General features: G+C 46.0%; 46 protein-coding genes and 1 tRNA gene. 12 read left to right on the plus strand and 35 right to left on the minus strand.

Translation table 11 applies throughout. The features are described from left to right. Positions 1-231 precede the first annotated feature (231 nt). The 8 genes from fusA to fkpA all read right to left on the minus strand — a co-directional run bounded on the left by fusA (position 232) and on the right by fkpA (position 6,207). Positions 232-2,331 (minus strand): elongation factor G, encoded by a 2,100-nt coding sequence (fusA, locus tag MSG33_RS22345; RefSeq protein ID WP_005397643.1) that lies wholly within the window; start codon positions 2,329-2,331, stop codon positions 232-234. Positions 2,332-2,406: 75 nt separating this feature from the next. Beyond that, positions 2,407-2,877: a 30S ribosomal protein S7 gene (gene rpsG / locus MSG33_RS22350; RefSeq protein WP_005382796.1), complete on the minus strand. Its 471-nt coding sequence runs from the start codon at positions 2,875-2,877 to the stop codon at positions 2,407-2,409. A gap of 101 nt (positions 2,878-2,978) precedes the next feature. Beyond that, entirely contained in the window at positions 2,979-3,353 is a 375-nt protein-coding gene (gene rpsL, locus MSG33_RS22355) for a 30S ribosomal protein S12 (protein WP_004399892.1), read from the minus strand. A 177-nt stretch (positions 3,354-3,530) separates the two neighbouring features. Beyond that, complete coding sequence (tusB, locus tag MSG33_RS22360) at positions 3,531-3,806, minus strand: sulfurtransferase complex subunit TusB (protein ID WP_041852883.1); 276 nt, start codon at positions 3,804-3,806, stop codon at positions 3,531-3,533. 7 nt (positions 3,807-3,813) lie between these two features. Further along, positions 3,814-4,170 (minus strand): sulfurtransferase complex subunit TusC, encoded by a 357-nt coding sequence (gene tusC / locus MSG33_RS22365; protein WP_005397648.1) that lies wholly within the window; start codon positions 4,168-4,170, stop codon positions 3,814-3,816. Continuing rightward, the gene (gene tusD, locus MSG33_RS22370) at positions 4,167-4,562 is read right to left on the minus strand and encodes a sulfurtransferase complex subunit TusD (protein ID WP_012841341.1); all 396 of its coding nucleotides are present in this window, start codon (positions 4,560-4,562) and stop codon (positions 4,167-4,169) included. The genes tusC and tusD overlap by 4 nt, the downstream gene beginning before the upstream one ends. Next, entirely contained in the window at positions 4,559-5,281 is a 723-nt protein-coding gene (locus MSG33_RS22375; protein ID WP_031780643.1) for a transcriptional regulator, read from the minus strand. Before MSG33_RS22375 ends, tusD begins: the two co-directional genes overlap by 4 nt. A 143-nt stretch (positions 5,282-5,424) precedes the next feature. Beyond that, a complete protein-coding gene (gene fkpA, locus MSG33_RS22380) occupies positions 5,425-6,207 on the minus strand; it encodes an FKBP-type peptidyl-prolyl cis-trans isomerase (RefSeq protein WP_005397659.1) in 783 nt (260 codons plus the stop codon). 128 nt (positions 6,208-6,335) lie between these two features. On the opposite strand from fkpA, the gene MSG33_RS22385 reads away from it, so the two are divergent. Both MSG33_RS22385 and MSG33_RS22390 read left to right on the plus strand, forming a co-directional pair. Beyond that, a complete protein-coding gene (locus MSG33_RS22385) occupies positions 6,336-7,322 on the plus strand; it encodes a PQQ-binding-like beta-propeller repeat protein (RefSeq protein WP_046874532.1) in 987 nt (328 codons plus the stop codon). Next, positions 7,319-7,546, plus strand: a complete 228-nt coding sequence (locus MSG33_RS22390; protein WP_005381455.1) for a SlyX family protein — start codon at positions 7,319-7,321, stop codon at positions 7,544-7,546. The genes MSG33_RS22385 and MSG33_RS22390 overlap by 4 nt, the downstream gene beginning before the upstream one ends. A gap of 84 nt (positions 7,547-7,630) precedes the next feature. Here the strand turns inward: MSG33_RS22390 and MSG33_RS22395 are convergent, their stop codons facing one another. The 5 genes from MSG33_RS22395 to kefG form a co-directional block, all read right to left on the minus strand. Then, the gene (locus tag MSG33_RS22395; protein WP_248382162.1) at positions 7,631-8,572 is read right to left on the minus strand and encodes an isoaspartyl peptidase/L-asparaginase; all 942 of its coding nucleotides are present in this window, start codon (positions 8,570-8,572) and stop codon (positions 7,631-7,633) included. A 130-nt stretch (positions 8,573-8,702) separates the two neighbouring features. Continuing rightward, positions 8,703-9,239 (minus strand): peptidylprolyl isomerase, encoded by a 537-nt coding sequence (slyD, locus tag MSG33_RS22400; protein WP_005397664.1) that lies wholly within the window; start codon positions 9,237-9,239, stop codon positions 8,703-8,705. 92 nt (positions 9,240-9,331) lie between these two features. Continuing rightward, positions 9,332-9,532 (minus strand): YheV family putative zinc ribbon protein, encoded by a 201-nt coding sequence (locus MSG33_RS22405; RefSeq protein WP_005381449.1) that lies wholly within the window; start codon positions 9,530-9,532, stop codon positions 9,332-9,334. Positions 9,533-9,565: 33 nt separating this feature from the next. Continuing rightward, positions 9,566-11,362: a glutathione-regulated potassium-efflux system protein KefB gene (kefB, locus tag MSG33_RS22410; protein WP_046874533.1), complete on the minus strand. Its 1,797-nt coding sequence runs from the start codon at positions 11,360-11,362 to the stop codon at positions 9,566-9,568. Next, entirely contained in the window at positions 11,346-11,939 is a 594-nt protein-coding gene (kefG, locus tag MSG33_RS22415) for a glutathione-regulated potassium-efflux system ancillary protein KefG (RefSeq protein ID WP_145474426.1), read from the minus strand. The genes kefB and kefG overlap by 17 nt, the downstream gene beginning before the upstream one ends. Positions 11,940-12,148: 209 nt before the next feature. Here kefG and MSG33_RS22420 point away from each other — a divergent pair, with 209 nt between their 5' ends. The 6 genes from MSG33_RS22420 to crp all read left to right on the plus strand — a co-directional run bounded on the left by MSG33_RS22420 (position 12,149) and on the right by crp (position 17,761). After that, the gene (locus MSG33_RS22420) at positions 12,149-14,068 is read left to right on the plus strand and encodes an ABC transporter ATP-binding protein (RefSeq protein ID WP_164667104.1); all 1,920 of its coding nucleotides are present in this window, start codon (positions 12,149-12,151) and stop codon (positions 14,066-14,068) included. Further along, positions 14,065-14,553 carry a TIGR02444 family protein gene (locus tag MSG33_RS22425; RefSeq protein WP_005397673.1) on the plus strand — a complete coding sequence of 163 codons (489 nt, stop codon included), beginning with the start codon at positions 14,065-14,067 and terminating at the stop codon, positions 14,551-14,553. The genes MSG33_RS22420 and MSG33_RS22425 overlap by 4 nt, the downstream gene beginning before the upstream one ends. Positions 14,554-14,640: 87 nt before the next feature. After that, positions 14,641-15,648 (plus strand): hydrolase, encoded by a 1,008-nt coding sequence (locus MSG33_RS22430; protein WP_046874535.1) that lies wholly within the window; start codon positions 14,641-14,643, stop codon positions 15,646-15,648. A 33-nt stretch (positions 15,649-15,681) separates the two neighbouring features. Next, the gene (locus MSG33_RS22435) at positions 15,682-15,894 is read left to right on the plus strand and encodes a YheU family protein (protein ID WP_005397677.1); all 213 of its coding nucleotides are present in this window, start codon (positions 15,682-15,684) and stop codon (positions 15,892-15,894) included. 124 nt (positions 15,895-16,018) lie between these two features. Further along, a complete protein-coding gene (locus MSG33_RS22440) occupies positions 16,019-16,888 on the plus strand; it encodes a phosphoribulokinase (protein WP_005397679.1) in 870 nt (289 codons plus the stop codon). A gap of 240 nt (positions 16,889-17,128) precedes the next feature. Continuing rightward, positions 17,129-17,761: a cAMP-activated global transcriptional regulator CRP gene (crp, locus tag MSG33_RS22445; protein ID WP_005381432.1), complete on the plus strand. Its 633-nt coding sequence runs from the start codon at positions 17,129-17,131 to the stop codon at positions 17,759-17,761. A gap of 145 nt (positions 17,762-17,906) precedes the next feature. On the opposite strand, the gene MSG33_RS22450 is transcribed toward crp, so the two are convergent. The 6 genes from MSG33_RS22450 to MSG33_RS22475 form a co-directional block, all read right to left on the minus strand. Next, the gene (locus tag MSG33_RS22450) at positions 17,907-18,698 is read right to left on the minus strand and encodes a DUF1338 domain-containing protein (protein ID WP_005397681.1); all 792 of its coding nucleotides are present in this window, start codon (positions 18,696-18,698) and stop codon (positions 17,907-17,909) included. A gap of 249 nt (positions 18,699-18,947) precedes the next feature. Beyond that, positions 18,948-20,405 (minus strand): succinylglutamate-semialdehyde dehydrogenase, encoded by a 1,458-nt coding sequence (gene astD, locus MSG33_RS22455; protein ID WP_164667101.1) that lies wholly within the window; start codon positions 20,403-20,405, stop codon positions 18,948-18,950. 28 nt (positions 20,406-20,433) lie between these two features. Further along, complete coding sequence (astA, locus tag MSG33_RS22460; RefSeq protein ID WP_124009053.1) at positions 20,434-21,453, minus strand: arginine N-succinyltransferase; 1,020 nt, start codon at positions 21,451-21,453, stop codon at positions 20,434-20,436. Between the two features lie 109 nt (positions 21,454-21,562). Continuing rightward, positions 21,563-22,774 (minus strand): aspartate aminotransferase family protein, encoded by a 1,212-nt coding sequence (locus MSG33_RS22465; protein ID WP_167426183.1) that lies wholly within the window; start codon positions 22,772-22,774, stop codon positions 21,563-21,565. A 361-nt stretch (positions 22,775-23,135) separates the two neighbouring features. After that, complete coding sequence (locus tag MSG33_RS22470) at positions 23,136-23,723, minus strand: aminodeoxychorismate/anthranilate synthase component II (protein WP_048626693.1); 588 nt, start codon at positions 23,721-23,723, stop codon at positions 23,136-23,138. A 175-nt stretch (positions 23,724-23,898) separates the two neighbouring features. Further along, on the minus strand, positions 23,899-26,853 hold the full coding sequence (locus tag MSG33_RS22475) for an ExeM/NucH family extracellular endonuclease (protein ID WP_248382164.1): 2,955 nt from the start codon (positions 26,851-26,853) through the stop codon (positions 23,899-23,901). A 546-nt stretch (positions 26,854-27,399) separates the two neighbouring features. Here MSG33_RS22475 and MSG33_RS22480 point away from each other — a divergent pair. Continuing rightward, positions 27,400-27,774, plus strand: a complete 375-nt coding sequence (locus MSG33_RS22480) for a hypothetical protein (protein ID WP_012841336.1) — start codon at positions 27,400-27,402, stop codon at positions 27,772-27,774. Positions 27,775-27,829: 55 nt separating this feature from the next. Here the strand turns inward: MSG33_RS22480 and trpS are convergent, their stop codons facing one another. The 5 genes from trpS to nsrR all read right to left on the minus strand — a co-directional run bounded on the left by trpS (position 27,830) and on the right by nsrR (position 33,610). Next, positions 27,830-28,846, minus strand: a complete 1,017-nt coding sequence (gene trpS / locus MSG33_RS22485) for a tryptophan--tRNA ligase (protein ID WP_005395367.1) — start codon at positions 28,844-28,846, stop codon at positions 27,830-27,832. 115 nt (positions 28,847-28,961) lie between these two features. Further along, entirely contained in the window at positions 28,962-29,648 is a 687-nt protein-coding gene (locus MSG33_RS22490) for a phosphoglycolate phosphatase (RefSeq protein WP_005395368.1), read from the minus strand. 99 nt (positions 29,649-29,747) lie between these two features. Next, complete coding sequence (rlmB, locus tag MSG33_RS22495; RefSeq protein WP_005395369.1) at positions 29,748-30,494, minus strand: 23S rRNA (guanosine(2251)-2'-O)-methyltransferase RlmB; 747 nt, start codon at positions 30,492-30,494, stop codon at positions 29,748-29,750. 70 nt (positions 30,495-30,564) lie between these two features. Further along, positions 30,565-33,069, minus strand: a complete 2,505-nt coding sequence (gene rnr / locus MSG33_RS22500) for a ribonuclease R (protein ID WP_248382166.1) — start codon at positions 33,067-33,069, stop codon at positions 30,565-30,567. Positions 33,070-33,184: 115 nt separating this feature from the next. Next, positions 33,185-33,610 (minus strand): nitric oxide-sensing transcriptional repressor NsrR, encoded by a 426-nt coding sequence (gene nsrR / locus MSG33_RS22505; protein WP_005387939.1) that lies wholly within the window; start codon positions 33,608-33,610, stop codon positions 33,185-33,187. 157 nt (positions 33,611-33,767) lie between these two features. On the opposite strand from nsrR, the gene hmpA reads away from it, so the two are divergent. Further along, positions 33,768-34,952 (plus strand): NO-inducible flavohemoprotein, encoded by a 1,185-nt coding sequence (gene hmpA, locus MSG33_RS22510; protein WP_248382192.1) that lies wholly within the window; start codon positions 33,768-33,770, stop codon positions 34,950-34,952. Between the two features lie 84 nt (positions 34,953-35,036). On the opposite strand, the gene MSG33_RS22515 is transcribed toward hmpA, so the two are convergent. After that, entirely contained in the window at positions 35,037-35,672 is a 636-nt protein-coding gene (locus tag MSG33_RS22515; RefSeq protein ID WP_005387944.1) for a tetratricopeptide repeat protein, read from the minus strand. 219 nt (positions 35,673-35,891) lie between these two features. Further along, positions 35,892-37,208 (minus strand): adenylosuccinate synthase, encoded by a 1,317-nt coding sequence (locus tag MSG33_RS22520; RefSeq protein WP_005395372.1) that lies wholly within the window; start codon positions 37,206-37,208, stop codon positions 35,892-35,894. A gap of 172 nt (positions 37,209-37,380) precedes the next feature. On the opposite strand from MSG33_RS22520, the gene MSG33_RS22525 reads away from it, so the two are divergent. Next, positions 37,381-37,566, plus strand: a complete 186-nt coding sequence (locus MSG33_RS22525) for a DUF2065 domain-containing protein (protein WP_005381383.1) — start codon at positions 37,381-37,383, stop codon at positions 37,564-37,566. Between the two features lie 62 nt (positions 37,567-37,628). Here the strand turns inward: MSG33_RS22525 and hflC are convergent, their stop codons facing one another. The 8 genes from hflC to tsaE all read right to left on the minus strand — a co-directional run bounded on the left by hflC (position 37,629) and on the right by tsaE (position 46,781). After that, positions 37,629-38,609: a protease modulator HflC gene (hflC, locus tag MSG33_RS22530; protein ID WP_005381382.1), complete on the minus strand. Its 981-nt coding sequence runs from the start codon at positions 38,607-38,609 to the stop codon at positions 37,629-37,631. A 2-nt stretch (positions 38,610-38,611) separates the two neighbouring features. Further along, entirely contained in the window at positions 38,612-39,817 is a 1,206-nt protein-coding gene (gene hflK, locus MSG33_RS22535) for an FtsH protease activity modulator HflK (protein WP_005395374.1), read from the minus strand. Positions 39,818-39,862: 45 nt separating this feature from the next. After that, positions 39,863-41,152: a ribosome rescue GTPase HflX gene (gene hflX, locus MSG33_RS22540; protein ID WP_005381380.1), complete on the minus strand. Its 1,290-nt coding sequence runs from the start codon at positions 41,150-41,152 to the stop codon at positions 39,863-39,865. A gap of 38 nt (positions 41,153-41,190) precedes the next feature. Next, positions 41,191-41,454: an RNA chaperone Hfq gene (gene hfq, locus MSG33_RS22545; RefSeq protein WP_005381379.1), complete on the minus strand. Its 264-nt coding sequence runs from the start codon at positions 41,452-41,454 to the stop codon at positions 41,191-41,193. Between the two features lie 193 nt (positions 41,455-41,647). Next, positions 41,648-42,580 (minus strand): tRNA (adenosine(37)-N6)-dimethylallyltransferase MiaA, encoded by a 933-nt coding sequence (miaA, locus tag MSG33_RS22550; protein WP_005395375.1) that lies wholly within the window; start codon positions 42,578-42,580, stop codon positions 41,648-41,650. Next, entirely contained in the window at positions 42,577-44,589 is a 2,013-nt protein-coding gene (mutL, locus tag MSG33_RS22555) for a DNA mismatch repair endonuclease MutL (RefSeq protein WP_248382194.1), read from the minus strand. The genes miaA and mutL overlap by 4 nt, the downstream gene beginning before the upstream one ends. An 18-nt stretch (positions 44,590-44,607) precedes the next feature. Further along, entirely contained in the window at positions 44,608-46,323 is a 1,716-nt protein-coding gene (locus tag MSG33_RS22560; RefSeq protein WP_005395379.1) for a LysM peptidoglycan-binding domain-containing protein, read from the minus strand. Then, positions 46,317-46,781: a tRNA (adenosine(37)-N6)-threonylcarbamoyltransferase complex ATPase subunit type 1 TsaE gene (tsaE, locus tag MSG33_RS22565; protein ID WP_005395381.1), complete on the minus strand. Its 465-nt coding sequence runs from the start codon at positions 46,779-46,781 to the stop codon at positions 46,317-46,319. Before tsaE ends, MSG33_RS22560 begins: the two co-directional genes overlap by 7 nt. Positions 46,782-47,058: 277 nt before the next feature. On the opposite strand from tsaE, the gene queG reads away from it, so the two are divergent. Continuing rightward, entirely contained in the window at positions 47,059-48,186 is a 1,128-nt protein-coding gene (gene queG / locus MSG33_RS22570) for a tRNA epoxyqueuosine(34) reductase QueG (protein ID WP_114324015.1), read from the plus strand. 619 nt (positions 48,187-48,805) lie between these two features. On the opposite strand, the gene MSG33_RS22575 is transcribed toward queG, so the two are convergent. Next, positions 48,806-48,882 (minus strand) — tRNA-Met (locus MSG33_RS22575).

Here is a 48,882-nt window from a genome sequence, read left to right on the forward strand (position 1 = left end):
TGTTTTACCGTGGTCAACGTGGCCGATAGTACCAACGTTAACGTGCGGTTTCGTACGTTCAAATTTTTCTTTAGACACGATCGTGTTCCTTCCTAGTTATGATTCGTCGTGATCATTATTGATCGACGACGCGCCAGAAATTGTTATTTTATGCGCCAACGCCCGTTAGCGCAATATTTGGACGCCCTGATCTCGCAAAAAGTCGTAAACTTTTTGTAGTTCAATCGTCAATTAGTAACCACGCTCTGCAATAATTTTATCTGCGAAGTTTTTCGGCACTTCAGCGTACTCGTGAAACTCCATAGAGTAAGACGCACGGCCTTGAGTTGCAGAACGTAGATCAGTTGCGTAACCGAACATTTCAGATAGTGGTACTTGAGCACGGATGATCTTAAGACCAGCCACACCTTCGTCCATGCCTTCAATGATACCGCGACGACGGTTTAGGTCACCAACAACGTCACCCATCCAGTCTTCCGGAGTGGTTACTTCGACATTCATCATTGGTTCTAGAATCACAGGTTGTGCTTCTAGTGCACCTTTCTTGAATGCCATCGAGCCAGCGATCTTAAACGCCATCTCGCTTGAGTCTACATCGTGGTAAGAACCATCAAATAGTGTAGCTTTAATATCTAGTACAGGGTAACCCGCTAGAACACCACTATTCATTTGTTCCTCGATACCTTTCGATACCGAACTGATGTATTCCTTAGGAATCACACCACCCACGATTTCGTCTACGAATACGAAACCTTCGCCAGGTTCAGAAGGCTCAAGTTTGACCCACACATGACCGTATTGACCACGACCACCTGATTGACGAACAAACTTACCTTCAACTTCCGCTTTACCACGAATGGTTTCACGGTAAGCAACCTGAGGTTTACCAACGTTACAATCAACGCTGAATTCACGCTTCATACGATCAACGATAATGTCTAGGTGAAGTTCACCCATACCTGAGATCAGAGTCTGACCTGATTCGTCGTCCGTTTCCACGCGGAATGATGGATCTTCCGCAGCCAGTTTACCTAGCGCGATAGCCATTTTCTCTTGGTCTGCCTTAGAACGAGGTTCTACAGCAATCTGAATAACTGGTTCAGGGAACTCCATGCGCTCTAGAATCACTTTGTGGTTCTGATCACACAGTGTGTCACCTGTTGTTACGTCTTTCAGACCGATAGCAGCAGCGATATCACCAGCGCGAACTTCTTTCACTTCTTCACGCTTATTCGCATGCATCTGAACGATACGACCGAAACGCTCTTTCTTCTCTTTTACAGAGTTGTAAACAGCGTCGCCGGAGTTTACTACACCAGAGTAAACACGCATGAACGTTAGCGTACCCACGAATGGGTCAGTCGCGATCTTAAATGCTAGCGCAGAGAATGGTTCGTTGTCGTCAGCGTGACGCTCAACTTCATTTTCTCTTTCGTCAACACCTTTAATTGCAGGTACGTCAACTGGCGATGGCAAGAACTCGATCACAGCATCTAGTACCGCTTGAACACCTTTGTTCTTAAACGCACTACCACAAGTGGCCAGTACGATTTCGTTGTTTAGTGTACGAGTACGTAGAGCTTGTTTGAGCTCAGCTTCAGTCAATTCACCTTCTTCAAGGTACTTGTCCATCAGCTCTTCGCTAGCTTCAGCAGCGGATTCAACCATGTGGTTGCGCCACTCTTCAGCAAGTTCGATCATGTCAGCTGGGATGTCTTCGTAAGTAAACGAAGTGCCTTGATCGGCTTCATTCCAGTTGATCATCTTCATCTTGATAAGGTCGATGACACCTCTGAACTCATCTTCTGCACCAACGTTCAGTTGGATTGGAACAGGGTTCGCACCAAGACGATTTTTAATTTGGTCCACAACGCGTAGGAAGTCTGCGCCCGCACGGTCCATCTTGTTTACAAATACCAAACGTGGAACGTGGTATTTGTCTGCTTGACGCCATACAGTTTCAGACTGAGGTTCAACACCAGATGAGCCACAGAACACAACCACAGCACCATCAAGTACACGAAGAGAACGCTCTACTTCGATAGTAAAGTCAACGTGTCCAGGGGTATCAATGATGTTTACGCGATGCTCAGGGAACTGTGCTTCCATACCACGCCAGAATGTAGTAGTCGCAGCGGATGTGATAGTGATACCACGTTCCTGCTCCTGCTCCATCCAGTCCATGGTTGCTGCACCATCGTGAACTTCGCCGATTTTGTGAGAAAGGCCAGTGTAGAACAGAATACGCTCAGTTGTGGTTGTTTTTCCTGCATCTACGTGAGCACAGATACCGATATTACGGTAGCGCTCAATAGGAGTTTTACGAGCCACGATTGTATCCTCTTACTAAGGTGTACCTTAGAGTATAGAAAAGTGCTGCGAGAGAACCTCGCAGCACAGAAGGTATTACCAGCGGTAATGAGCGAACGCTTTGTTTGCGTCAGCCATGCGGTGAACGTCTTCACGTTTCTTAACCGCAGTACCTTTGTTCTCAGACGCGTCTAGCATTTCAGCTGCTAGGCGTTGAGCCATAGATTTTTCACCACGCTTGCGCGCAGCTTCAACCAACCAACGCATAGCAAGTGCGTTACGGCGAACCGGACGTACTTCTACAGGTACTTGGTAAGTTGAACCACCAACACGGCGAGATTTAACCTCTACCGCAGGGCGTACGTTTTCAAGAGCTTCTTCAAAAATAGCTAAGTGGTCTTTACCAGACTTTTCAGCCATAGCATCTAGTGCAGTGTAAACGATTTTCTCTGCAGTAGATTTTTTACCGTCAACCATTAGGATGTTAACGAATTTTGCCAGCAATTCAGATTTGAATTTTGGATCTGGAAGGATCTTACGCTGACCAATGACGCGACGACGTGGCATGGATTTATCTCCGTTGTCTTCTTCAGGTTTTATCCAAAACTTTTCAGTTTTTTCAAAAAATTAAAAATAATTTAGTGTTTGGCCTTACTTAACGGAATCCATTAAGACTTAGGACGCTTCACACCGTACTTAGAACGACCTTGTTTACGGTCGTTAACGCCAGCACAGTCAAGTGCACCGCGAACAGTGTGGTAACGTACACCCGGAAGGTCTTTTACACGACCGCCACGGATTAGTACAACACTGTGCTCTTGAAGGTTGTGACCTTCACCGCCGATGTACGATGTAACTTCGAAGCCGTTTGTCAGACGTACACGACAAACTTTACGAAGTGCTGAGTTAGGTTTTTTAGGTGTAGTAGTGTAAACACGAGTACATACACCACGTTTTTGTGGGCACGCTTCTAGTGCAGGCACGTTGCTTTTAACAACTTGCTTTGCACGAGGCTTACGTACCAACTGGTTAATAGTTGCCATTAACTAGCTCCTGATTTACTTGAAAGTAAGCTTTGTGAAAAATCTATCCCCAACTACCATTGCAGTTAGGGACGCAAAATTCTATGCAGCAGTGAGAGGTGTGTCAAGAAATATACGGATCTTTTTTGTTCAATTAGAACAATTCATCCGTAAAGCTTTAGCGACAGTAAATCACGTTCAATCCCAAGTAAGCGATTTATCCTGTTTAACTGTGAGCTCAACGAAGCCTGAGTAATTCACGATCGTCAGTGATGGACTGATACGATTCGCAATACCGCGAGCGTGAATATCGCTCTCTAGCACAAATACACTGCGGTTTTTTAGGTGGGAGAACGCTTTATGCTGCGAGTTAGCAGCGTACACGGCATCTTCTATAAGTAAGATGTCATCCTGTGCACTGCATAAGGGCATGGCGTCTTCTAGAGCGGAGACCGTTTTTATAATATGTAGCATAACTTCCTCAGAACGACAGTAGCTTGCCAGCGTGTTGCAACTTATCTTTGAGCTGCTCTGAGCTTAACGCTTGAGCTTCAATGACTAAGTCCGCTTGAGCCAAACCTCGCTGAGCTAATGACTCTGAGCACACAAAGACTTGTTCAATATCGTATAAATCGAAGAGCTTCAGCATCGGCGCATAATCTTTGCTCAAGATCTTACTCGGTTCTTGTCCTAGTAGAAGCTGGTAAACCCCATCTCCCATGAAAATGACGCTGATATCTTCACAGTAAGCCGACGCGGCTAATAGTGCATCCACACCTTCACGACCAGCCGCACTGCCATGCGGCGCACTACGAAATAGATAAGTTAGCTGACTCAAAACTGTACCACTCTGTCTTGAGTTAACATCGCTTCGGCTAAGCTGCCTAAGCCGGCTTGCTCAAAACTTTCCGCTAGATTGCTCTGGACCAAACCATGTTGATTCGCTTCTTCTTCACTTACGATCCCGCGACGCAAAGCCGCAGCAACACAAGTTTCTAGACGAACACCATGCTCTTTTGCCAAAGATTGCCATGCCTTATTGAGATCAAATTCGTCGTTGGCAGGCACACTCAAAGCAGTACCATTGGTCACGCCCTCTTGATAAAAGAAAACGCTCACTAACTGATGGCCTTGCTCAATCACCGCCTTGGCGAACTGATAAGCACTGCGCGCTGACTGGCTACCGTAAACAGGACCGTTCACCACCAACGTGTAAGTCAGTTTACTCACTTTTCATCGTCCTCGGTTTTACGTTGACGAATGTATAAGTAGACGGTGTGTTTTGAAATGTTAAGACGATCTGCAACGCGGTTGATGGCATCTTTAATATCGAAGATGCCTTTGTCGTACAATTCCATCACGATTTGGCGATTCTTGGTGTTGTTCGATACCGATTTATCCGCATTGATCTCTTCGATGGTGCGTTCAACAGTTTGGTCCACCAGCTCTTCTACGTCACTAGCAAAGTTAACCGAGGAAGCCGCTTCTTTTGCTTCTTGCGTTGGCATGAAAGATTGAAGGACTTGCGAGAAGGGCGCGTCCAAGTTGACGTTGATACACAACAAACCAATCACGCGATTTTCACCATTACGAATGGCAACAGTGATCGACTTCATCAACACGCCACCTTTTGCACGGGTAAAGTACGAACGTGAGAAGTTGCGCTCCGAGCCTTCGATGTCTTTTAGCATTTTAAGCGCTAAATCAGTGATCGGTGAGCCGACTTGGCGACCCGTGTTTTCACCGTTAGCGATTTTAATTGCAGAGGTATTTAAGTCTTCTAGCGAGTGAAGAACGATTTCACAAAAGGGACCTATCAGGCTGGCGATACCATCAACGACCGCCTCATAAGATCTTAAAATGATTTTGTCGTGCTCGGTAAACGGCATCACGTTAACGGATTCCATTTCGAGCAACATCTCCGCGTTTATTGTTTCTGTAGTTGTCATAAGCCTTCGAGCGAAAAATCAACAAATTGGTGTAAGTTTATCAGAAAATTTGAAAATCAACCTAGCAAACTCACCAACTAGTGACCTAGAACAAAAAAGGCCCGTTAAACGGACCTTTTTCAATAACTTATCGCTGCTTATTGTTATTGCTCTGCGTTGTCGTTCTCGACTTTTAGCAGCTCAACTTCAAATACTAGCGTTGAGTTAGCAGGAATGCTTGGTGTGTCTTGATCACCGTATGCTAGCTCTGGCGGGATAACGAATTTGAATTTAGAACCCACAGGCATTAGCTGAACACCTTCTGTCCAACCTGGGATTACACGGTTAAGTGGGAAGGTTGCAGGTTCACCACGATCGTAAGAGCTATCAAATTGCGTACCATCGATTAGCGTACCTTTGTAGTGTACTTGAACCGTATCAGTGTCTTTTGGCTTCTCACCTTCAGCAGGAGTAATAACTTGGTATAGAAGACCTGTATCTGTCTTCACTACGCCTTCTTGCTTCTCGAACTCAGCACGGAAATCATCGCCAGCTTTTTTTGCTTCAGCTGCTTTCTCAGCCGCTTGTGCTTGCATCTTTTCAGCAACACGCTTATCTAGAGATTCTAGTGCTGCACGTGTTTCTTCTTCATTCAATTCAGCATTGCCTTTGAAGACGTCTTCGATACCTTTTAGTACCAAGTCTTTGTTAAGATTAATGCCGATTTCGCTTGGCTTGTCGATGCTTGTGCTTAGGTAGTTAGCAAATGAAACACCGATTGCGTATGCCGCTTTATCGTCGTCGGTTTTAAAGTGAACCGCTTTACCGGTTTCTGCTTGAACTTGTTCTGCTTGAGGTGCGGCTTCTGTTTTAGTTTCTTCTTTCTGACAACCTACCGCTAGCATAACTGTTGCAGCAAGTAGCGACACTTTTAAAACTGATTTCATTAAATTCTCCCAATAATGGCTTTGCCATTGGTTGTTGTGCACAAATCTTCTATGAGACTAGTGAAGACAATCGTTATACCAATATACTAGCTATATGTCTTAAGACACAAACCGGATTATTAGATGTGATGCAAAGAATTTCTCATTTATTCCTATATTTAATTGTCATCACCACGTTAAATGGTTGCTTTTTCGCCGAGCGTGAAGTGCACCGTTGGCCGATAGAGCCTCAGGGTGCGACGAGCTTCGCACTTAGCAGAGATGGACGATTTGCTCTGCTCTATTCTCAGCAACACCATTTGATGTTGTGGGACCTAGAGCAAAATGAACAACTAGCCAACCTGGGTGAGCTCGATGCCGATGCCAACGTGGTATCCCATATTCGTATCTCAGACAATGGTCGCTATGCAGTCACAGCGAGCCAAATGAACTTCGCAGTTTGGGACTTAGGCTGGACGCAATCCGAAGGCCTTTGGTCTATTTCTGATGCGCTCATTCGCGACGTTGATATCACCAGTAACGGTGAACAAGTTCTGCTCGGGTTATCCAACGGTAAAGCAATTTACGTCAACTTAGTCACCGGACGTCGCTTGGAGTTCCTTGCGCATCGTGAAAAAGTCAATTCCGTCGCCATTTCTCCTAATGGCCGCTTCGCACTGACTGGTGGTAATGACTACAAAGCGTATTTGTGGGACACCGAAACCGGACAAGTGCTGCGGACCTTCGAACATGAACAACGGGTTGTTCGTGTTGCCCTGCAACGAGATGGCAAGTTAGCAATGACATCCGATGGCGGAAACCAAGCGGTAATTTGGGATTTAAAAACTGGACAAGAGGTCACACAGTTGAGCAGTTGGTCGCGCCAATTGATCTTCTCTACTGCGCGATTTTCTGATGACGGAACTCAGTTAGTGACAGGAACGCCTTCTGGCCGCGTTTCAATATGGGATACTCAAACCGGAAAACGGATTGGCGGATTTGAAGTGGAGCCCAAAAAAGACACTCGCCCTCCCCGTGCGGTCGTGTATGATGCAGCCTTTGATTCAAAACAACGCGTAATTACTGCTACTTCAGCAGGTATTGCCCAAGCTTGGCAGTTAGAGAACGGATCATGACAGAAAAAATCATTCAGCAATTGGAAGCACGCATTAATGACTTAGAATGTCAGCTTGCGTTCCAAGAACAGACTATTGAAGATCTGAACGGCGCCTTATCGCAGCAGCAACTGCAAATTACCAAGATGCTCGATCAGATGAAATATGTGGTAGGTAAAGTAAAAAATATGGACTCGTCGAATTTAGCCGATCCGTCAGAAGAAACCCCACCACCGCATTATTAAAATGCAGGCTCAAATAGCACAAAGCCCAGAACGTGTTCTGGGCTTTGTTGTATTGATTACTTAAGAAGGTTGCTCAAGAGGAAGCTATTCGTCAGCGTAGATTTTGACGCTCAACTCGCCTTGAGTGTTGATGCCAGCTCGGTACATACCAGAACTGTTCATCGCAAAGTGCAACTCACCTTGTGCATCGATGGCGATTAGACCGCCTTCGCCGCCCATCTCTTTCAGTTCCCCCTGAATAATATGCTCACAAGCAGTATGAATATCTTCTTGTAAATAACGCATCCGCGCGGCGACGTCTTCTGCGACACGTTTACGGATAAAAAACTCACCGACACCCGTAGTCGAGACCGCGACGACGCCATTTTCGGCCACCGTGCCGCAGCCTATCAAAGCCGAATCTCCGACTCGATTGTATTGCTTATTCGTCACGCCACCCGTACTGGTGGCAGCGGCTAAGTTGCCTTGTTGGTCCAATGCCACCGCACCAACTGTACCGTGCTTACGATCATCTGGATAACGAGATTCCGACAAAGCAAACTGTCCTTTCTCACGCATCGAAAGCAGTTGCTCATAACGGCGATCAGTAAAGAAGTAATCTTGCTCGGTATACTCATGGCCTTGCTCAAAAGCAAACTTCTCTGCGCCCTCACCCACCAACAACACGTGATTGCTGTTTCGCATCACGTCACGAGCGAGCTCAATTGGATTCTTGATATGACGAACACCAGCGACCGCGCCTGCGGCTTGGTTTCGACCATCCATGACAGAGGCGTCCATTTCTACCATTTCGTTGTTGGTCAGCACCGAGCCTTTACCAGCATTAAAGTTAGGCGAGTCTTCCAACACTTTTACTGCAGAAACAACTGCATCCAAAGCGTCGCCGCCTTCCTCAAGAATTTGATGGCCGGCTTTTACCGACGCTTCCAAATCAGCCAAGATGGATTGCTGAAGTTCATTGCTCATCTGTTCACGTAAAATGGTGCCTGCGCCACCATGAATCGCAATCGAGAAAGGTTTTGTCATCGCTTTTTCCATGAGTTGTTCTTTTCTTCTATGCACTACACCTTAGATAAACAAAAAGCGCAAGTTGAAACCTCAACTTGCGCTTTTCAAAGCTTTACTAGATAAGATTATCTAGTGAAGGAGCTTGTGATTAGTGAGAACCACAGCTGCCGCCGCCACAGCAGCCTTCATCATCGTGATCATGGTCATGACCACAACCACCAGCTTGATGGATATGACCGTGTTCGATCTCTTCTGCTGTTGCTTCACGTGTAGACATAACTTCTACTTCGAAAGTTAGTGTTTGACCAGCTAGCATATGGTTACCGTCAACAACCACTTCGTTGCCATCAACTTCTGTTACTTCTACAGGGATTGGACCTTGGTCAGTGTCAGCCAGGAAGCGCATGCCCACTTCGATTTGGTCAACGCCTTGGAATACGTCCGCAGGAACGCGTTGTACTAGCGCATCGTTGTGCTCGCCGTAAGCTTCTTCAGGAGCTACCGTTACTGAGAACTTGTCGCCAGCCACTTTACCTTCAAGCTCTTTTTCAAGACCAGTGATTAGGTTGTTGTGACCGTGAAGGTAATCTAGAGGCGCTTCTGCTGTTGATTGATCAACAACGACACCGTCTTCCATCATTACTTTGTATGCAAGGCTTGCAACAACGTTCTTTTCAATTTTCATACTAACTCCAGGGAGATTAATTGACTTAACCTGAATGGGGTTAAGTACTGAGATATCTGGGTGTATTATGGGGATCAATTATCGAAGTTCAATTATTCCGGCTTAAAAATTCCGATCATTTCCTGATCTGAGTGTTTATTTTTCTCTACAGATTGCGGTTTACGCTGCTCAGTAAACTCACACTCGACACACTCAACTAACTCGATATTATTTTCAATCCACCAGCGCAGGGTATCTTGCTGGCTGCAATTTGGGCAGCTAGCGCCGGCAATAAAACGTTTCTTGATTTTCACGCTATTTCCTTAGCTTGAGTCTTGGCTCAAGTACTACTTCCAATGATTAGGTGACTGATGGTCGCTCTCCATCTCACGACCAAAAATTTCTTCTAGCTCTTTGCGTGCCTCTTTCGCTCTCTGAGCCAATTTCTTATCTTCATTGTGCTGAGGCAATAAGTCCTTAAGCATAGCATTATCTAACTTACGAAAATGTGCTTCTGCCCGCTTTGCTTGATATGGGTGCATACCAAGTTCTACGAGCGCTTGGCGACCGAGATCCAATGCCCCTAAAAATGTTTCACGAGAGTAATTCTCGACACCGTGGCTCATTAACTGATACGCCTCGACACGGCTTCTTGCTCGGGCTAGCAACTTAAGTTTCGGGAAGTGCACGCGGCAGATATCAACGATGGCCATCACCTCATCAGGTGAATCGGTACAAATGACCAATGCTTCTGCTTTATCTGCGCCAGCAGCCCGCAAAAGATCAATTTGGGTAGCATCGCCATAAAACACTTTGTAACCATACTTGCGCAGTAGATGGATTTGACTGGCATCACTTTCTAATACCGTCACTTTGATTTTATTGGCATACATTAAACGTCCGACGATCTGACCGAAACGTCCAAAGCCTGCAATGATCACACGTGGCCGACGATCCACTACTTTCGTGGTCATGCCCTCTTCTTCTTGATTCAGAGTATGAGCAAACCATTTTTTTTGTCCCATCAGCAAAAGTGGTGTCGTCACCATGGATAAACTAACCACCACCAACAAAAACGCTACTTGCTCTTTGGATAAAATGCCCTCTTGGCTCGCTGCGGTAAATATGACAAAGGCAAACTCACCACCTTGGCTTAAAATCGCGGCCATACGGCTTCTCGCTTTGGCTCCGACACGGGCAGCTCTCGCCAATGCATACAAAACCAAGCCCTTAACCACGACCAAAGCCACCACCGCGCCCAGAATCTCTAAAGGGTGTAATGCCAATAACCCCAAATTTACCGCCATGCCAACCGCGATGAAGAACAACCCCAACAACAAACCTTTAAACGGCTCGATAGCGATTTCCAATTCATGTCGATACTCACTCTCAGCCAGCAGAACGCCGGCTAAGAAAGTCCCTAGAGCCATAGAAAGCCCGAGCTTTTGCATCACGACAGAAATCCCAAGCACGACCAATAGTGCGGCGACGGTAAAGAGCTCACGAACGCCGCTCATCACAACAAAGCGAAATAGTGGACGCAATAAGAAATGGCCACCAATCAACAGGGCCACTACACTGCCTAATACCGTGAAGACATCCAACCAACTACCGCCACTCTGCCCGCCAGCAAGCAAGGGCAACATTGCCAACATTGGGATCACGGCAATATCTTGAAAGAGCAATACTGCAAAACCAGACTGACCCGTTTCGGTGCCATTGAGCCCTTGCTCTTCAATCACTTTAAGAGCAATTGCCGTCGAGGACAGCGCCAATCCCATCCCAATCACCAAACTCACTTGCATGCTTACGCCGAACATACTGACGACACTGCCCAGCACGGCGGTCGTAACCACCACCTGCGCGCCGCCTAAACCTAGAATCGGTCCTCGCATTTGCCACAGTTTTTTAGGATTTAGTTCAAGGCCGATCAAGAACAGTAACAACACGACCCCAAGTTCAGCAAAGTGCAAAATAGCATCAACATCACTGATTAAGCCAAGGCCCCAAGGGCCAATCAACACACCGGCAAGTAAATAACCTAAAACCGAGCCAAGTCCGAGACGCTGAGCAATCGGCACCGCGATAACCGCAGCCGAGAGAAAGACCACGCTACTTTGAAGAAACTCACTGGTTATCGCCATACTGACCTCCTTGGTCTGTTGCTTCCCAGTTTTCAAGTGGGTTGTTCAACCACCGACGATACAGTTCGGCGTGCTCATACCGCTCAATATCCGAGACATTACGCGACCAATACAACACCAAAGGTTCAATCCAGTGCATTTGACACAAGGCGGCCGTCAGTTCAAACGGTTGTAAGATTTGCTCTAATGGATATTTGTTGTACCCCTTCGCGCTAAAGGCCTCTTCTTTCCCCCCCGTTGTAATCACACTGCGCCAGTATTTTCCCTCTAGTGCCGAACCTCCGCCAAAAGCAAAACCTTTGCCCAGCACTCGGTCCAACCACTCTTTTAACAGGGCTGGGCATGAATACATATAAAGCGGGTGATGAAACACGATCACATCATGCATGAGCAACAACTCATGTTCGTAATTCACATCAATAAAGAAGTCAGGGTAAACACCGTAAAGATCGTGCACAGTGACGTGATCAAGCGACTGAGCTTTTTTAATCATCACTTGATTAGCAATCGAGTTATGTGGCTCTGGATGAGCATAAATGACCAGAACTCTTGGGAGAATAGACGGTGCAACAGCCAAATGGTCGTCCTTGTGGTTATTTTTATCCGTTATCAAATTGTTATACTTTTTTGTACAGCATAATGCAATTAAAGCGAATCAATCGACTTTTCCGGCCAATACCCCTACTATTCACCGCTAGATATATACCCAAGTGGCTTTAAAAACGATTGAAACCACTTCGCTATGTAACCAAGCAACGCGCACTGCGCAAAGTGAATGAAAACTTTATGATTACCTTCTCTGATATTCAGTTACTGCGTGGCGGTAAACCTCTTTTAGATCAAGCTTCAGCGACTATCCATCCTGGCGATAAAGTCGGCCTTGTGGGCAAAAACGGCTGCGGTAAATCAACGCTATTTGCATTGCTGAAAGATGAACTGTCGATTGATGCAGGCTCATTTAGCCAACCTCAACATTGGGAGTTGGCCTGGGTCGCACAGGAAACGCCTGCGCTAGAGCGCACTGCACTGGAATACGTCATTGATGGTGATCGCGAGTACCGAGCGCTCGAAAAGCAGTTGGCTGAAGCGGAAGCACAAGACAACGGCACCTTGGTTGCCGAGATCCACGGTAAAATTGAAACCATCGGCGGTTATAGCATTCGCGCTCGCGCGGCAGAATTGCTCGACGGTTTAGGTTTCAGCCAAGAGCAAATGAGTTGGAGTTTGACTCAATTCTCAGGTGGTTGGCGTATGCGCCTTAACTTAGCCCAGGCGCTATTGTGCCGTTCTGACTTATTGCTACTCGATGAGCCAACCAACCACTTGGACTTAGACGCAGTGATGTGGCTTGAACGTTGGCTACAAAACTACCCAGGTACACTGATCCTGATCTCGCACGACCGTGATTTCCTTGACCCAATTGTTGGCCGTATTATTCACATCGAAAACCAACAATTGAACGAATACACGGGTAACTATTCGTCGTTCGAAAACCAACGAGCGCAAAAAATGATGCTGCAGCAAGCGATGTTCGAGAAGCAACAGAAACAGATGTCGCACATGCAAAGCTACATCGACCGTTTCCGTTATAAAGCCTCGAAAGCACGCCAGGCTCAAAGCCGTATTAAAGCTTTGGAGCGCATGGAAAAAGTGTTACCCGCTCAATTCGATAACCCATTTAGCTTCCAATTCCGTGAGCCCGCGGCGCTGCCAAACCCAATCATGATGATGGATGAAGTATCGGCAGGCTACGGTGACAACCTGATCTTAGAGAAGATCCGCTTGAACTTGGTTCCTGGCAGTCGCATTGGTCTACTCGGCCGTAATGGCGCGGGTAAATCGACCTTGATCAAATTGCTCTCTGGTGAGCTTAACGCGCAAGGTGGCGATCTGACTTACTCACAAGGTGTAAAAATAGGTTACTTTGCCCAGCATCAATTAGAAACGCTGCACCCAGAAGAAACGCCTCTGCAACACATGATGCAGATCGCGCCGGATCAAACCGAACAACAGCTACGTGATTACCTAGGCAGCTTTGGCTTCCAAGGCGACAAAGCACTGGAGAAAGTCGCACCGTTTTCGGGTGGTGAAAAAGCCCGTTTAGTGCTGGCCTTAATTGTGTGGCAAAAGCCAAACCTGTTGCTACTTGATGAACCAACCAACCACTTGGATTTGGACATGCGTCAGGCATTGACGATGGCACTGCAAACGTTCGAAGGTGCAATGGTGATTGTTTCGCACGACCGTTACCTATTGCGTGCTACAACCGATGACTTGTACTTGGTGCACGATCGTCAAGTTGCGCCGTTCGATGGTGACTTAAACGACTACTACAAGTGGTTAACCGAGCAACAAAGAGCGGAACGCAAAGAAGCACAAGCTGCACAGCCAGCCAAAGATAGCGCCAACAGCGCGGCAGCGAAAAAAGAGCAGAAACGTCGCGATGCAGAATTTCGTAAGCAGACGGCGCCAATTCGCAAAACGCTGACACAATTAGAAAATAAAATGGATAAGTTAGGTGCAGCACTGGCCGAAGCTGAAGAACAATTGGCAGATAACTCACTGTATGAAGCCGAAAATAAAGCTAAACTTAACCAAGTGCTGGCTCTTCAAGCTTCTAGTAAGGCAGAGCTCGAAGAAATTGAAATGGAATGGATGTCTGCTCAGGAAGAACTGGAGCAGATGGAGCTAGAGTTTAATCAATGAGTAATCAACACGCTGAATACACACTCACCCTAGAACACCTTTGGCAGTTCAGTCTGCAATTTTATGGTGTGCGAGAAGTGAAAGAAGCGTGTTTATCATTACAGAACAATTATCACGGCAACGTGAACCTACTCCTGCTGCTCAGATGGCTCGATGAGCAGCAACTCATTTTCCAAGAAAAAGACTGGCCTCTGGTGCAGAGCTGTCTGGGCCGAAGCGAAACCTTACTGCACTCTTTTCGCGACTTACGTCGCCATCTAAAGTCTCAAGTCAATGACGCTTTATATCGTGAAACCTTGCAGTTTGAGCTGCAACTAGAAAAGCAGCAACAAGCGGATTTGGTGAACTGCATTAACTCGCTCACGCTGGTCAAAAATGATGGCGCCCCACTCACGCTGAGATACTGTCGTCAACTTGGTGGTGAGCATTTGCAACAGGCCTTTGCTATTCCGGTGCCAAACATTCACCCACCAAAACGCCCATAAATCTGTAGAATACCTATAATCTTTATAAAGGATTATATTAATAAGTTCTTCAACTGACACCGAAGAACCGCATAAGAGCAGTTAGGTATGACACAATTTTTCGCAGCCGCCGGGATCAAAAACCCGCACCTTCAAACGCTTTTACCGCGTTTTATTCGCAAAAAAGCGTTGTTTACGCCGATTTGGCAAACCCTCGATACATCCGATGGCGATTTTCTCGATCTCGCATGGAGCGAGGACCCAACCCAAGAACCTGCGCAAAAAAAGCCGATTTTTGTTTTATTTCATGGACTAGAAGGCTGCTTCTATAGCCCTTACGCCAATGGCCTAATGAATGCATTTGCTCAATCCGGATGGCTGTCGGTGATGATGCATTTCCGCGGTTGTAGCGGTAAGCCAAACAAGAAAGCTCGCGCCTATCATTCTGGTGAAGTGACTGACGCCCGCCACTTCTTAGAGCACCTTGAGCAACGCTTTCCTGATAACCCCAAAGTTGCGGTTGGCATTTCTCTTGGCGGTAACATGTTGGCGAATTATTTAGCCCAATACAAAGACCACCCCATTTTGAATGCGGCGACCATTATCTCAGCACCTTTAGACTTAGCAGCGTGTGCGAACCGTATTGAACAAGGCTTTTCGAAAGTGTATCGCCGTTACCTACTCTCTTCGCTCAAACGCAACGCATTGCAAAAACATCACTTGTTGCATGGCGAGCTCGCTTTGTCCTACAACTCAATAAAACGTGTCACACGATTGTATGAATTCGATGATTTGATCACGGCACCACTGCACGGTTTTAAAGACGCACAAGATTATTACGATCAATGTTCTGGCTTAAGTAAATTACAACAGATCACGCTACCGACACTGATCATTCACGCCAAAGACGATCCATTCATGACCGACGATGTGATCCCGAAATTTGTTCTGCCAGATAATATTGATTACCGTCTCTTTGAGCACGGTGGGCATGTTGGTTTCCTTACAGGTTCAGCGCTCAAGCCGAAATTTTGGTTGGAAGAAGCGCTGCCAGCGTATTACGAAAGTATTGCCGCAGATTACCTTTCTGCTGTATCCAAGCAGCGAAAGCAGTAAACTAGCCGCTCATCATAAAAGTTCGAGGTATTTATGATCATTCCATGGCAAGACATTGCGCCAGAAACATTGGAAAACTTAATTCGTGAATTCGTCTTACGTGAAGGCACGGATTACGGAACCGTCGAGGTTTCTTTGCAAGACAAAGTGGATCAAGTAAAAACTCAATTAGAAAAAGGCGAAGCGGTTATCGTGTTCTCTGAACTGCACGAAACCGTCGATATTCAGGTAAAAACAAAATTTTAGACCCTTCACATTTTACCGTACCCCACTCAATGACAAGGCATTGTTACGTGCTATAGTGGGTTATCGACCGTGCAGTAGCAGCCTACTGCACATTACAGGTAAGTAATTTTCGACAAGGTTTGTCATGTCAGCTAAACACCCAATTATTGCGGTTACTGGTTCATCCGGTGCCGGCACGACCACTACATCTGAAGCCTTCCGTAAGATGTTCAATATGATGAACGTTAAACCCGCATGGGTTGAAGGCGACAGCTTCCATCGCTTTACTCGCCCTGAAATGGATATAGAAATCCGTAAAGCGCGCGAGCAAGGTCGACACATTAGCTACTTTGGCCCTCAAGCTAATGACTTTCCAGGATTGGAAGAGTTTTTCCGTAAATATGGTCACGATGGCGCAGGCAGCGTACGTCGCTACCTACACACCTTTGACGAGGCCGTACCTTATAATCAAATGCCTGGAACCTTCACACCGTGGCAGGACTTACCGGAGAACAGTGACGTTCTCTTCTATGAAGGCTTGCACGGCGGTGTTGTGGATGGCGATGTTAATGTTGCGCAGCATGTGGATTTCTTGATTGGTATGGTACCAATCGTAAACTTAGAGTGGATCCAAAAGTTTGTGCGTGATACTCGTGACCGCGGTCATTCACGAGAAGCAGTAATGGATTCTATCGTGCGCTCGATGGACGATTATCTTAACTACATCACTCCGCAATTTTCTCGCACTCATATTAACTTTCAGCGCGTCCCAACGGTCGATACCTCCAACCCACTTAACGCGAAAGGTATCCCAAGCCTGGATGAGAGCTTTGTCGTGATTCGCTTGCGTGGGATAAAGAAAGTCGACTTCCCATATCTCCTGGCTATGATTGATGGCTCATTCATGTCACGCCACAACACGATTGTCGTGCCAGGCGGTAAGATGAGCTTTGCAATGGAGCTCATAGTTCGGCCTATCCTACAACAGCTCATCGAAACAGGGAAAATTGGCTAAAAACCTGCCTGCGAAGATGTTTACTTTTCATACCGTGATCATGTGCACAGTTTTGCTTACAAAATCTCAATCATGGCACGATTAAAATCAAGAAATCGTTTTCGAAAAAGGATACTATTTCTTACCGAAACACAAGAGAGCTTGCAGCATATAAAAAGTGCTCTTATTCTAGTAGGCCTAATTCAGGCTTAGCTAAAATATGGATAGCGCAAGCGTACCCTGCAGAGGAAGTGAGATATTATGGTTCTAGGTAAACCTCAAACCGACCCAACATTAGAGTGGTTTCTTTCACACTGTCATATTCATAAGTACCCTTCAAAGAGCACGCTAATTCACGCGGGCGAAAAGGCAGAAACTTTGTACTACATCGTTAAAGGTTCTGTTGCGGTTCTTATCAAAGACGAAGAAGGTAAGGAGATGATCCTTTCTTACCTAAACCAAGGAGACTTTATTGGTGAACTTGGTCTATTCGAGGAAGACCAAGAGCGCACAGCTTGGGTTCGTGCTAAATCTCCTTGTGAAGTTGCTGAAATTTCTTTCAAGAAATTCCGTCAGCTTATCCAAGTAAACCCAGACATCCTAATGCGCCTTTCTGCGCAGATGGCTCGTCGTCTTCAAGTAACTAGCCAAAAAGTGGGTGACCTGGCGTTCCTAGACGTAACTGGTCGTATCGCTCAGACGCTTCTGAACCTTGCAAAACAACCAGACGCAATGACTCACCCAGACGGCATGCAAATCAAGATCACTCGTCAAGAAATCGGTCAAATCGTTGGCTGTTCTCGTGAGACAGTAGGTCGTATCTTGAAAATGTTAGAAGAGCAGAACTTAATCTCTGCGCACGGTAAAACTATCGTGGTTTACGGTACTCGTTAATCTCAAACCAGAGTGACGCGAACAAAATTATAAAAGCCACCAATGGCGACATTGGTGGCTTTTTATTTGTCTTGTAACCACATTAAGCTCAGAGCAACAAAAGACTAATGAGCAAGTTGGTTAGCCGAAAGGTTAACCCTAAAAGTTAGCCATTCGTACTTTCAAAGATTTTGTCCGCTGAAGCCGCCACAAAACCTGGGTACAGCTCACCGTTTTCCATCGGGTAGCGCTTAGCAAACTCGTAAAAGCCACCAGGGATAATTTCAGTGCCTTCGCTAAAGCGAACCGCCACTTTATCCGCCATGGTCGATGATTGTTCTAGCAGCACCTCAGGAGTGCCCTTCACTTCCCCGCCGTTTTCATTAATGGTAAATCCGGCCGTACGTAAGTGATCGTTTACTTGCTTCACTTCTTCGTATTCATTGAGCTGGTTAACGCTCACCGTGAAGTGGTTTGCGCCGTAACCATGCGCAGCCAACCAAGATGCATACTCACTTTCTTTAGCCAACGTTTGGTAGTCAGCAAAGCTTAAATCCCACAAGCGTCCACCATGTAAGAATGCGCTATCGTTCAGCTTGCCTGCATCGACTTGTGCCACCAGCTTTTTCACAATCTCTTGCAGCTCAGGTGAACACTCCTCAACTTTTAGCTCACTAATAAAGACTTTAGGTTGCTTCGGATCAGGGTGCTCATAGTGTTTAGCAACCAGCTTTTTACTTTCGAAAACGTAGTCACCACATGCCTGATAGCCAATGGCTACAAATGGTTTAGCTAAGGTTTCGATACCAAGAGGCGCAATATTGAAGGTACGTAAAGCTATATGATCATTAATCAGAGGCTCATCTTCTTGAAGCAGCTGATGTACTTTCGCAGCAGAAGGGCAAAGACGTTGAATGTAATCTTGCCATAGCGATTCAAATAACACATCGGGCGTCATAACGACTCCTTGTTACGAGATGTAGAGTTAAAAGGTAAGCGGAAGTTGACTGCTCGTTCACAACGAAAAGTTGTCCAGAATAATGAACGAGCAGCCATCAACCTGTGACGGTAAATGCCAGTCAGTCAACACGCTTTTCCGAGTCTTTGCTCACTTTCCGTGTTCTGCCAACGATCACTACAACCCATACCTAAATGATTCGCCGGCAAGGTGAGCCGCAATACATGGTTGCGACTCTGTTATTAAAACTTATAGCGCCACACCTGGGCTTAATGTTGCAGGCAAGATAGTCTCTTGACCTTCCATTGATGCCATCGGGTACGCACAGTAGTCTGCTGCGTAATAAGCGCTTGGACGTAGGTTACCTGACGCACCAGGACCACCAAATGGCGCATCACCACTTGCACCAGTGAGCTGGCGGTTACGGTTCACGATCCCTGCACGAATATGGTCAACGAAGTATTCCCATTCTTGGTCGTCAGTTGAAACTAAACCAGCAGAGAGACCAAAGCGCGTGTCGTTCGCCAGTTCTACGGCTTTTTCTAGCCCTTCGTAACGCACCACTTGCAGAAGTGGACCGAAGTACTCTTCATCTGGTAGCTCAGCAATGTTCGTTACATCAATAATGCCCGGAGAAACAAACGCCGCCTCTCCTGCTTTAGCTTCAACCAAGCTTTCACCACCAAGTGATTGAAGGTTCGCTTGTGCATCGAGAATGAACTTGGCTGCGGCAACGGAGATTTGCGGCCCCATAAATGGCGCAGGCTCTGCAAATGGTTGGTCTACGCGAATATTCTTCGTCGCTTCAACCAGTTTCGTGATGAGCGCATCACCTTTCTCACCCAATGGCACGTACAAACGACGAGCACACGTACAACGTTGACCAGCACTGATAAACGCTGACTGGATGATGGTGTACACCGTGGCATCCAAATCACCATATTTATCAGAGATCACCATCGGGTTATTACCACCCATTTCTAGTGCTAACATCTTGCCTGGTTGACCCGCAAATTGACGGTGCAATACATGCCCCGTGTTCGCGCTGCCCGTGAACAGTACACCATCAATGCCTTTCGCATCAGCAAGCGCAATGCCGGTTTCTTTCGCACCTTGGACAAGGTTGATCACGCCTTTCGGCAGACCGGCTTCTTCCCAAAGTTTCATAGCTAGCTCGCCAGTCCAAGGTGTTTGCTCGGATGGCTTGAACACAACGGTGTTACCCGCTAGTAACGCAGGCACAATGTGACCATTTGGTAAGTGACCAGGGAAGTTATATGGCCCAAATACCGCCATCACGCCCAGTGGGCGATGACGTAACACAATTTGGTTGCCCGCCGCTTCACGGCTCGCTTCACCGGTGCGGTCATGGTAAGCACGAATAGAGATGGCAATTTTACCTGCCATTGCCGCTGCTTCAGTGCGCGTTTCCCAAATTGGCTTACCAGTTTCTTTGGCAATGACTTCGGCGATTTTTTCGCTGTTCTCTTTTACTTTCTCAGCAAAAGCCAACACGATCGCTTCACGCTCTGCAAATGGGCGTTTTTTCCAGTCAATAAACGCTTCACGCGCTGCAGATACCGCTTGATTCACCTGCTCTGCCGTTGCACCGTTGCCTTGCCAGATCACTTCTTGGTTGTAAGGCGACAGAGACGTAAATGCTTCACCCTGACCTTGTACCCATTCACCTGCAATCCAATGTGTCATTGTTTCTATCCTTAAATTCTGTCGTCTGTTACTGCGGAAGAAGACGAACAAAGTCCCCTTCCTCAACCAAAAGTGCATCCGCAACGTCTGGTGCGATCATGACGCTTTGTGTTTCAGGGTCATACGCCGCTTTGGTGACTGCTGCGCGGAAGTTTTCGAACGATGAGTTGCACATCAAGAAGTCTTGCGTACTGCTATGTTGTGCAATTTTCACTTGCGCACGGAACGAGTGACGTACCGATTCAATATTGCGTAAGTCACATTCAACGGTTGGACCCGCATCGAAAATATCCACGTAGCCACGGTTAGTGAAGCCTTCACGCTCAAGCAGCTTTAATGCTGGGCGAGTGTTGTCATGCACTTGGCCAATGACCGCTTGCGCTTCTGGACTCAACAGGTTGATGTAGATAGGCAGCTTCGGCATTAAGTCAGCAATAAAGCCTTTCTTGCCGATACCTGTCAGGTAATCTGCAAGCGTGAAATCGATGGAGAAGAAATGCTCTTGTAACCATTGCCAGAACGGCGAGTTGCCTGCGTCGTCTGAAACACCACGCATCTCCGCAAAGATCGTTTCAGAGAAACGCTCTGGGTGCTCAGCCATCATGAGGAAACGACACTTCGACATGAGACGACCATTCAGACCTTGGCGGAATTTCTCACGCAAGAACAAGGTACAAATTTCGCTGTTACCCGTGTAGTTGTTACCAAAAGTAAGCAGTTTGACGACATTATTGACGCCAAGCTTTGGTGACGAGTGCACCACTTTACTAATGTGATACGAGTAAAATGGGACATCCCAGCCGATAGATGCTTCGATTCCGGTGGTACCCGCAACCTCACCCGTTTCAGAGTCAAAGCCGACCATCAGGTAGCCTTCATCACCTGGTTCTGCCACATCTGGCTTACCAAAGCTGTACTCTGAGTGTTTGATTCGATTGGTTAACAGTTCTTCGTTAACCGGTAGAGATGTAAATCCGTGACCAGACTCCACCGCACAAGTGTGCAGCGCGTCATAATCCGACATCGCGATAGGGCGAACTACTAGCATCAATACTCCCTCCAGATGCAAGAAGATCCTAACTATATTGTAGGAACAATTCCCCCATCAGAGATCCTTGACGGGGGTGTCTGCGTTGACGTTGAAACTGATATCGCGCTTAAACTAAAGTCGCGATCGCTTTATCCAGTTTCGCCAAGCCTTCTTCAATTTCTTGTTGTGTAATAACGAGTGATGGTGTGAAACGTACGACATTGGCACCCGCAACCAATACCATGAGACCTTGTTTGCCTGCAGCGACGAGAACATCACGTGCGCGGCCTTGCCATTCTTCATTTAGTGCAGCGCCAAGCAATAGGCCTTGACCACGAACTTCTGAGAAGATGTTGTACTTAGCATTGATCTTCTCTAGACCTTCGCGGAACATCGCTTCGCGTTCTAGCACACCAGCCAACACTTCAGGCTTAGTAACTTCTTTCACAACTGCTTCTGCTACAGCACACGCGAGTGGGTTACCGCCGTATGTTGAACCGTGCGTACCGACTTTCATGTGCTCTGCTAATTTTGCAGTAGTAAGCATTGCACCGATTGGGAAGCCGCCACCGAGTGATTTCGCGGTGCTTAGAATATCAGGTGTAATACCTAAACCTTGGTAAGCGTAGAAGTTACCTGTACGACCATTACCGGTTTGCACTTCATCGAAGATCAGTAGCGCGTTGTGTTTGTCACACAGCTCACGTACTGCTTGAGCAAACTCAGGCGTTGGTGGCACGATACCGCCTTCACCTTGTAGCGGCTCCATCATCACCGCACATGTGCGATCAGACATGTGTGCCTGTAGTGCTTCAATATCATTGTAAGGTAAGTGGGTAACGTCACCAGGCTTAGGACCAAAACCGTCAGAGTAAGCCGCTTGACCACCAACCGTTACGGTGAAGAACGTACGACCGTGGAAACCTTGTTTGAATGCAATGATTTCTGATTTCTCAGCGCCATGTACGTCAGCAGCGTAACGACGTGCCAGCTTAAGTGCCGCTTCGTTCGCTTCTGCGCCAGAGTTAGCAAAGAATACGCGCTCAGCAAAGCTCACTTCTGTTAGCTTTTTCGCCAGACGAAGTGCTGGTTCGTTCGTCATCACGTTACTTAAGTGCCACAGCTTGTTAGCTTGCTCTGTTAATGCGTTTACCATTACTGGATGACAATGGCCAAGACAGCTCACTGCAATACCACCAGCAAAGTCGATGTATTCATTACCTTCCTGATCCCAAACACGTGAACCTTCACCTTTAACAGGGATCATTTCCATCGGGTTATAGCAAGGTACCATTACCTCATCGAATAAACCGCGCTCTACTTTAATTTCCGTTGTCATTGCACATTCCTTCTTGATACCGCATGCGTAGCAGATAAGCGAATTTAACCGGCTCTCTTTGCCAGCAAATAATGTTTTGCATTTAAGCTATTGCGGCATTGTATTTACATTTAATTAACCATTTCAATAGTGATTTATTCTTTTCGTTCTCGAAAGCAACTTCCATTAATCACTGCTTATGACTATTTATGCATCAAGAAAGTAAAATAGAGAAGCGATTTTTTATAAATGTTATGTAATACAGGGGATAGAAGGTTTAAAAAGACATGAATAGACAAAGAGGCCAGAATGAACCGCATAGTTTTGCAATCCACTCACCTCGGCAAAAAGATGAATGATTTGTTAAGAAAAGTGATCGCGATCAGATCGCTTTACGTGCTAAAAAGTTCGCGAGCAACTCGTGACCTTGCTCTGTTTTGATCGATTCTGGGTGAAACTGCACTGCGTCAATTGGCAGGGTTTTATGTTGGTAACCCATGATTTCGTCCATACTTCCATCCGGCAGCTCAGTCCATGCGGTCAGTTCAAACACATCGGGTAACGTACCGTTTTTCACCACGAGAGAGTGATAACGGGTTACCGTGAGTGGGTTATTCAGGTTTTTAAACACACTGCGACCATTGTGACGAATAGGTGACGTTTTCCCATGCATCACTTGTCGAGCGCGCACGACTTCCCCACCAAACGCTTGCGCTATCGCTTGATGACCAAGGCAAACACCCAATATTGGAAGCTTACCAGCGAAGTATTCGATAGCTTGTAGAGAGATACCTGCCTCGTTTGGCGTACACGGTCCAGGTGAGATCACCAAGTGAGTTGGGTTCAACGCTTCAATCCCTTGAATGTCGATTTCATCGTTACGCACGACTTTTACACTAGCGCCAAGCTCGCAAAAGTATTGGTAGAGGTTGTAAGTGAAAGAATCGTAGTTATCGATGATCAACAACATAGAGTGTCAGCTGCTCCAATCCGTTTAGGCAAGACTTAAGAGATGATTGTCTGGTTTGCGACAATTAAGGGCGGTATTTTGCAACACCAAACTAGAAAGGCAAGTCTTTGTGCAATAAAAAGGCCAGCATCGGCTGGCCTTTGGTCTTTACAGCTGTATTTTAGGAGATAAAGGCTTAGTTGCGGCGACGTACTAAGCCAAGTCCAAGCATCGCGAGTAGCGCGCCAAAACCAAACGAACCACCATCTGAGTCCTTCGAACCTTCTGCACCCGTTTCAGTTTGCGTCATTGAGACATCACGAACAGAGCTAAACTTAACGACGTTGCCTGTCGAGTCTGTCACTTTCTCTTCTAACTGGTAATTACCTTGTTCTGGCGCTTGTTCAAACTCAATATTCACGCTGCGTGCGTCAATGTCAGTTTGAGTCAAGGTTTGGCTAGCCGAGTAAACTTTTGCATCACTGCTTGTCGCGGCCGCTTGTGTGGATGCTGTTAAGTTCACTGTCACAATATCGCCCGCAACCGCAGTTGGTGGTAGACGTACATCAATCGCTAAGTTTTCACCCGCTTTCGGTAAATCGATATCATCATCTGGCAAATCAATAGCAATAATCACTGGATCATGATCAGACGCTGAGAACGCATCTTTGTACTTCGGCATGTCACCCGTGTATTTGCTGCTGTATTCAAACAAGTTACTTTCTAGAGAGTTGATGTTCCAATCTTCAATCGCCACCACTTTTTGCGCTAAACTGCTGCTTGCCAATGCATGGTCCAAGTTCCCCAACTCACCTGAATAGGTGTACGAGAACGTATCAGCGCCATGCAGCAAGGTGTTTAAATTGTGCAGACCGTAGCCTTTTTCAATCTTGGTTTTCTCTACTTGAAGCTCACCGCCACCAATGGTTGTGTAAGCGGCAGTGTAGATATCACGGCCGTATTTCTCTTTTGAGTAATCAGTGAGGGTCAGTAACGGATCTTCTTTGCCGTAAGCGTTCAAATCGCCCATAACGAGCACATCGCCATCAATATCTTTCAGCGCTTCACCAACGACTTTCGCAGCAGAAACACGGAAGTTGTTGCAGTTACCTTGCAGATCCGCGGGTTCTGAGTCTTCTACACCAGCAATCCACTCTTCAATACATTCAGAACCTTTCGATTTAAAGTGGTTCACGACCACTGAAAGATCTTCGCCAGTCTCTTTCACTGTAAAGGTCTGTAATAAGCTATGGCGTTGATATTTGTCGTATGCAGGGTTACTTTCAGTGCCCTCTTTACGAGTAATGGTGTTCTCTGCAATGTGTTGCTCTGGCGTCACAATGACTTTTGCTGCTTCTTTTGGTGTTACTGCGTTAGCACGATATAAGATCGCAACCATGATCGCATCACTGCCAAAGTATTCCTCTTGGTATTTGTCTTGCTCTTCGATTTCGACATACGTGTAATGATCTTCCACGTCATCAATCTCAGCGTTTAAAGCATCAACCAAGTTTTGGATAGCACTGCCATCACCAAAGCCGTTGTTTTCCACTTCCATCAAGCCAATGATGTCCGCGTCCATCTTATTCATCGCTGAAACGATTTTCGCTTGCTGGATCAAGAACTCATCAAGGTTTGTCGCGCCACGATTTTGCCCGGTTGGGTTGTCGTGACCGCTGTCAGCAACCGAAGTGAAGTAGTTAAGAACGTTAAAGCTCGCCACTCGTAAATCAGAATCGGCAATGGCTGGCGCCGCTTTACGCGCAACGTCAAAGTCATCACCTGACGTGACAAAGTTGCTGCTATCAACTTCATTGGTCGCAATTAGGCGGTACTCGTTGTAGCTGTAAGCCACGACACCTTGCAGGCCTTCGACACGAGAGCCTAGGCGAATGTGCTGCTCTGAAGAGCCATTTTGGTCAAGATCTTGTGCAAACGTTGGGAAATATGGGATTTGACCATTTGGCGCTTTGCTATCTGATTCCAAGTAAATACGGTTGGCCGCATTCTCTTTGGCAAGGGTAACCGCAGCGTCACTCTCTGCTGCATGCAATTGAGTCGGCTTAAACAACGGTGCTTCATGAGACAACATCATGTTGTTGCGTCGAGAGTCATAATCGTAAGAAAAGTTACGAGTAACGAAAAGTTCGCTAGCCGAGCTGAGCTCAACTTGCATACCTTCATGACGCTCTAGTGCATCACGTAGTGTTTCTCCTTCCTTAATCGTTAACGGAGTAACCAAAGAGGCGTTTGATGTGCCTGTTTTTACATAACTGTTTGCATCAGAAGAAAGCTGAGTGTTGCTGTAGTACTCTTGTACTTTCCCTTTCACACAAACAACATCACCAGCTTTCAGCTCTGTATCTGCAACATCGGTGTGAATAAACAAACCTTCAGATGTCTTGTCGTTGCCATCATTCTCAAGTGCTTGCAGGTAGAAGCCTTTAGTTAAGCCTGTTGTTACCGCACTGACCACACCAGTTACGAAGTGATCTTCGGTCGTGATGTAAGGGTAGCCATCAATAAATGGAGAAGAAGCACCTTCACCTTGAATCTCTTGGATGGTGGTAAAGGCTGGTTCTTGTCCATCTACTTCACAAGCAAATGGCGCAGGTGGCTCAGTTGTATTTAATTCCCCTAAACCATCAATATTATCTTTAGGTAAGGCTGTCCACTGAGTGGATTGGTAGGTAGTTGAAGGTGTAAGCGCATCACTGTTACGAACTAACGTGGTGTCTTTAGCGAAATCCACGTCCCCCATCACACCTAATATATCGTGCACTTCCCCATTTTTAAGAAGTGCCAACGGATCGTCGCCGTTAAAGTTCGCTACATTTTTATCAGTGTAATCCGCAACCGCCTTTATTGCTTCGCTCGCATCGCCATGAGCAAGCACATACACTTGCTTCGCTTGTAACGTTACGTCACTAAGATCAAGAGTGCTGCCCCACGAGCCGCCACCATTCGAAGATTTTGCTAATTCATAGCCTGTGAGTGTCACCGCAGTATCACCTGTATTGGCGATCTCGACCGCTTTATTATAAGCGCCGCCTTCCACATACTGGGAAATAATAATCTCTGCGCTCGCGTTTGCGCTAAGTGCACTGGCGATGGTTAGTGCGAGTATTGAGGGTTTGATTAACGTGTCCATTGTCATACCTGATATTTATGTAAATGCAAACTTAGCTCTGATCAGAGCCTACCATTTGCGTCTACTATCAGGTTTATTTATGAAATAAATAAGAATGAGCAATTAAAGCCGTGAAATGAATCACATGTGAATGTAAGAAAATATGCCAGAACATCCCATTCAAACATTTTTTGTAATAAATACAGAACGCTATTGATAAACAAATCAAAATTTAGATTAATTACTCAGTTTATTTTTTCACTTCATGTTAAGGAGTAGAAAATACATCGCTCGTGAAGTGGCTTATTAACCAAGCTCACTTTGTTATAAATGAAAATATAATTAATCACTAATTTAGAAAGCTTTGATTTTCATTTTTATAGCCATGTCTAAACTTAAGTCACCTATTATTCGCTCGGCTTTTTCTTACGCATGACCCTCATACTTCAAAATTTTCATCATTTGCTCAATAACTTCTCCTTATTCACTAGCCAAATTCATACACAAAAGATATAACACCTGCGCGAGACATTAAGATCTCATTAGCTGTAAACCCAGGAACGATAAATGAAAAAAATTCAACGTAGTGCGCTAGCTCTCTTCTTACTTGGCTTGATAACGGGATGTCAATTGACCGCCAGTGAGCCACTTCAACCTACCGCGAATCAAAACATCATCGAATCAGCCAAAAATGAGCTGGATGGAATTGAAGAGTTAGAGGTCAGTGACGAGGGTGTTATTACTTTTACCCAGCGTCTAAGAACACCAGGAACCTACTGGATCCCAGCGAGAATTAAAGAACTTAGCTACGATATATCATGCGTGCAGCTCAGTTACTTCATTGATAGAGGCATGGTGGTGAAGTCCGCCTTTTTAGGTGCTCGAGGACGTGTTGAATATTACGATATGGAACGTTGCATGAAAGACACGCCATTCCAGTAAAAAGCATAAAAAAAGCTCCACTAACGTGGAGCTTTTTGTAATCTATTCTTAGCAACTATGGGCGAGCGACAAAGCCTACCGCTTTGTATGCTTTCTTCAGCGTTTCAGCGGCGCGAGCCGATGCTTTTTCTGCACCTTGCTGCATTACCTCATCCATGTAAGCACGATCAGCGCGAATACGATGGTATTCTGCTTGAATTGGCTCCAGCATTGCTACAACCGCCTCGCCAACATCTTTCTTAAATGGACCATACATTTCTACGCCTTTGTACTTGGCTTCGATATCTTCAAAGCTCATTCCTGTCGCCGCAGAGTAAAGTCCCATTAGGTTCGCGATACCCGCTTTGTTCTCGATATCATGGCGAATGCTTGGTGGGGTTTCGGTGTCTGTTTGCGCCTTGTTGATCTTCTTGATGATCGACTTTGGCTCTTCAAGCAGAGTAATCACGTTCTTACGGTTGTCATCTGACTTCGACATTTTCTTCGTCGCGTCTTGAAGACTCATCACACGTGCATTGACTGTTGGAATGTACGGCTCAGGAACGGTAAAAATCGGACTCTCTGGTGAGTAGATGTTGTTAAAACGCGTTGCGATATCACGCGCTAACTCAAGGTGCTGTTTCTGGTCGCTACCAACTGGTACTTGGTGTGCGCCGTAAAGCAAAATATCTGCTGCCATCAACACAGGGTAATCAAACAGACCCACGTTTACGTCATTCGCGTAACGTGCCGATTTGTCTTTAAACTGAGTCATACGGCTCAGCTCACCCATTTGCGTGTAACAGTTAAGAAGCCAACCAAGTTGAGCATGCTCTGGTACGTGTGACTGAACAAATAGCGTGCTCTTCTTCGGATCAACACCAACTGCCAGACAAATTGCCAGTGCATCTAATGTCGCTTCATGCAGTGCTTTAGGATCCTGACGAACCGTAATCGCATGAAGGTCTACTACACAGTATTGGCAATCATAATCGTCTTGCATCTGCTGCCATTGACGTAGAGCCCCCAAGTAGTTACCGATACTTAGTTCACCTGACGGTTGAACACCACTCAATACAATGGGTTTGCTCATTAGAATGATTCCTTTGACTTCTTAATCTAATTAAAATGAAAAACCGTGCGGCTTTTAGCGCACGGTTTACTCAGTGTACTCATTAACAAGTATTTTGGAAGATCTTTTGTTGCCGTTATGCAGAAACAGCGACGACTTCCAGTAATTCCGCGAGGCGGTTCGCCACTACGTCAGGGTTCGAAGCTGAAATGGGCTCGCCGTGGTTATAACCGTAAGTTAAACCAAATGAAGCACAACCCGCATTTTTCGCCGCCAAGATATCGTTTTTCGAATCCCCAACCATCAACATCTCTGCTGGTTTTACCTGGTGCTTTTCCATTAGCCAGTTCAGCGCCACCGGGTTTGGTTTTTTCTCTGGAAACGCGTCACCACCTAATACGTCTACGAAGTACTTGGCGATGTCATGCTGCTCTAGAATTTCTGGTACGAATTTCGAGGGCTTGTTCGTCACAATCGCCATCGTAAAACCAGCTTGGTGTAGCTCTTCAAGCGTCTCTTTTACTGTTGGGTAAAGGTGACTTAGCTTATGGCCGCTTTGCTTGTAGTATTCATCAAACAGCTCACGCGCTTTAGCACGCAGCTCATCACTCAAATCACTGCTGATGGTCATGCTTTGGCTTAATGCACGTCCAATCAATATATCAGCACCATTACCAACGTAATCACGCACCTGCTCTTCTGATACAGAAGGATAGCCTAACGCCTGAACTGCTTGATCGGCCGCTACGGCAAGATCTGGCACGCTATCAAGCAGTGTTCCATCCAGATCAAAAGCAATCAATTTAATATCTTGTTGGGTCATAAATTCCCTAGCTAAAATAACACAGGATGGTTCCCCATCCTGTGTGCTTAATCTTGATGTCACTCAGTGTCACACTCAGCGACGCTTAGTGTGCTCGCCTTATTTTTGGGCAGCCAAACGCTGACGAACCGCTTCAAACAAACAGATACCAGAAGCCACTGATACGTTCAAGCTTGATACACTGCCCGCCATAGGGATCTTAATTAAATCATCGCAGGTTTCGCGAGTAAGACGACGCATACCATCACCTTCAGCACCCATCACGATAGCAAGAGGACCAGTAAGCTTAGCTTGATAAATGTCGTGCGTAGCTTCACCAGCCGTACCCACAAACCAAATACCTTTTTCCTGTAGCGTACGCATTGTACGTGCAAGGTTGGTTACACGAATCAAAGGCACAACCTCTGCAGCGCCACATGCTACTTTACTTACCGTTGCATTCATTGGTGCAGAACGATCTTTCGGTACGATGATCGCCGCAGCGCCTGCCGCATCTGCGTTACGCAAACACGCACCAAGGTTGTGCGGGTCCGTCACACCATCCAGCACTAACAGTAGCGGTGATTCATGCTGCGCTAAGATGTCATCAATGTCGTTCTCGTTCAGTTGTTTTGCTGGTTTTACGCGAGCAATGATGCCTTGGTGATTTGCACCACGCGCTTTATCATCCAGAGTTTTACGCGTCATTTGTTGAATAGAGACACCACAAACCTGAAGATCATTTAGGATTGGCATTAGGCGATCATCTTGACGACCTTTTAAAACGTATGCCTCGATAAAACGCTCTGGTTCGCGCTCCAATACCGCTTTCACTGCGTGAATGCCGTAGATAAATTCGTTACTCATTGTTTAACCTGTTGTTCGGGTCGTATTGCCTGCGCCAGCCGAGTTTGAACTGAGCTGGCGCTTCAGCCTACTACGCTTCTTTTTTAGTGCGCTTGGTTTTCTTCGGCTTACTGTGTGGCTTTTTTTTACGTGCTTTTTTCACTTTAGGCTTCTTTTTGCCTTCGGCGTCATCACGTTTGGGGCCATTGCGCTTACTCACTGCGCCCGTTTCTTCTGGACGCTTAGTTGGCTCTATCGCAGGAACTGCGCGAGGCGCGCCACCTTCTTTCGATGAAGAGCGAGTCGCAGCGCGTTTTTTATCTTTCGCTTTGCGTTTTGCTTCCGCTGCGCGTTTCTTCGCAGTCTTACCTTCACCGCGTAGCTTACGACTTGTTTCGACCAATTCAAAGTCAATTTGCTTATCATCGAGGTTAACAGCCAGTACTTTTACTTTTACTGCATCACCTAAGCGATAGATGTTACCGAAACTTTCACCAATAAGTCGTTGACCAATAGGGTCAAATTGATAGTAGTCGTTCGCAAGGGTAGAAATATGCACCAAACCATCGATGTGCAAATCCGTTAAACGTACAAAGAAGCCAAAGCTAGTGACATTAGCAATCACGCCGTCTAGTTCGTCACCGACGTGATCTTGCATGTATTCACACTTCAACCAATCCGCAACATCACGTGTTGCATCGTCCGCACGGCGCTCTGTCATCGAACATTGTTCACCGTAAAAGTCCATATCATCGAACGAGTAATGATAGCCACCCGTTGGTGTCCAGCGATCTTGATTACGACTTTCTTCTTTCGCAATCAGATACTTGATTGCACGGTGAAGTAACAAGTCAGGGTAACGACGAATTGGCGACGTAAAGTGCGCATAGCGTTTCAGTGCCAATCCAAAGTGCCCCGCGTTATCTGCGTTGTATACCGCTTGCTTCATTGAGCGCAGCAGCATGGTTTGAATCAACTCTTGATCTTGACGCCCAGAGATTTGACGCGCGAGATCAGCATAGTCCGTTGGTGAAGGCTCTAAACCACCTTTTAGCTCAAGACCAAGTTCACTTAAGAAGTCACGGAAACCTTGCAGGCGTAATTCACCTGGAGATTCGTGGATACGATAGAGCGCAGGCTCTTTCGCTTTTTCTACCAGCGATGCCGAAGCAATGTTGGCTAAAATCATACATTCTTCGATGATCTTGTGCGCATCATTACGAATCACTGGCTCAATACTTTCGATTTTACGTTCCGCATTGAAGATAAACTTGGTTTCAACGGTTTCAAATTCGATTGCACCGCGTTGATCTCGTGCTTCTTTCAGCACTTTGTACATCTTATGCAGCTCTTCTAGATGAGAAACAAGCGGCTGGTAGCGCTCACGTAGTTCTTCATCCCCTTCTAGAATCGCGCTCACTTTGCTATATGTGAGACGAGCGTGCGAGTTCATCACGGCTTCGTAGTGCTTGTAGCCCGATAGTTTACCCGTCTCTGAGATGGTCATTTCGCACACCATACACAAGCGATCTACTTGCGGGTTAAGCGAACATAGGCCGTTCGACAGCACTTCCGGTAGCATTGGCACTACTTGCGAAGGGAAGTACACCGAGTTACCACGGTTGATGGCTTCTTTATCCAGCGCAGAGTCAGGACGAACGTAGTAACTGACGTCAGCAATCGCTACCCATAAACGCCAACCACCTTCTTTGTTCTTCTCACAGTAAACAGCATCATCAAAGTCTCGTGCGTCTTCGCCGTCAATGGTCACAAGTGGTAACTCACGTAAATCCACACGACCAACTTTGGCTTCTTCTGGTACTTCTTCGCCTAAGTTTTCGATTTGTTTATCGACGGCCTCTGGCCACTCGTGAGGAATTTGGTGTGTACGAATCGCAATTTGCGTTTCCATACCTGGTGCCATATTTTCACCAAGTACTTCAACCACTTTACCCATCATGCCACGTGAGCGTGAGCCACGATCAGTAATTTCAATCACGACCACGTTACCCATGCGTGCACCCGCTTTGTGCTCATTTGGGATCAGAATATCTTGGCTGATACGCGAGTCATCAGGGACAACATAGGAATAACCATATTCGAGGAAGAAACGACCGACGATTTGATCATTACGCTCCTCTAACACTCGAACCAAGCGCCCTTCACGACGACCGCGCTTGCTGTTGTCTGTAGGTTGCACTAAAACAAAGTCACCGTGGATGATGTTCTTCATTTGATGGTGCGGTAACAGAATATCATCATCCTTGCCGACGCTGCCTTCTGGACGCACCCAACCGTGGCCATCACGATGACCAATCACGTAACCTTTCACCATTTCAAGTTTTTCAGGCAATGCGTAGCACTGACGCCGGGTAAACACCAGTTGACCATCTCGCTCCATCGCACGTAGCCGACGACGCAACCCTTCGTATTGCTCTTCGCCCTCAAGCTTTAGTGCCTCAAACAAGTCGTTGCGATTCATTGGTACGCCCGCTTGCTCTAGAAACTCGATGATAAACTCTCGGCTTGGAATTGGATTTTCGTAATTTTTGGATTCACGATCTGCAAAAGGATCGTTTGGAATATTGTCTGACATAGGCACGCCTATCTAGCAAGGAAGGTATATGGCTAGTATATCTGAGTCTCTCGATAAGCTACAGAATTGCTTTGAAAAAAGAATGATCGAGATCGACTCTAGACGTGCAAATGAGTTAAGGACGAGCCAGTAAGATCAACAACTCAGAATTGTCGCTCAGCAAGGATTCGATCGTGCAATCATCCAGCTCCGCCAAAAAGGCACTTTTTGCTTTTGCCAATTTATCTTTGAGGCGACAGGCAGGGGTAATATGGCAAAAATCTACGCCACAATTGACCAAATCTAACGGCTCTAAATCTCGCACCACACCACCTACTGTGATTTCAGAAGCAGGTTTCATCAGCCGAATACCACCGTTTTTTCCACGCACGGTGTGGACATAACCTAGTTGCCCTAAACGGTTGATAACTTTGACCATATGGTTTCGTGACACACCAAATAAATCCGTCACTTCAGTGATATTAGTTAACTCATCTTCCGGCAACGAAGCCAAGAAAATTAAGGTTCTCAACGCATAATCAGTAAAGCTCGTTAACTGCATATTCTCTCCCAAAGTGCGACTCAATAACTCGCTGGTGACACTAAAACGCCAAACTTGAGCTATCGATAAAAGTGTAAATCTTTTCTTGATCGAAAGATACATTTGAGATACAACTTTAAACATGCATTATAAATACAACTTAAAGTAGGAAGCCCATATGCTCAGCAATAAAACCATCGAGATCGTCAAAGCGACCGCACCACTTATCGCCGAAACGGGACCAAAACTGACCGCGCACTTTTATGAACGTATGTTTACTCATAACCCTGAGTTGAAAGATATTTTTAATATGAGTAACCAGCGTAACGGCGATCAGCGTGAAGCGCTATTCAACGCCATCTGCGCCTATGCTGCCAATATTGAAAATTTGCCAGCTCTACTTGGCGCAGTAGAAAAAATTGCGCATAAACACACGAGCTTTTTGATCACAGAAGATCAGTACCAAATCGTTGGTAAACATCTACTTGCGACGATTGATGAGTTGTTTAATCCAGGTCTGGAAGTGTTGGATGCTTGGGCTGAGGCTTACGGCGTACTTGCGAATGTATTTATTCAGCGCGAAGAACAAATTTACCAACAAAATGAAGCTTTGGAAGGCGGCTGGCGCGGTCTACGCGAATTTGAATTAGTCGATAAACAAATCGAGAGCGAACACATTTGCAGCTTTGTGTTTAAACCAACCGATGGCCAAAAAGTGGCACCGTATAAACCGGGACAATATCTTGGCATCTATATCAACAGTGACCAGTTAGAAAACCAAGAAATTCGCCAATATAGCCTATCTTCTGCGGTCCAAGAGAACACCTACCGTATCTCAGTAAAACGTGAAGAAGGCGGAAAAGTATCGAACTTCCTGCACGATAACCTGAACATTGGCGAAAAAGTGCAGCTTGCCGCCCCTGCCGGTGATTTCTTTATGGATGCCGAACCACAAACACCCGTTGTTCTAATTTCTGCAGGTGTAGGACTGACGCCAACGCTGTCCATGCTAGAAAGTCTCTCAGTACATCAAGCACCTGTAACTTGGGTTCATGCAACAGAAAATGGTCAACAGCATGCTTTCAAGCAACACGTGAACCAACTAGTCGCGGCAAAAGAAAACATGAACGCGCTCGTTTGGTATAACCACCCAACGGCAGAAGACAAGCTAGGTGAAGACTTCCACTTCACGGGTTTTGTCAATCTGTATGAAATTGAAGCCGCATTAAAGCAAGATAACGTGCAGGTGTACTTCTGTGGCCCTGTCGGGTTCATGCAGCACGTAGCGAAACAACTATTAGAACTTGGCGTACCACAAGAGCAATTCCATTACGAATGCTTCGGTCCACACAAAGTCGTTTAATCGCTCAAGATTACTCTTCGGGAAAACAACAAAGCCCACATTATGTGGGCTTTGTTGTATGAAGTTGTTTGCCTTGATAAGACGTTACCAAAAGGTATCTCGCCGTTTAGCTCGAGCAATAACGTTTTGTGGCATGCGCTGCTCAAGGCCATTTCTCAATACAGTGATACGCTTATGCTGCCGCTTATCTGCTGTGACAGAGTTATATAACCAACGATACGCATCTTCGTAATCAAGTGGGCTGCCGTAATCACGCAGGAGCAATTCGGCTAAATGAATACGCGCATTTAGGTTTCCCATTGAGGCGGCTTCTCGCAAGTAAGGAATTGCTCGTTCTTTATCTTGCTGCACTAAAGTGCCACGCGAATAGTATCGGCCAATCTGCTCTAGCGCGGCAGGTAATCCCTGATGTGCTGCATTTTCGATGTAGTAAAGGCCCAGTTCGACATCTTGCTCGACACACACACCCCACGCCAACATGTCGCCGTAAAGAAATTCATAAGCGGGCAAGTTAATTCGAGTCGCACGAGCAACGATATCCTCCACCAGCTGGCAGTTATCAGCGCGCACACGTTGTAAGTGCTTATTTTGCTCAATAAGCTTTATCAGCTCTGCTTCGGTGTAGATAGGAACTGGCGCCCCCACATCAGCAACATTGGCTTTCGCTGTGGTAGCTACCAAGGTCAATAACAGTGAAGCAGCCACTGTTCGTAACTTCATAAACGTACTCTTTAAGGTATCTAAGAAACCAAAGATCGATGAAGGATCTCCTCTGCTTGATAACCTTATCGGCAAAAACCAGCTAAGCTTTAGACAATTTTTGCCTCTGACTTAGACTCAGCGGCAAAAATTTGCCATATGAGAATCACTGCCGTTTTTTGTTCAGATACAAAAAAGCCGACCAGAAGGTCGGCTTTTGCAATCTTTAACGACTATCAATTAAGCTTCGAATGGATGAACCTTGATGATAGTTTCGTTACGGTCAGGACCTGTTGAAATGATATCTACAGGCACACCTGTTAGCTCTTCAATACGCTTGATGTAGTTAAGAGCCGCTTGTGGTAGATCTTCTAGCGCTTTAGCACCGAATGTGTTCTCAGACCAACCAGGCATTGTTTCGTAGATTGGCGTTGCTTTTTCGAATGCTTCAGCAGCCATCGGAGAAACTTCTAGCACAGAGCCATCTTCCATCTTGTAACCAGTACAGATTTTTAGCTCTTCTAGACCATCTAGTACGTCTAGTTTAGTTAGACAGAAACCAGATACAGAGTTGATTTGGATTGCACGACGCATAGCAACAGCATCGAACCAACCAGTACGACGTAGACGACCAGTTGTCGCACCGAACTCGTGGCCAACTTCACCTAAGTGCTTACCAATTGGATCTTGCTTATCTAGACCATCGTATAGTTCTGTCGGGAATGGACCTGCACCAACGCGAGTACAGTACGCTTTCGCGATACCCAAGATGTAACCGATGTGACGAGGACCAAAACCAGAACCTGCAGCAACACCACCAGCAGTCGTGTTAGAAGACGTTACGTATGGGTAAGTACCGTGGTCGATATCAAGTAGCGTACCTTGTGCACCTTCGAACATGATCTTATCGCCGCGCTTACGTGCTGCGTCTAGTTCGTCAGTTACGTCGATAACCATTGAAGTAAGTAGCTCTGCGTAGCCTTTTGCTTCTTCAAGCACAGCTTCGTAGCTTACTGGTTCAGCTTTGTAGAAGTTAACTAGTTGGAAGTTATGGAACTCCATGACTTCTTTTAGCTTCTCAGCGAACGATTCCATATCGAATAGGTCGCCAACGCGTAGACCGCGACGAGCAACTTTATCTTCGTATGCTGGACCGATACCACGACCTGTTGTACCGATAGCTTTTTTACCGCGAGCGATTTCGCGAGCTTGGTCCATTGCAACGTGGTAAGGAAGAATTAGCGGACATGCTTCAGAAATGAAAAGACGCTCGCGTACTGGAATACCGCGCTCTTCAAGAGGTTTCATTTCTTTAAGTAGAGCTTCAGGTGATAGTACAACACCGTTACCGATAACACATTTTACGTTATCGCGAAGGATACCTGATGGAATTAAGTGAAGAACGGTTTTTTCACCGTCAATTACGAGAGTATGACCTGCGTTGTGACCGCCTTGGTAGCGTACCACGTATTTTGCATCTTCAGTTAAAAGGTCTACGATTTTACCTTTACCTTCGTCACCCCATTGGGTGCCTAGAACGACTACGTTATTTCCCATCTTTCCAAGTCTGATTGCTAGTTAAAAATGGATTCTAGCACCGAATCACGCTTCTTGCAGTCATTTTTTGTTCACAGAGTTGCTACCAGAATGTCATCTTGCTGCTTTGCTCATTTTGAAATCAGCATATCACTGATAGTATTTAGTTTTCTTTATTCGACTGGAAAGCGGTATGTCTGAATCCATATGGTTGGCGATTGGGCTCGTCTTGATCGTGGAAGGCATTGGACCACTCATTGCTCCAAACGGTTGGCGGAATATGGTGGCTCAATTAAGTGAACAGCCCAACAATCAGCTACGACGCATCGGTGGCTGCCTAGTAGTTGCTGGAGCCGTAATCGCCATAATGATGAGCTAGCACTTAGCATCAGATACAAAAAAGGCTCCCTAAGGAGCCTTTTGTTTCATTTGACGCTGAGATTATTTCTCCATGCTGCCCTTCGACTGGTTCATGTATTGGAAGAACTCACTCTTCGGATCAAGTACCAGGATATCGCTCTTAGAGCTGAAGGACTTCTCATACGCACGTAGCGAACGTAGGAAGCTAAAGAATTCAGGGTCTTTGTTGTATGCTTCAGCATAAATCTTCGCTGCTTCTGCATCCGCTTCACCTCGTGTTACACGAGCAGTCTTATCAGCTTCAGCTAGAATGGTTGCCACTTCTAGCTCAGCTTGAGCACGAATAACTTCTGCTTTCTCACGACCTTGAGAACGGTGCTTACGAGCTACAGACTCACGCTCTGCACGCATACGACGGTAGATAGACTCACTGATTTCATCAGGCAGGTTGATTTTCTTCATGCGGAAATCAACAACACGAACACCCAAGTCTTTCATCGCGCTTTCACGCGTGTCTTTCAATACTTCAGACATAATTAGGTCACGTTCACCATCAATCTCAAGCGCTTCACGTGCCGCTTCAGTTGCGACAACATCTGCACTTGCATCTTCTGGTAGTACATCATCGTTACGTGGACCAGATACAATCTGTTTGATTTCACGAGCACCGATTTCAGAACGAAGCACATCCGTTACTTTACGCTCAAGTAGTGCCTCCGCCGTTAGCGAATTACCACCGCCTGTCGCTAGGTAGTAACGACCAAAGTCTTCAATACGCCACTTCACGTAGGTATCAATAATAACGTCTTTTTTCTCAGACGTTACGAAACGGTCTGCACGGCCATCCATCGTTTGGATACGTGCATCAAGTTGTTTCACACGGTCAAACAGAGGCATCTTGAAATGCAAACCAGGCTCGTAAATTCGAGTGATGTCGTTGTTGTCTTTAAGAACACGACCAAATCGAACCACGATACCGCGTTCACCTTCAGGAATCACAAACAGAGACATCAACATTAATGCCAGTGCGATTACCAATACAGGGATCATTAACTTACGCATTCTTAGTATCTCCCTTGACGTGAACCTGTTGAACGAGACTGCGTGTTCGAAGTGTCTTCTTGTGTACGCTCAGACTCCAGTTGAATTTGATCGTAGGTTGAAGATGACTTCGATTTACGTTTTGTGTCTGCCTGACCTTCTTGGCCCGCCAACTTATCGATTGGAAGGTACAGAAGATTGCCGCTTGATTCCGAGTCAATCAACACTTTCGAAGTGCTTGAGTACACTTCTTCCATTGCGTCAATGTACAGACGGTCACGCGTTACACCTGGTGCCGCTTGGTATTCTGGTAGTAGTTTTTCGAACTGTGCTACCTGACCAAGAGCCTCGTTAGTGACACGCTCATTGTAACCTTGTGCTTCTTTCTTCAAACGTTCAGCACGACCCGTTGCCTTCGGCAAAATTTCGTTCTTGTATGCTTCAGCTTCACGGATGAAACGCTCTTCATCCTCACGAGCTGCGATTGCATCATCAAACGCATCTTTCACTTGCTCTGGTGGACGCGCAGACTGGAAGTTTACGTCAACAAGTACCAGCCCCATATCATAGCTATCAATGATTTGGTTCAGTGTTTCTTGCGTAGTTTGACGAATTTGCTGACGACCACTAGTTAGAATGCTATCCATCAATGAGTCACCAATTACTGCACGTAGTGCAGAATCCGTTGCTTGACGCAAGCTGTCGTCTGCATTGGTTACACGGTACAAGTATTTGTATGGGTCAGTCACTCGGTACTGAACATCCATCGCGACTGTTACGACGTTTTCGTCTTTAGTCAGCATTAGACCAGATGCACGTAGTGAACGAATCGCTTGTACGTTTACCGCTTCGTATTCATCAATAAAGCGAGGGCGCCAGTTAAGGCCTGGGTCTACGATACGATCGTATTTACCTAAACGCAGCACAACACCACGCTCTGCTTCACCGATGGTGTAAAAACCAGCGAAGAACCAAACTGCAACAGCAATAAGAGCAATCACGCCAAAGCCAATTGCACTACCACCACCGCCGCCGATTGGAGAACCACCGCCGCCTTTTTTACCAAACTTGCCACCCAGTTTTTGACTCAGTTTATTGAACACTTCATCTAAATCTGGCGGACCTTGATCTCGGCCACCAGGACGCTGGCCACCACGATTATTATTACCCCAAGGGTCATTATCGCGGCCATTGTTGCCGTTGTTATTTCCAGGCTCATTCCACGCCATTAGAAAGCTCCATCATTTGATATGACGTTATACTGTAGCAGTCCTTTAAGTGACTATAAAGCCAGTCAAAACTGCCCCTTCTCTTTTTTCAAGTCTAGACCAATCTACTTGCTGCATTCGAATATCGATCAACAAGTTACCATCCTGGTCATATTCCTCACGTTGAATACACTTCATTTGGAAGAAGGTACTACGGAATCGTCCTTGATACTGTGGAGGAATTCGCAACTGATGCTCGACCATTTGTGACGCCAGACGTTCCGTCAGTGCCTCAAACAGGACATCAATGCCCAACCCATCCATTGCTGAAACCCAAACTGCGCGAGGTACGCCTTCCTCGTCTCGTTCTATACGTGGTTTCTGCGAATCTAGATTGTCGATTTTGTTCATGACAACCAGAGTCGGCACTTCATGTGCATCGATCTCTTCTAGTACTTCATGAACAGCTTGAATATTCTCACGAAAACGCTCATCACTGGCATCAACAACATGTAACAAAATGTCAGCTTCTTGCGTTTCCTGCAAGGTTGCCTTGAAGGCCGCAACCAAGTCGTGAGGCAAATGTCGAATAAAACCAACCGTGTCAGCCAAAATGGCAGGCCCAACATCTGCTAACTCTATCTTACGTAAAGTCGGGTCCAAAGTAGCAAATAGTTGATCAGCGGCATACACGCCAGCTTCTGTAATACGGTTGAAGAGTGTCGACTTACCCGCGTTGGTGTAACCCACGAGTGAAACCGTTGGGATTTCAGCTCGATTTCGGGCGCGGCGCCCTTGTTCACGCTGCTTCGCTACTTTGTCTAAGCGTCGCAGGATGGCTTTGATTCTGTCACGCAATAAGCGACGGTCGGTTTCCAGCTGGGTTTCACCCGGGCCACGTAAACCAATCCCCCCTTTCTGCCTTTCAAGGTGCGTCCAACCACGAATCAAACGAGTAGAGATATGACGAAGTTGAGCCAGCTCTACCTGTAGCTTACCTTCGTGTGTTCGAGCTCGTTGAGCAAAGATATCGAGAATAAGACCAGTGCGGTCGAGAACTCGACATTGGCACAGTGCTTCGAGGTTACGTTCTTGGGCAGGAGAGAGGGCGTGATTAAAAATCACAATTTCGGCACCTGTCGACTGTACCGCAGTAGCAATCTCTTGGGCCTTACCCTCTCCGACATAGTATTTCGGGTGTGGGGATTGACGACTACCAGTTACCACTTGTAGCGCCTCTACCCCAGCAGAAGAAACCAGCATTTCGAACTCAGCCAGATCTTCCCATTCACCTTCTTGCGTGAAGTTGATATGAACAAGTACGGCTCGCTCACCGGATTCATAACGGTCAAACAAGCAATCAACTCCTTATTTTAAAAATACTCGATGAAGAATTAATCTTCTGATTTCTCTTGTGGACGCTCACCTTGTGGACGTTCACCGCTGTGATGGCTCACTGGACGAGCCGGCACAACTGTTGAGATCGCGTGCTTGTACACCATTTGGTTAACAGTATTCTTCAGCAGGATCACAAATTGATCGAACGATTCGATCTGACCTTGTAGTTTAATACCATTCACAAGGTAGATAGATACCGGGATACGCTCACGACGTAGCGCGTTTAGAAATGGGTCTTGTAGAGATTGCCCCTTAGCCATTTTATTTTCCTTATTTAATTTGTAGTTGTAATTATTTAGCTAGTGGTGCAATGCAAAAGATACTGCTTTTGCATCTGAGCTAAACGAATCAAAAATGCACTCTAAGTAATTAGCAGCATAGTATAAAAACCGCCAACAACAGATCCTTTGAGAGTGCGTTCACGCAAAAACGATCACATTATACACAGCTATGTCAATCAGATGCTATTGCTTCCGACATCGTTTCTAATGCCTGTTCAATGTTCTCGCTATCCAACCAAGTTAAGTCATCCCAGCTGCGTAACCAGGTGATTTGACGCTTGGCCAATTGACGAGTCGCGCATACGCCACGAAATACTGCTTCGTCACGTGTACACTCCCCATCTAAATACTCCCACATCTGTCGGTAACCGACGCATCGTATGGAAGGAAGATCGGGGTGAAGATCTTTTCGCGAATGTAGCGCTTTCATTTCTTCTTCAAAGCCCGCTTCCATCATCTTTTCGAAACGAAGTTCAATTCGACGGTGAAGTTCTGCCCTATCCTTGGGAGCTATTGCAAACTGCTTGACTCGGTATGGCAGGCTTTCACCTTTCGTTTGAGTCAATTCAGTCAAAGTTTTACCTGAAATACGAAAAACTTCCAATGCCCGAGATAAACGTTGGGGATCATTGGGATGGATTCTCGCAGCTGACACAGGATCAACCTCTTTGAGTTCATCGTGCAACACTGACCAACCTTTAGTCAATGCTTCTTGTTCAATTTGCTGACGAATTTCAGGATTTGCAGCAGGAAGTGGGGATAAACCTTCAAGTAGCGCCTTATAGTACAGCATTGTCCCACCCACTAAGAGTGGAATTTTTCCTTCTGCAACAATATCATCCATCGCTTTCAATGCATCACGACGAAAGTCGGCTACAGAGTAAGATTCGCTCGGATCCAAAATATCAATCAAGCGATGAGGCGCTAAACTTAACTCTTTTTCATCCGGTTTCGCCGTACCGATATCCATCCCTTTATAGATCAAAGCAGAATCAACACTGATGATCTCAACCGGGAACTTTTGACGAAGACGAATCGCCAACTCAGTTTTGCCTGATGCTGTTGGCCCCATTAAAAATAGCGCCAAAGGTAGTTTATCTGTCATGGTTTTAATTTGGCTATCGTGGCAGAGAAATCAACAGCGGATACGAATTTTGTATCCTCTAATGGCAATTGACCATCTCTTAGCTGTTCAAGTTCCGCAATAATTTGAATTGCTTCAGAAAAAGTATAATGACTCTTCACTGTCGTGACCTGCAATGCGAGCCAATCTATCAACTCAGACAGCATCTGAGCCGTTGCTATACCTTCCTTCACACAAGGTTGCGCGTAAGATAACAGATCTGGTACTAGATTTTGTAAGTTTTGTTGACGTAGCGGCGCGGGAACGCCCATCACCATTAAGGCTTGCTCATTTCTCGCTTTCAATTGAATGCCAAGTAACGCCAAATCTTGTTGATAATCTTGAGCCAGCTTCACTAACTCGGCCTCTAACTTAATAGATAGAGGAACGAGTAGAGGTTGTGCTTTAAGCGCGCCATCGCTTGGAGTGAGCTGCCCTTTTACACGATAAAATTCCGCTCTAGGTAACGAGACTAACGCCGCCCCACTGTCACTGCTCATCAAAACAAATTGCTCATCGACCATCACTAGCGCTTTGCCTAATGCATTAATCGATGGAAGTGATGCATTCGAAGTTGCCTTTTGGGGCTCTATCGGCGTTACGGGTTGAGACTCAAACTCTGGCGTTTTCAACAACTCGTGATAAGCGCGCACTTCTTGCTTGCTTGGTGCTGGCTCAACATGGCGCTCTTTATTGTGATTCGGCTTTGGTGCTGGTTTGGATTCCACCCAATCAGTACGCTTGAACGAGTCCGCAACGCGAGCTTCTCGCACGGAAGTATCCCTAGGACTGCGATCGCGAGGTTTAACTTCATAATCACTGCGTCCAGGATAAGCCGGTGTACTCTCTATCGCTTGATAAACACGCTCTGGAACTGGTGAAGGTGTCGGCCTTTGCAATTTTTCAGGCTCAGGCGAATGCTCAACCTCTTCGGACTCAGTCGGTTCCACACGATGAAATGCGGATTCATTAACCTGTGGTTTATCAATCACGGCGCTTTGCGCAAGTGCATCCGCCAAAGCTTGATAGATGAAATCATGCACTAAGCGAGCTTGGTGAAAGCGCACTTCATGCTTAGCAGGGTGAACATTCACATCTACTTGGTGCGGATCTAGCTCAATAAAGAGCACATACGCAGCAAACTGATCTGGCTTTAAGCTCATTTCATAGCTTTGACGAATCGCGTGATTGATTAATTTGTCACGCATCATTCGGCCATTCACATAGCAATATTGTAAATCGCTTTGCTGCCTGGCTCCCTCTGGTGTGGTAATCCACCCATGTAGCTTTAACCCTTGATGCTCAAGCTCTATTCTGAGCATGTGTCGAACAAACGCGTTACCGCAGACAGCTGCAATACGTTTTTCGGTTTGAAGCTGATTTTTCGCCGCGCGATATTGACGGATGATCTTGCCGTTATGACGCACATTGATGGTGACATCAAAGCGACTTAACGCAATGCGTTTCAATAACTCATCAATATGAGCAAATTCTGTTTTCTCCGTACGAAGAAACTTGCGACGCGCTGGAGTATTAAAAAATAAGTCCAACACCTCAACAGACGTGCCAATCGGGTGCGCTGCTGGCTTAAGCTTCACCTGCATATCACGCCCTTCGGAGTAGGCACTCCAGGCTTCTTCTTGCGCCGCAGGACGCGATGTGAGCGTCAAACGCGAAACTGAGCTAATACTGGCTAACGCTTCACCACGAAAACCTAGACTCATGATGGCTTCGAGATCATCCAAGGTATGTATCTTAGATGTAGCATGACGACTGAGCGCTAAGCCGAGTTCATCTTTCGCGATACCTTTGCCGTTATCACGAACACGAATCAGCTTTGCGCCTCCTTTCTCGATATCGATATCGATTCGAGTTGCGCCAGAATCAAGACTATTTTCAACCAGTTCTTTAATCACAGAGGCTGGTCTTTCGACCACTTCCCCTGCTGCGATTTGGTTTGCAAGTCTAGCTGGCAAAATTTTAATCGTCATAATGAGTTAAAAGCTCACCTACTTGTTTGGAATGATAAGAACTTGCCCAACCGCCAGCTGATCAGAGCGTAAGTTGTTCGCTTTACGTATGCTCGAAACGCTGACGCCGTATTTGGACGCTATTTTACCAAGGTATTCACCTCGAGAAACTTTGTGCTTACGGATCGGCTTATCTTTGACAGCGACTGTTATCTTCAACTTTTGTCCTACCCACAAGGTATCTGACTTCAGGTTGTTCTCACGGCGGATATCTGAAACCTTCACTTTATAGTGACTCGCGATCTTACCTAAGAACTCACCTGACTTAACCTTGTGAATAATGGTTTCTGTCTCAACAGTAATCGGTTTACTTGGCACTTTAATCGTGCCAGCAGAAGGGATTTTGAGCTTCTGACCAATTGCCAACCCAGTCGACTTCAAGTTGTTTGCCGACATCAGCGCTTTAGAGCTAAGCCCATATTTATTCGCAATCACCGATAACGACTCGCCACGTTTTACGGTATGCACTATTGGTTTCGCTGAAGGCGAGAATACCGTACCCTCTGGTGGATTATCTTTTAAGTACTTAACGACCGCCTTAGTGATCGCCTGAGCTAACTTATCTTGGTGCGCTCGTTGAAACAGCAACCGCTCTTCTGTTGGGTTAGAAATAAAGCCCGTTTCCACTAATACAGACGGAATCTGCGGAGAGCGTAAAACAGCAAGGCTAGTATTAATCGGTTTGGTGTTATGCAGGTGCGCAACACGTCCCATCTCACCAAGGATTTCTGTTGCCAGCTTATACCCTTCTTTTTGTGAATGACTAAACTGCAAGTCCAACAAAGTTTGGTTCACGTTACGATCTTTGGTCTTAGTGAAGAACGCATTACCCGAACCACCTAATATTTCAGATTGTTTCTCATGGTTCTCAACCCAGCGAGCAATTTCAGTATTTGCACGACGGGTATTCAGCACGAAAACCGAACCTCCGCGAGGCTTCGGTGAGGTAAACGCATCAGCGTGAATGGAAATCAGTAAGTGAGCATCATTTTCACGGGCAATGGCTACACGACGGTTTAGATTCACAAAGTAATCTCCGGTACGTGTCATACGCGTTTTAATCCCAGGCGTAGCATCGAGCTGAGCAGCAATTTTTCTTGAGATACTCAATACCGCGTCTTTCTCGTACTTACGGCGTGAAGGGCCAATAGAGCCAGGATCTTCACCACCGTGACCAGGGTCGATAACGATCAAGACTTCTTGAGCTCTTTGTACTGAACTCATGTCTTTACTGGTCGCCGCTGGCTTGCTCGGTTTAGAAGCTGAAGTCGATGCTTTCTTACCGTGCGGCAGGTCAATCACCAAACGGTGACCATATTGCCCGCCAGGTGTTGGGCTTAATTTAAACAATTCTGCTTGAACGCTCTTTTTCAGTTCAAACACCAAACGATAGGTGCCCTTCTCTGGCGGAGAGCTTTTTCGAACTAGCTTTAAAACCGGGCTGTCCGTAACAGTAACAGGCAGTTTGGCCTGCATGGTCGTGCTTTTTAAATCCACGACAAGACGATCCGGTCCGGATAAAGAGAAATAGGAATAGTCAGCTTCCGAGCCTAAATCGATGACAACACGCGTTTCATCAGGAGAAGGCCAAACTCGAAAACTCTTAACGACGTTAGCAAATGCTAAATTGGGGATGAGAAGGAGAAAAGTGGCGACAAACGTCGCCACTACTCTAAAATTTGAAAAACTCAACATAGCTCCAATCGACTGAGTAACTGCACACCATAATCATTATTAGCTGTTAGTTCGGCTACACGCTGCTCACCTTGGTAGCGAATGTTCACATCAAGATCCGGTTGTGGCAACAAACCATGCCCTTTTTCAGGCCATTCAACCAAGCAAATTGCATCATCTGTGAAGTAATCTCGAATCCCCATGAACTCAAGCTCTTCAGGATCCGCAAGACGATAAAGATCGAAATGGTACACTTGCCACTGATCCAACTGATACGGTTCGACTAGAGTATAAGTTGGGCTTTTCACGTTACCTTGATGGCCAAGAGCACGGACAAAACCACGACTAAAGGTTGTTTTACCTGCACCCAAATCACCATGCAGATAAATTGTGGTTTGTTGCGAACAAAGGTGAGCCAGAGCGGTACCTAGTGCAACCGTTTCGTGCTCATCTTTTAAATTGAATTGTTTCGTGCTCATTGATGCTTCTCTAACTAATGATCGTTGACTATATAAAAATCAAAAGAACAGGAATAGTAAACCGTGTTGGTTTTGAGAGACAAGCTTTCAAATGTCATATGTGCGAAAAAAGTATCCAAGGAACGGTATCTTAATCACCTTAGTATCGACCTAGATTTAGAATATATGCAAATGACTTCAATAAGCAGTATTCACAGCATCAAAAACGTCCCTAACTGGGTAGCACCAAAGCCAGAGATCCGTTAAGATCCGCCCCCCTTTTATTCCGGTGGTTAGCATGAACTACGAACAACTCGCACAACAAATCAAAATTTGGGGAAAAGAGCTCGGCTTCCAAAAAGTTGGGATCTGCGACGTTGATCTGAGTGAGCATGAAGCCGCACTGCAAAAGTGGCTCGATGCAGGCTATCACGGCTCAATGGACTGGATGGCTCGTCACGGTATGATGCGAGCTAGACCCCATGAGCTACTCCCGGGAACCGTTCGTGTGATCAGCGTTCGGATGGACTACCTACCACCAGAAGCACAATTCGCTTCGAACCTAGCGAATAAAAATCATGCCTATATTAGTCGCTATGCATTAGGGCGTGATTATCACAAGCTCGTCAGAAAACAACTAAATAAGCTCGGCAAACTTATTGAACAAGAAGTTGGTCAGTATGGTTACCGACCTTTCGTCGACTCCGCACCAATATTGGAGCGACCACTCGCCCAAAAAGCAGGCTTAGGCTGGACAGGGAAACATTCCCTGATTTTAGATCAGGACTGTGGCTCGTGGTTCTTTTTAGGCGAGTTACTTATCGACTTGCCACTTCCCGTTGACGAGCCAAGCGTTGATCAGTGCGGTAAATGCAAAGCATGCATTACCTCATGCCCAACACAAGCCATCGTTGAAGACAAAGTTGTCGATGCTAGACGCTGCATCTCTTACCTCACCATCGAGTTCGATGGCGTGATCCCTGAAGAGTTTCGCAAGCCAATGGGTAACCGCATTTATGGCTGTGATGACTGCCAATTGGTTTGCCCATGGAATCGCTACGCCGACATAACGGAGCAGAGTGATTTCCATCGTCGCGATAGTTTCAAAAACCCGGATCTCGTTGACATGTTTAACTGGGATGAAGCGACTTTTCTAAAAAATATGGAAGGCTCCGCTATTCGTCGCATTGGTCATATACAGTGGCTGCGTAATATTGCTGTCGCACTTGGTAATGCAGAATACAGTCAACGAGTCATTGATGCGTTAGAAAGTCGACAAGGTGAAAATAAATTACTTGATGAACACATCAAATGGGCTTTGGCCGAGCAACTGAATCAACTCCCCATTGAGAATAAAGCATCTACAGAGACGAAAAAGCAGCGCTTAATAAGAATCGTCGAGAAGGGGCTACCAAGAGACGCATAGTGCGTAGTCTATATGCAAGAGATTGAAAGCACTTTTACATGTTCAATTCATGACCTTGTTCTCAATTTTGTAATGTGGAAAAAAATTTGAGACTCAAGAAAAACAAGCTAGCAGAAAAAAGTTAAACACAGCTTGGAGAAATGACTAGGATCAAAAAAATACCAGTTAATGATCGTATTTTAACGTATCCGATCCGACAAAAAACTTATTTTTCTCTTATTTAACAAAGACTTAATCAATATTTCGTTATTATTTCGACTTTCCTTCAGCGAAAAGATCTTTCTTCTCCATCGCAAAAAGTCAAGCTAAAAACACTTTATCAACTAACTTATCCACAGAACGACGTATGTGGATAACTCTGTTAATTAAAGTAGATAAAACATGCAGAACCTCATCATGCTTGTACGCCAGCCGATTCATATCGTGTTTTAAACACAAACGAAATCGTCCGACATCATATGATGCGGATAAAATTTAGTTTTTGGGGATTCATGCTTCGCAGCATTATGAAAAGAGCGATGTGATTGGTTGCGAGAAGCAGGAATTGAATCAAGCGGCGCATCCGTCGACGACTTAGGATTGTGCTAATAAATAAGCATTCAATCTATCGTCTTGTATTTGGTTGCGGGGGCCGGATTTGAACCGACGACCTTCGGGTTATGAGCCCGACGAGCTACCAAGCTGCTCCACCCCGCG

This window comes from Vibrio sp. 1CM7H (assembly GCF_023161645.1).
Classification (GTDB): Bacteria; Pseudomonadota; Gammaproteobacteria; order Enterobacterales; family Vibrionaceae; genus Vibrio; species Vibrio diabolicus.

What these genes read in the sequence shown, in the direction of transcription:
- MSG33_RS22465 (WP_167426183.1), bottom strand. Translation starts at nt 22,774, where the DNA reads ATGACAACGGAAATTAAAGTAGAGCGCGGTTTATTCGATGAGGTAATG.
- MSG33_RS22560 (WP_005395379.1), bottom strand. Translation starts at nt 46,323, where the DNA reads ATGTTGAGTTTTTCAAATTTTAGAGTAGTGGCGACGTTTGTCGCCACT.
- MSG33_RS22490 (WP_005395368.1), bottom strand. Translation starts at nt 29,648, where the DNA reads ATGACCCAACAAGATATTAAATTGATTGCTTTTGATCTGGATGGAACA.
- MSG33_RS22520 (WP_005395372.1), bottom strand. Translation starts at nt 37,208, where the DNA reads ATGGGAAATAACGTAGTCGTTCTAGGCACCCAATGGGGTGACGAAGGT.
- MSG33_RS22425 (WP_005397673.1), top strand. Translation starts at nt 14,065, where the DNA reads ATGAGTAATCAACACGCTGAATACACACTCACCCTAGAACACCTTTGG.
- MSG33_RS22420 (WP_164667104.1), top strand. Translation starts at nt 12,149, where the DNA reads ATGATTACCTTCTCTGATATTCAGTTACTGCGTGGCGGTAAACCTCTT.
- MSG33_RS22435 (WP_005397677.1), top strand. Translation starts at nt 15,682, where the DNA reads ATGATCATTCCATGGCAAGACATTGCGCCAGAAACATTGGAAAACTTA.
- MSG33_RS22395 (WP_248382162.1), bottom strand. Translation starts at nt 8,572, where the DNA reads ATGACAAAACCTTTCTCGATTGCGATTCATGGTGGCGCAGGCACCATT.
- queG (WP_114324015.1), top strand. Translation starts at nt 47,059, where the DNA reads ATGAACTACGAACAACTCGCACAACAAATCAAAATTTGGGGAAAAGAG.
- MSG33_RS22375 (WP_031780643.1), bottom strand. Translation starts at nt 5,281, where the DNA reads ATGACAACTACAGAAACAATAAACGCGGAGATGTTGCTCGAAATGGAA.
- MSG33_RS22440 (WP_005397679.1), top strand. Translation starts at nt 16,019, where the DNA reads ATGTCAGCTAAACACCCAATTATTGCGGTTACTGGTTCATCCGGTGCC.
- MSG33_RS22480 (WP_012841336.1), top strand. Translation starts at nt 27,400, where the DNA reads ATGAAAAAAATTCAACGTAGTGCGCTAGCTCTCTTCTTACTTGGCTTG.
- MSG33_RS22450 (WP_005397681.1), bottom strand. Translation starts at nt 18,698, where the DNA reads ATGACGCCCGATGTGTTATTTGAATCGCTATGGCAAGATTACATTCAA.
- slyD (WP_005397664.1), bottom strand. Translation starts at nt 9,239, where the DNA reads ATGAAAATTGAAAAGAACGTTGTTGCAAGCCTTGCATACAAAGTAATG.
- astD (WP_164667101.1), bottom strand. Translation starts at nt 20,405, where the DNA reads ATGACACATTGGATTGCAGGTGAATGGGTACAAGGTCAGGGTGAAGCA.
- rlmB (WP_005395369.1), bottom strand. Translation starts at nt 30,494, where the DNA reads ATGAGTAACGAATTTATCTACGGCATTCACGCAGTGAAAGCGGTATTG.
- fkpA (WP_005397659.1), bottom strand. Translation starts at nt 6,207, where the DNA reads ATGAAATCAGTTTTAAAAGTGTCGCTACTTGCTGCAACAGTTATGCTA.
- MSG33_RS22385 (WP_046874532.1), top strand. Translation starts at nt 6,336, where the DNA reads ATGCAAAGAATTTCTCATTTATTCCTATATTTAATTGTCATCACCACG.
- MSG33_RS22390 (WP_005381455.1), top strand. Translation starts at nt 7,319, where the DNA reads ATGACAGAAAAAATCATTCAGCAATTGGAAGCACGCATTAATGACTTA.
- mutL (WP_248382194.1), bottom strand. Translation starts at nt 44,589, where the DNA reads ATGACGATTAAAATTTTGCCAGCTAGACTTGCAAACCAAATCGCAGCA.
- rpsG (WP_005382796.1), bottom strand. Translation starts at nt 2,877, where the DNA reads ATGCCACGTCGTCGCGTCATTGGTCAGCGTAAGATCCTTCCAGATCCA.
- MSG33_RS22470 (WP_048626693.1), bottom strand. Translation starts at nt 23,723, where the DNA reads ATGTTGTTGATCATCGATAACTACGATTCTTTCACTTACAACCTCTAC.
- crp (WP_005381432.1), top strand. Translation starts at nt 17,129, where the DNA reads ATGGTTCTAGGTAAACCTCAAACCGACCCAACATTAGAGTGGTTTCTT.
- rnr (WP_248382166.1), bottom strand. Translation starts at nt 33,069, where the DNA reads ATGTCAGACAATATTCCAAACGATCCTTTTGCAGATCGTGAATCCAAA.
- MSG33_RS22525 (WP_005381383.1), top strand. Translation starts at nt 37,381, where the DNA reads ATGTCTGAATCCATATGGTTGGCGATTGGGCTCGTCTTGATCGTGGAA.
- tsaE (WP_005395381.1), bottom strand. Translation starts at nt 46,781, where the DNA reads ATGAGCACGAAACAATTCAATTTAAAAGATGAGCACGAAACGGTTGCA.
- MSG33_RS22475 (WP_248382164.1), bottom strand. Translation starts at nt 26,853, where the DNA reads ATGGACACGTTAATCAAACCCTCAATACTCGCACTAACCATCGCCAGT.
- rpsL (WP_004399892.1), bottom strand. Translation starts at nt 3,353, where the DNA reads ATGGCAACTATTAACCAGTTGGTACGTAAGCCTCGTGCAAAGCAAGTT.
- kefB (WP_046874533.1), bottom strand. Translation starts at nt 11,362, where the DNA reads ATGGCGATAACCAGTGAGTTTCTTCAAAGTAGCGTGGTCTTTCTCTCG.
- hflK (WP_005395374.1), bottom strand. Translation starts at nt 39,817, where the DNA reads ATGGCGTGGAATGAGCCTGGAAATAACAACGGCAACAATGGCCGCGAT.
- hfq (WP_005381379.1), bottom strand. Translation starts at nt 41,454, where the DNA reads ATGGCTAAGGGGCAATCTCTACAAGACCCATTTCTAAACGCGCTACGT.
- MSG33_RS22515 (WP_005387944.1), bottom strand. Translation starts at nt 35,672, where the DNA reads ATGAAGTTACGAACAGTGGCTGCTTCACTGTTATTGACCTTGGTAGCT.
- miaA (WP_005395375.1), bottom strand. Translation starts at nt 42,580, where the DNA reads ATGACAGATAAACTACCTTTGGCGCTATTTTTAATGGGGCCAACAGCA.
- nsrR (WP_005387939.1), bottom strand. Translation starts at nt 33,610, where the DNA reads ATGCAGTTAACGAGCTTTACTGATTATGCGTTGAGAACCTTAATTTTC.
- tusB (WP_041852883.1), bottom strand. Translation starts at nt 3,806, where the DNA reads ATGCTACATATTATAAAAACGGTCTCCGCTCTAGAAGACGCCATGCCC.
- MSG33_RS22430 (WP_046874535.1), top strand. Translation starts at nt 14,641, where the DNA reads ATGACACAATTTTTCGCAGCCGCCGGGATCAAAAACCCGCACCTTCAA.
- trpS (WP_005395367.1), bottom strand. Translation starts at nt 28,846, where the DNA reads ATGAGCAAACCCATTGTATTGAGTGGTGTTCAACCGTCAGGTGAACTA.
- astA (WP_124009053.1), bottom strand. Translation starts at nt 21,453, where the DNA reads ATGCTAGTAGTTCGCCCTATCGCGATGTCGGATTATGACGCGCTGCAC.
- hmpA (WP_248382192.1), top strand. Translation starts at nt 33,768, where the DNA reads ATGCTCAGCAATAAAACCATCGAGATCGTCAAAGCGACCGCACCACTT.
- hflC (WP_005381382.1), bottom strand. Translation starts at nt 38,609, where the DNA reads ATGCGTAAGTTAATGATCCCTGTATTGGTAATCGCACTGGCATTAATG.